This is a genomic window from Niallia sp. FSL R7-0271, assembly GCF_038005785.1.
Taxonomy (GTDB): Bacteria; Bacillota; Bacilli; order Bacillales; family Cytobacillaceae; genus Niallia.
On the sequence record NZ_JBBOTZ010000001.1, the window covers coordinates 2,723,797 to 2,781,467 of the forward strand.

The window sequence follows — 57,671 nt, forward strand, 5'->3', positions numbered from 1 at the left end:
ACTTTTTGAATATAAGCAGAATCCTTTAAAATACCGTCTATCTTAAAAGAATCGATGCCTGCTTCTATCAATTCCTGCAATTCATCAACAATGCAAATATCATTAGGACTCATAATATGTGTGCCGTTTTCGTCTTCAAAGATCGGATACTTGTTCTCTCTCTCTTTATCATGGAGGAAGTAATCCCTGTCTTTCTGTTTATCGGCCATATCTTGCTCTTTGCCCTGATGTTGGAAGTAATGCCCTAAAAGGGTGCGCTTTGATTGGAACATTGTCGTCATGCCGTGAACTTGGATTTCCAATTCGACTTCTGCATTCTCTTTCATCTCAATGATTGCATCCATGCTCAGTTCCCGTGCGAGCACCGCTCGTTTAGCACCTTTTTTCCCCCAGTAATTGCAAGTATACCAGTTAGTTCCAGTGGTTTCTGTGTTCCAATGCAGTTTCATGTCTGGGGCAACTTCACGCGCCACCATAAGAACTGCCGGATCACCAAAAATAACGCTGTCCGCATTCACATCTCTTAAGAAAGCAATATAATCATAAAGGTCATCTATTTTTTCATTGTGAAAAAGACCGTTGACAGCTACATATACCTTCTTGTTTCGTCCATGGGCAAGTTCAATCGCTTTTTTTACATCATCGCGCTTAAATTCTCCTGCTAAACGCAATCCAAATTTCTGTTCACCGATCACAAAGGCATCTGCTCCGCTTTCGATCAGTGGAATAATGTCTTCAACCGTAATTGGTGTAACGAGCAATTCAGGTTTTTTCATTTTTTATCTCCTCTTTTTGCTAATTGCTAATCCATCACCAACAGGCAGTATTGCTGTATGGTAATCTGGATGCTGCATTAGCCATTGATTAAAATCCTTAATTTTTCGGACAAGCTGCCTTACATTCCGGCTGTCTATATTTTCCTCCACAACAAGCCCGTGGAATAAGATATTATCCGTAAAAATCACGCCTTCAGGGGAAAGCATCTTGGAGTATATATCAAAAAACTTCCGATATTGGCTTTTTGCAGCATCTATGAATAAGGCATCAAAAGGACCGTGCTCCTGCACAAGATTCTCCACTTCTAACGCATCACCCTTAATGAAGTGAACTTGTGAGCTTTTGTTCAATGTCTCTACATTGGATAAGGCCACATTATATCGGTCCTCATCACGCTCAATGGATACAATCTTGCATTCTGGCAAAGCGTCTGCCATCCGCAGTGCAGAATATCCTATCGCTGTCCCAATTTCGAGAATTTTTTTGGGCTGCTGCATTCTTAACAGCTGAAGCAATGTTTCAATGCCTACAAGCTCCATAATTGGGACTTCATTTTCCTCAGCATACTTTTCAATACCTAAAAAGGCTTCACTTCTATCTGGAATTAAATTCTCGATATATTTCAGCACTTGTTCTTCATTCTGCAACAGAATTCACCTCTATTTACATTTGCCAGACGTTACTGAATGTCTCTTTTTAATTGGCTAAATTTTCAGGAATTGTTTCCCTCCACCTGAAAAATGTTAGCTTCTTTTATTAAGAACCTAACTTTGCGGTGTATGCCAAATTTGTTAATTACGTATAACTTGTTCCTGTTTAAAAACACTTGTACTATTTTAACATAAAACGCTGGGGAAAGCTAATTAATCATGCTCTCCCCACATCGTTTTAATTATTTGTAATATATTTTGCCTTTAATGAGTTATGCTCATCAAGTGTGCTCGAAAAATATACAGTTCCATCACTGGATGCCAGGAAGTATAAAAAGTCGGTATCAGCTGGATGAAGCGCTGCTTCCATGGACATCGTACCTGAATTGGAGATAGGCCCTGGCGTCAACCCTTTATTTTTATACGTATTATACGGAGAATCTACTTCTAAATCCTTGTATGTGACTCTTGCTTTATGTTTGCCTTGTGCATACAGGACCGTCGGATCTGTTTGCAGCGGCATTCCTTCATCAATGCGGTTATAAAACACACTCGCAATTTTATCTCTGTCTGCCTTTTCTGTTGCTTCCTCTTCAATCAAGGATGACATAGTCAAGAATTGATGAACAGTCATATCTTCTCTTTCAATATCCTGCCTGTACTTCTCCACAACGCTTTGCGTCTTATCAAGCATGGTAGAAACAATCTCATCGAGGCTAGGGTCCTTTTTGTAGAAAGCATACGTAGCAGGGAAAAGATATCCTTCTAATGGATACTTAATATCTTTAGCCCAAACCTCTGTTGTCAAAATGGACGGATACTTTTCCATTAATGACTGAATGAACTTTTCATCATTTAAACTTTTGAAAACTTCCTTCTCAGGCTGCTTTGTCTTATCAGCTATCACAGCTGCTATCTCGTCAAGTTGTTTACCCTCCGGTATCGTCATAGTAAATACCGGCTCCTGCATGATTCTACCAGTCTTTAAGCTTTCGATGATTTCCTGGAAAGTCATCGAGGGATTCATATGATACTCCCCTGCCATGAACTCTGATTCGTTTTTAAACTTTACATAGTATTTAAATACTCGCGCGTTTTTAACAAGTCCGCTGTCCTCTAACGTCTGAGCTATATAGGAGACACTTGAACCGATTGGAATATCAACAATGATTTCTTTTTTGCTGCCAGGGTCCACTGGTTCTAAGCTTGATTTAATATAAAAATAACTGGTTAGTGACACAGCTGCAATTACGACAGCAAGTACGAGAATGGTTAAGCCAACGAATCTCCTGATTGTTTTTGCTTCATTTCGTCTTTCCGCTATCTTCTCAAAAAACATTTCTTTTTTATTTTTTCCTTCATTATTCCCCTCTTTTATTGACAATTATCTTTCCCTCCTAAAACCGGGTATGTATTACCTATAATAAAACCATATCTCGACTAATTATACTATATTCTAACAAAGAAAGTGAAAAAAATAGCGAATGAAGTCTATTTTACTATCGGAGAATAGTCTTTGGAAATAATATCCACAAACAAAACCCTCCATATTTATGCCATTGTCCACGACCGTTTTCAAGCATAAAAAAAAGGGACAGCACTATTGCTGTCCCCATCTGTTTCTTATTCTTCTTCTTCGTTAGCAAGGAATGTGTTAAGCATTTCCTCTACTAAATCCCACTCTTCATCTGTTTCGATAGGAGATAGCTCACCATCGCCAGTTTCTTCGTTCGGGATAAATGAAGATGCATGAATGTCGATTTCGTCGTCTTCACCGTCATCTTCCCCGATTGGGTAATAAAGAACATATGATTTTCCAAATTCATCTGATTCAAATGTGAACAAAATTTCGCATAATTGTTCGTTTCCTTGCTCGTCCACTACTGTAATTGTATTAGTTTCTCCGTGTTCCATTACTTTCACCTCATCATTTCTGGCTATCTAAATAGCCTTGTAATATCATAGATGCTGCCATCTTATCAATTACTTTTTTCCTTTTTTTTCTGCTGACATCTGCTTCAAGAAGGACTCTTTCAGCAGCCATCGTCGTCAGTCGCTCATCCCAAAATACAACTGGTAGACCGAATCTTTCTTCAAGAAGCTTGCCGAAATGTTGGCTTGCTTCACCGCGAAAGCCGATGCTGCCATTCATGTTTTTTGGAAGGCCAACCACTATTTTACTTACATCATGCTCAACAATCAATACTCCTAAACGGTCTAATCCGAATTCTTGTTTCTCTTCGTCGATTTTTACAGTTTCAATGCCTTGGGCTGTCCACCCAAAAGCATCACTAATTGAAACCCCTACCGTTTTTGAGCCTACATCCAAGCCCATTGTTCGCATTTCTTTAATCCTCTCGCTGCTGTTTTAAGTAGAACTTAACAAGCTCTTCAATAATCTCGTCACGCTCTAGTTTGCGCATAATATTTCGTGCATCCATATGGCGCGGGATGTATGCAGGGTCTCCTGAAAGTAGATAACCGACAATTTGATTAATTGGGTTATAGCCTTTTTCTTGAAGAGCATCATATACTTGATTCAACACTTCTTTTACGTCATGTTCATATGGTTCTTCAGGAAAATTGAATCTCATTGTTTTGTCGAATGAGCTCATTTACAACACCCCTATTTTCAGACAGATTCTGTTAATTGATACCTACATTTTACACTACTTGCCCACATTATCAAATGGATTTGATATATTCCTCAACATAGTTTAGCGCTTCTTGCAATTTTTGAGGGTCTTTTCCGCCAGCTTGAGCCATGTCCGGACGTCCTCCGCCGCCACCGCCGCAGCGTGTTGCCACTTCTTTGATGATCTTACCAGCATGGTAACCTTTGTCCATCAAGTCTTTCGTAACAGCAGCAATTAAGTTTACTTTATCTTCATTTACGCTGCCAAGAACAATGATTCCAGAATCAAGCTTCTGCTTCAAGTCATCAGCCATTGTGCGCAAGTTGTTCATCTCCACACCTTTAATGCTTGCTGTAAGAACATTAACTCCATTAACGTCTTTTACTTGGTCAACTAGGTTGCCTGCTTCAATGTTGCTTAGTTTTGCTGCAAGCGACTCGTTTTCACGCTGAAGCTGTTTCAGCTCTGCTTGAATTGTCTCAATTCTAGTGCCGACATCTTTCGGGTTTGTTTTCAGCTTGCTTGCTGCATCCTTCAAGATGTTAAGCTGATCTGTCAACTGCTGGTAAGCAGCTTGTCCTGTTACAGCTTCGATCCTTCTTGTACCTGCACCAATACCAGCTTCTGAAATTATTTTGAACAAACCGATTGTGGATGTGTTATCAACATGACACCCACCGCATAGCTCAAGGCTGTAATCGCCAACTTGAACAACACGAACAACTTTTCCGTATTTTTCGCCGAATAAAGCCATTGCTCCCATAGCTTTTGCTTCCTCGATATCTTTATAATCAATTTGAACAGCAATACTTTCCCAAATTTTTTCATTAACGATTTTTTCAATTTTTTCAAGCTCTTCTGCTGTAATTTGCCCGAAATGAGAGAAGTCAAAACGCAAACGGTCTGTTTGTACTAGAGAACCTGCTTGGTTAACATGCGTTCCAAGCACATCCTTTAATGCTTGATGAAGCAAATGTGTTGCCGTATGGTTTTTAACGATTTTTGAACGGTTGCTTCTGTCAACAGCAGCTTCCACTTCGTCATTAACTGTTATAACACCTGATTGCACGATGCCTCGGTGCAGGTTTTGTCCGTTTGGTGCTTTTTGAACATCTTGGACCAAAATAGTAACAGCTTCTGATGAAATGGTTCCAGCGTCTGCAATTTGTCCGCCGCTTTCCGCATAGAATGGTGTCTTATCCAAAATGAACTGGATTTCTTGGCCTTCTTCTGCTTTCTCTACTACCTCTCCATCTACTAGCAAAGCAGATACAACAGCAGAAGCAGTTAGAGATTGATAGCCAACGAATTCACTTTCCACTTTGATTTCCCCAAGAACACTCGATTGAACTTGCATGCTTCCCACTTCTTGACGTGCCTTACGAGCTCGGTCACGCTGGCTTTCCATTTCTTTCTCAAAGCCTTCATGGTCAATTTTCATGCCTTGCTCTTCTGCATATTCCTCTGTCAATTCTACAGGGAAACCATATGTGTCATAAAGACGGAATACATCTTCACCTGAAATAACCAAGCTGTTAGACTTCTTCGCCTTTTCCATTACTTCCCCAAGAATGGAGAGACCTTCATTCAATGTCTCATGGAAGCGCTCTTCTTCGCTCTTCATTACTTTTTGAATAAAGTCGGCTTTCTCTTTCACTGTCGGATAGTAATCAAACATGATTTCACCAACAACAGGTACTAGCTCAAACATGAACGGGCGGTGGATATTGATCTTTTTCGCATAGCGGACAGCTCTGCGCAGCAATCTTCTTAAAACATATCCTCTGCCCTCATTAGAAGGCAATGCTCCGTCACCTACTGCGAATGCAACTGTACGAATATGGTCAGCAATTACCTTAAATGCTTCATCTGTTTCCTTATCTGCACCATATTTCACATCAGCAATTTGTGCTGTTGCCGCAATAATTGGTGTAAAAAGATCTGTATCAAAATTGGTTGGAACATTTTGCACAACAGAAGCCATGCGCTCAAGTCCCATCCCTGTATCAATATTTTTCTTTGGAAGTGGTGTGTATGTTCCATCTGGATTATGGTTAAATTCAGAGAAAACAAGATTCCATACTTCTAAATAACGGTCATTTTCGCCGCCTGGATATAGTTCTGGGTCATTTAAATCATTTCCGTATTCTGGACCACGATCATAGAAAATCTCTGTATTCGGCCCACTTGGACCTTCCCCGATATCCCAAAAGTTTCCTTCTAAACGAATAATGCGGCTTTCAGGAATCCCTATTTTGTCGCGCCATAACGCATATGCTTCTTCATCCTCAGGATGCACTGTGACAGATAGTTTCTCTTTGTCAAAACCAATCCACTTGTCGTCTGTTAAAAACTCCCAAGCCCAATCAATTGCTTCCTCTTTGAAATAATCTCCAATTGAGAAGTTTCCAAGCATTTCAAAGAATGTTTGGTGCCTTGCGGTTTTTCCGACATTCTCAATATCATTTGTGCGAATTGATTTTTGTGCATTTGTAATTCGCGGATTTTCCGGGATTACACGGCCATCGAAATATTTTTTCAATGTTGCAACACCGCTGTTGATCCAAAGCAAAGAAGGATCTTCATGAGGAACTAATGATGCACTAGGTTCCACACTATGCCCTTTTTCTTGGAAAAAATCAAGGAACTTTCTTCTAATTTCTGCCCCTGTTAATACTTTCATAAAAAGTTTGCCTCCTTCTATGTATGACTCCTTAAATATTGATTAGGAGTAATAATTTTAAAGCATAAAAAAAACCCCCATCCCTGGACAGGGACGAAAGTATGCTCGTGGTACCACCCTGATTTATGGCAAAACACTGCCATTTCTCAAATCTCCTTAACGCGGATGGACGGCAGGTATTAACTGCATTCAAGAATTAGCTTTCGACTATCCTTCACTTATGTTCCTTTCAGCCACGGGAACACCTCTCTATTTAGCATACGCCTAAAGTGGACTATAATCTACTTGATTCTATCATCATTTTGTCACTATGTTCTTCTCTCGAATTATACTGATTTTTCTCTGCAATTGTCAACATGTGAATCACTTAAGAATGCTAAGGATTAGTGGTTTTTCCAAAATGAACGTGCAAATGCATGATTGCTACTTTCAAAATAGAAAGGACAGGAACTGCTACTACCATTCCGACAATACCGCCTACCTCTCCACCAAGGAGCAGGGCAAACATAATAAATAGAGGATGCATATGCAAGCTTTTCCCAACAATAAAGGGCGAAAGGATGTTACCTTCCAAAAACTGCAGCACTACAATGATGATAACAACAATGATCAGCATTTTAACAGACATTGTACTTGCAATTATAACGGCTGGAATTGCCCCTATAATGGGTCCGAAGTAAGGAATAACATTGGTAATTCCGATGATTATTCCTAATACTAACGGGTACTTTAAATCAAAAAAATAAAAGGAAATCGATGATAGACTGCCAATGATAAAACAAACTAGCAGCTGTCCTCTTATATAGCTGCCCAAAGACTGATTTACATCCTTCAAAAATAAAACACTGCTTTCACGCCATTTGTTAGGAGTTAAAAGCAAGGCCGCTCTTTTTACTGCTTCAATATCCTTTAACATGTAAAAAGAAATAAACGGTATTAACATCATAATTACGAATGAATTAACAAAACCCATGATACCTTTAATAAGCTTTGTCAGCAATCCATCCAGCTTAACTTCAAAAGATTCAATCCCTTTATCAACCTTCGTCTGCAAATTATCAGGCCATGCCCTTGTTCGCTCTTGTATATAGTCAATCCAGCTTCTGTACTGGTTTGCAAGCTCTGGCGCATTTTCTGTCAGCTCTCTCATCTGCTCAATGAAAATCGGAATGCACTTATAAAGTCCATAGCCGACTCCTCCAAAAAAGAGGATATATATAAATGCCACAGCAAGGCCGCGATGCAGTCCCATTTCGTGGATTTTTTCAACAATCGGATGAAGCAAATAGGTAATAAATGCACCAAGGACGAAAGGAAATATCACCTTCATCAACAGCTGCAAGATTGGAGTCCAAATTGGAGATAATTTAAAAAAGATAAAAACTACAATAAACAGCAATAGTGTAAATGCTAAGCGATAATACCACTTGACTCTTATTTCCATTCTACACTCCTCCCACCCATAATTTGTGTGAAAAGGAGGTAATTTATACAAATAAAGGAGGCGAATTACACGCCTCCTGACTTCTTAACTGTATCTGCGATTGTCTTCCTCGAACAAGTCATCTAATGAACTAAGGCTTCCATCCTCTTCCACTTGATGTGTATGGATAACCCCTTTTACTAATGACAGCTCAATAAAACAGTTCCAGCAATAATACTGGCTGATTCCAATTTTCCCGATATCTTTGCTTTGGCAATTTGGACAGACTAACATCTGAAAACACCTCTAACAATAAGTTTATAGACAGCCATTTCTCAAAATAGTTGTCACTGGTGTTTCCAGTGTGTCCAATTCTTACCCTAAATAAACATCTCATAGCTTTTTTTATAGGAGCCGGCTTTTTAATGCTGTTTTCTTCTCAAAAAAAACAGATGCCATTCCTTTAGAATGACATCTATAGCTTGCTTCTTTATATAAAAACAATGTGATACAAACATTTCCACTAATCGTTTATTGTGTCAGCTTTCTTGAGCTGGCATAAAATCATATGGAGTAACATTCTCCATTCCGATAAGCGGATCAATTTCCATTATCCGATCACTGTAAAACAAGGAAACATCTTCTTCTGCTGCCTCGATATCTGCATCACTTTGCGAAAAGACTTCTTTCAGCTTTTCCTGCAGGGAAGTTTGGCGGTTCAGCTCATCATTTCGGCCTACCCCTATTTCCATCGCATCCACTTCGCCAAGCAATATTAAAAATTGTTTACTTCTTGTAATGCCGGTATATATTAAGTTTCTCCGCAGCATCCTATAGTAGCTTTTTACAATTGGCATAATAACAATTGGAAATTCACTACCTTGGGACTTATGAACAGAACAGCAATAAGCATGGGTAATTTGATTTAAATCCTGCCTAGTATAAGTTGCTTCAATTCCATCGAAGGAGACAATAACCATGTCTTGTTTTTCTGTATTTTCCTTTGCATAAAAGATGGATACAATTTCTCCCATATCTCCATTATAGACATTGTTTTCTGGCTGATTAACGAGTTGCAGCACCTTATCGCCAATTCGGTATTTAACATCGCCGAACTTTAATTCCTTACGTGTTCCATCTGGATTTGGGTTCAATATTTCCTGGAGAATGACATTGAGCCGGTCTATTCCTGCAGGGCCTCTGTACATCGGTGCCAGAACTTGAATATCCATTGGCGCATAGCCCTTTTTCTTCGCGTTGAGGACAACCTTCTCTATAGCCTGTGCTATTTGTCCAGAGGCACATTTAATGAAGGACCTGTCTGTTTGCTGCTGAGTTAAATTACTTGGCAATCTGCCGTCCTTTATCTCATGAGCAAGTTCAATGATAGACGAACCTTCACTCTGCCTGTAAATATCAGAAAGTCGGACTGTCGGAATGCAGCTTGATGCCAGCAAATCCTTCAGCACCTGGCCTGGTCCAACAGACGGAAGCTGGTCTTCATCTCCGACAAGAATGACTTGAATATTGGCTGGCAATGCTTTAAACAGCTGAAAAGCTAGCCAAATATCAACCATGGAGGTTTCATCAACAATAATGATTTTTCCTTCAAGAGGATTCTCCTCGTCCTTGTCAAAACCGCCGCTTCCGTTCCAGCCTAACAGACGATGAATGGTGACAGCAGGTAAACCAGTCGATTCTGTCATCCTTTTAGCCGCTCTTCCTGTGGGAGCCGCTAAAATAAAAGGAAAAGGTTCTTCCTTTTTGTAATCCTTCGGATCAAGGCTGCAGCCATGCAGTTCACCATAAAGCTCTACAATCCCTTTTATAACCGTGGTTTTTCCTGTCCCCGGTCCGCCTGTCAGCATAAGCATCGGCGCCATCAGTGCTGTTTGGATGGCTTCCCTTTGTGATGGTGCATATTGAACTCCAAGCCTGTCTTCCAAATTTCCGAGTGCAAGCAAAAATTCCGATTCTGGAAACTGATCTTCGTATTCCTTCTGTTCCATCACTCTTTTAATATGCCGGACAAGGCCTTTTTCTGAGTAATAAAGGGAAGGCAGGAAAATCTTCTTATCTTCGACGATGATTTTCTTTTCTTCCTGAAGCAAGACAATCTGGTCTGCAATAGCTGAAAAGTCTACTTGCTCCTGTTTATTTTCCTCGAGAAGATCCTTTACTCTGTTCAGCACATATTCTGCTTCCAGGTAGACATGTCCCTCCTGGCTGCTGCCAAGCTCGAGCACATAGAGGCAGCCTGCTTTAATTCTGGCAGGATGGCTGCCAATTAGGCCAATCTGAAAGCCTAAGTCATCTGCTTTACCAAAACCGATTCCTTCTACATCCTCTACAAGCTTATAAGGGTTGGACTGGATAACCTCCAATGTGTTTTCCTTATAAGTCTGGTAAATTTTCATGGATAGCTGCGGCCCGAAACCATACTGATTCAACGATATCATCGCCTGCTCCAGCCCTTGATTCTGCATGAGCGTATCATAAAGAAGCTTCGCCTTGTCTGGAGGAAGTTTGGGAACAGTATCAAGCAAAGATGGTTCATTCAAAATTTTAGTGATGGCATTTTCCCCTAAAGTTTCCACGATGTTCTCTGCTGTTTTCTGGCCGATTCCTTTAAATAGCTCACTAGACAGATAGGTGATAACCCCTTGTTTTGTCTGCGGCATCTCTTTTCGGAAAGAGGAGACCTGGAATTGGAGTCCAAAGCGGGGATGGTCTTTAAATTCACCAAAGAATGTATATGTATCATTTTCATGCATCTTCGGCAAATATCCTGTGACAACGGCTTCCTTATCTTCATAGCTGTCATTCGTTTCATCTACCCTTATCCTGAGCACGGTATAAAGATTATCTTCGTTGTGAAATATCGTGACAAGATGGCGCCCCTTCACATACTTACCCTGCTCCTCGAAAAGATCCAGTGAATTTTGCTCTTCCAATTTTTTCTCCCCCCTCTTTTAAATTTTTTAAAATACCATCAGCCTCCGAGAATTTGTTTTCCCATTTGAGCCAGCTGATGATCAGGCTGAATTTCCAATGCTTTGTTAAACATCTCAAGCGCTTTTTCTTCCTGTTCCTTAAATCCATATGCAACACCAAGATTATAATAAGCATCTGCATGCTCTGGGTCTAACTCAATGCAGCTTGTAAATTTCTCCATTGCTTCATCAATATATTCCCCTTGCGCAAGGCATAAACCAAGCTGGAACAATGCTTCTGCATCCTCACTGTTCAGCTCAACGGCACGCTGCAGAAAGGGAATAGCAAGAATCGATTTTTCCAACCCAATATATGTCATGCCCAGCATGAAATAGTTGTCACTCGATTCGAGTCCTTTCTCAAGTGCTGTCTCGAACATCGCTTTAGCAGACTCAAGCTCCTCCTGTTCAAAATAGACTGTTCCTGCACTATAGTAAGCTGCGGCCATATCCGGATCAATTTCTATCGCTTTTTCATAGAAGGAAACAGCTCTGCTTAAATCACCCAACGCTGACAGCACATTTCCAAAGTTAACATATGATACTGCGTTAGCAGGGTTCTTTTCAATTTCTTCCATAAACACTTTTGCTGCTTCTTCAAATTTGCCTTCTTGCATATATTTAATTCCTAATTGATTTGTCTCCACTTATAAACACACTCCGTTTCTCACTAAAAGTATAGCATATTTTAGCCTAATGGAAATCTTCCAATTCACTCTGCATTTCTTTCTTAAAAAAAAGAGAAACAGCTGCTTAATTCCAAAGGAAAAGCAGCAAGTTTCTCTTTTTTTATCAGCCTACATATGTTAATTGCTCGTTGTTGCGGTACACTTTATCTATTGTTCCGCCGCCAAGGCATTCTTCTCCTTGATAGAAGACAACTGCTTGTCCTGGCGTAACTGCACGAATTGGTTCATGGAAAGTTACTTTCACTTTCGAATCATCGAGCAGTTCCACTGTCACTTTATTATCTGGTTGACGATAGCGGAATTTAGCTGTACATTCGAATGTTTTTGGAGTTGAATCATTAGAAACCCAGCTCACATTATCAGCAATAATGCTGTCAGAGTAAAGCATATCATGATGGAACCCTTGACCTACATACAGCACATTTCTTTGCAAGTCTTTGCCGATAACGAACCAAGGATCACCGCTTCCGCCGATGCCAAGACCGTGTCTTTGCCCGATTGTATAGTACATTAAACCATCGTGTTTACCAACAACCTTGCCATCGAATGTTTCCATATTTCCTTTTTGTGCAGGCAAGTAACCGCTCAAGAACTCCTTAAAGTTCCGTTCGCCGATAAAGCAGATACCTGTGCTATCCTTTTTCGTTGCCGTCGCTAAGTTCGCTTTAGCAGCCAGCTCCCGCACCTTTGATTTTTCCATCCCGCCAATTGGGAACATAACCTTGCTTAACTGCTCTTCTGTTAATTGGTTAAGGAAATACGTTTGATCTTTATTTTCGTCCTTGCCGCGCAGCATGCGGACTTTGCCATCTTCTCTGACAACTTGCGCATAATGCCCTGTAGCCAAATAATCTGCGCCAAGACTCATTGCATGCTCTAAAAACGCCTTGAACTTGATTTCTTTGTTGCACATAACGTCAGGGTTTGGCGTTCTTCCTGCCTTATATTCATCAAGGAAGTAAGTGAATACTTTATCCCAATATTGCTTTTCAAAATTGACCGCATAATAAGGGATACCCAGTTGATTGCAGACACGGATAACATCCTCATAGTCCTCTGTTGCTGTGCAGACGCCGAATTCGTCTGTATCATCCCAGTTTTTCATAAATATGCCGATAACGTCATAGCCTTGCTCTTTTAAAAGCAGTGCAGCAACAGAGGAATCGACTCCACCTGACATGCCGACAACTACGCGTGTATCTTTTGGTGCTTTTTCCATTTCATTCCCCCCTGTATTCCATAGTCCTATCTATTTGGAAGAATACAGTTCAAGCTAGTCAGATAAGCTTATTGCCTGTTAATCTTTGCACGATTTTAGACAGCTCAGATCCGACCTTTTTGATCTGTTCTTCTGTATTGTATAACCCGAAGCTAAATCGAATAGAGTTCTTCGTCCTTTCTGAGTTCTCGCCAAACATGCTTACGAGTACATGGGAAGGATCGATAGAGCCTGCTGTACAAGCAGAACCGCTTGAAGCAGCAATGCCTGCCAAATCTAGATTTACGAGCAGTGCCTCTACATTTGTTCCAGGAAAGCTTAAGTTTAAAACATGTGGCAGCATATTTTCAACTAATCCGTTTTGCACAAACTCAATTTTATTTTCTTCCAATGTTTGAACAAGCGTTTTTTTAAAGCTTTCATACTTTTGCTTTTTTTCCTGTCTCTCAGAAATGGCGATTTCTGCGGCCAGTTGAAAGCCTGCTACTGCTGGAACATTTTCCGTACCAGCTCTGCGCTTTCTTTCCTGTTCACCGCCAAATAAGCGTGGTGAAAGCTGAATGCCATTTTCAATATAAAGGAAACCAATTCCTTTAGGGCCATTGATTTTATGAGAAGAAACGGACAGAAGATTGATATGCTGCTTCTTCACATCAATTTCCTCCATACCGTAAGCTTGGACAGCATCTGTATGGAAAAGGGCCTGATGGTCTTTTAGGACTTCTCCTATTTCAGCAATAGGCTGGATTGCGCCAACTTCATTGTTTCCATACATAATTGTCACAAGTATAGTATCGTCTCGCAATTCCTTTTTCAACACATCAAGATCAATCACACCAAATTCATTAACAGGAAGATAGGTAACATCAAAACCTTTTTTCGCCAGCTCCTCACATGCATGCAAAACTGCGTGATGTTCAATTTCTGTTGTTATGATATGTTTCCCAAGATGTTGATAGCTTTCAGCCACTCCAAATATTGCGTGGTTATCCGCTTCTGTCCCGCCGCTTGTGATAATGATTTCCGACTCTTGCGCTCCTATGCTTGATGCAAGGCTGGCTCTGGCATTATCAATAATCTTTCGGGCCTGTCTTCCAAATGTGTGAATGCTTGAAGGATTTCCATAAATCGATTGCATCACTTCATGCATTCTTTCGATAACCTTAGGATGCATCGGCGACGTTGCCGCATGATCCACATATATATGTTCCAACTTCTTCACCTACTAAAGTTTTATTCTAAATAGCAACTATCTTATAGTAATAGGATAGGCACATTCTTTCCAATTATTTGTTTCAACGATTAAATATAGAACATGTATGAATCTGTATCATTTTCCTCTTTATGGTTCGCCAAGTCCTCAATTGTTGTGGAATCAAGCACTTCTTTAACTGCATCACGGATTTTCATCCATAGAGCTTTTTTAGCAGGCTCCTCGTTTTCAATCCCCTCAACAGGACTGATTGGTCCTTCTAAAGTGCGGATGATATCACCTGCAGTGATGTTTTTCGGGTCGTCACCAAGAACATAGCCGCCGTATGCTCCTCTGATGCTTCGGACAAATCCTGCGTTGCGGAGCGGTGCTACAAGCTGCTCTAAATAATGCTCTGACAAGTCATTTGTCTGTGCAATTGACTTAAGGGAAATCGGACCGTCTCCATGTTTTTTTGCTAATTCCATCATAATTGTTAAGCCGTAGCGGCCTTTTGTTGAGATTTTCATAAACCAGCACTCCTATTATTAGCTATTTTTTTATGTCGATGATGTGATTTTTTCACATTTGCCAGCAGCAATTCCGTCCATTTCTGGCATTGCGGAATACTGAAACCAGCGATTTTACCGATGATAACCGCATATGCGACCGTTCCCCAAAATACAGGTCCGCCCATAAGCCAGCCTGAAAACAGAACAGCCGCCTCCATGATAAACCTGGTTTTAGAAATACTTAAGCCAAGCTTTTGTGATAATACAAGCATCAAACTGTCTCTTGGCCCCGCTCCCAGGTTCGCAGAGATATAAAAGCCCATTCCATAAGCCATGATAACAAGACCAAATAAAAACATTACTTCCCTACCAAGTAATGTGGGAGGTGTCTTAATAAATGGCATCATTAAAAATAAATCAATAAAAATACCTACTAACAGCATATTGAGAAATGCACCGATCTGCGGGATTGACTTGGAAAGGATTGCACTTACAAAAAGGACAAAAAAGCCGACAATGATCGTCCAGCTCCCAATTGTCAAACCAAGTTGGTAGTACAAGCCGATATTCAGTACATCCCACGGAGCAGAACCTAAGTCTGCTTCTATCAAAAGAACAATTCCAAATGACATGATAAGCAGGCCGACAATGAATATTACCGTTCGCCATGTAAGCTGTCTCATCTTCAATGTGGCTTCCATTCTTTATATCCACCTTTACATGTTTACAAATATCCGCAGCAAATTGAACAATATGCATTATAACATATTCCCTCTTCACGCCGCTTGCTTCAACACTAATACTTTCATTATGAATATGATATATCCTATCTATTCAATAGGATATCATATTTCTGGTCTTTTTTTTGGTTTTTAAGTGGTTGCTTACGTAAAATTTCGTATTAAAGGCTGTATTTTGTTATTTCCATGACAAACAGGCAGCTTTTTTAAAAAGCTGCCATTGCATTAAATTTCATCTGCAGTAAACTCATTCAGTCTCATGACAGACAATGCCATAATTTTAATGCCATTTAGCAAACTATCCAGTTCAAATGACATTTTTGGATGGTGCAGGCCTGGTTTTAGGTCTGTACCTAAGCCGATCATTGTCGAGTGTAGGTTTTTTAATTTTTTTGCATAAAAATGGAAGTCCTCGCCTCCTGGTGTGACTGGTGGCGGAACAAGTCCTTTTTTACCAAGCACTTCTTTAATGCTGCCTGCTACTGCTTCTTCCATCGCATTATCCTTCTGTGCTGCAGGCATCTCAGACAAGAGCTCTAACTCTACTTTAGCTCCATTTGCTTCTCCAGCGTGATAGATGCTCCTCTTTAGTTTATCGATAAGGTCATTCATTGCTTCATTCGTTTGTGCTCGCGCATCAATGCCGAATTCTGCATAATCAGGAATGATATTAAAGCTTTTCCCTCCGCCTTGAATGAAGGTCATCTTTGCTGATGCAGGTATGATAGGATTAAGCGGTATAGCGCGAATTGCCGTATTAATAGCCGTAATACTGTCTATAACATTTATTCCTAAATGATGACGGGCGGCATGTGCCTGCAAGCCAAAAACCCGCCCTTTAAATGACGCTGCTGCTCCGTGATAGATAGCTGGAGATGCTTCATTATGCCTCATTTCCTGAATCGGCCGCAAATGAAGCCCAAGTAAATAGTCCACATCATCTAATAAATTTTTATTGATAAAAGAAAGGGCACCGCCGCCTGTTTCTTCTGCAGGCTGAAAAAAGCTTTTAATCATTCCTCTCGGTTGTACCCCAAGCTCTTTTAGGCATTTGAGTGTAAAGAGTACAATTGTCATATGGGCATCATGGCCGCATGAATGATTTGCCTTCCATACACCGTCGACATTTTGCCATAATGCATCTATATCTGTGCGCACACCGATAGTTGGTCCGGTCCTGTTATTGCCCCAATAGCCGACTGCTCCTGTTTGGTCCGAAAAAGTTTTATAAGGTATATCTAGCAAATCAAGCTGTTTGCATATAAAAGCTGTTGTATGATGTTCCTCCCAGCTAATCTCTGCATGTTCATGCAAATAATGATACATCGCTTTTATTTCTACTTCTTTTTTGTTCACCCAATCTATTACTCTATCCTTCACTGTTCGTCCTCCGCTCCCTGTTACCAACCAATATACCGAATGTTCTGTGTTTTCAAATCATAGGAGCACAATCTTAGCATTGCAAGAGATTGTGCTGTATGTTGATTAATTATTTGTGAATGTCTTTTTTCCTAATAAGTATTTTTCAATCACTTGCTCGTTCAGCTCATAACCGATGCCTGGCTTTGTTGGGACTGCTATTTTTCCTGGAGCAGACATAATCACCTCAGGCTGGATAATGTCTTCCTTCCAATAGCGATCAGAAGCAGAAGTGTCACCGGCAATTGTAAAGTTCGCAAGCGAGGTTATAGCAATATTATGAGCCCTGCCGACACCAGCTTCAAGCATTCCTCCGCACCAGACAGGAACATTATAATTATCACATAAATCATGAATTTTCTTTGCTTCTGTCAAACCGCCGACGCGGCCAATTTTCAAATTGATAATCCTGCAGCTGCCAAGCTCGATTGCCTTGCGGGCATCCTCAGCTGAATGGATACTTTCATCCAGACAAATCGGAGTGCTTAGCTCCTTTTGCAGAACAGCATGGTCAATCATGTCGTCAAAGGCTAAAGGCTGTTCAATCATCATCAGCTTGAATGCATCTAATTTTTTTAAATGTGTCAAATCTTGCAGGGAATATGCTGAATTCGCATCGGCCATAAGAGGAATCCCAAATCCGAACTTCTCCCTGATTTTCGCCAATGGCTCCAAATCATAGCCTGGCTTTATTTTAACTTTTATTTTTTTATAGCCATCTGCCAAATATCTTTCGATTTTCAAGAGTAGCTCGTCTAGCGACTTCTCTATTCCAATGCTTACGCCAACATCAATGCTTTTTCTCGTCCCGCCAAGTGCATGGGCAAGGGACACTCCATTTTTTTTGCTGTAAAGATCCCAAACAGCTCCTTCTAATGCTGCTTTTGCCATATTATTTCTTCTGATTGGTGCGAATATATTAGAAACGTCGTCTGGATGGTTAATGGTGCTATTAAACAAAAGAGGAATTAAAAATTCTTCTATTATATGCACAGAAGTGCCTGTAGTTTCTTCACTGTAGCCTGGATTTGGCATAGCAACGGACTCTCCGTAGCCTACATGCCCGCCGCTGAACATTTTAATAATCAGGAAGTCCTTTTCCATTAAACTCCCGATACTTGTTACAAATGGATGCAGCAACGGCATCCTTAGATGAAGAAGCTCGATTCTTTCAATCTTCAAAACTAACTACACGTCCCTTAATCGTTAAATTCGGTAAAGCTTTATTGTTTTTTCTCGTTTTCTGTCCGGAATCCTGCCAGCCGTTCGTAAATAGCCTTAAGCTTTTTCTCTTCTCCCGCCTCAGTTGGCTGATAGTATTGCGTTCCTTTAAGCTTTTCTGGCAAATATTCTTGATTGACCCAGCCGCCGAATGTGCCGATTGGATAATCATGAGGATACACATAGCCAACATGGCCGAGCGCTTTGCTTCCAGCATAATGGCCGTCGCGGAGATGCATCGGAATATCCCCAACATGGCCACTCCTAACATCAGCGATTGCTGCATCGAGGGCCTTATAGGCTGCATTTGATTTAGAAGATAAACACATTTCTACAACAGCAACAGATAAAGGAATTCTTGCTTCAGGCAATCCAAGCCGCTCACTTGCTGTAACGGCTGCAAGTACATTATTGCCTACAGATGTTTTCGCAAGACCGACATCTTCATAGGCAATTACAAGCAGTCTTCTGTTAACAGCAACAAGATCACCAGTTTCGAGCAAATGAGCAAGATAATAAAGAGCTGCGTCAACATCGCTTCCGCGAATGCTCTTTTGCAGGCTGGAAAGAAGGTTATAGAAATGAGACCCCTTCTTATCTCCATAAACTCCGACTCTTTCAATCATTTGTGCGACTGTTTCATCTGTTACAACAAATGTATCTTCTTCTTTATCAGAGGAATAGACAATAGACTCTAAAAGGGTTAAGGATTTCCGAGCATCTCCATTCGTTCCTTGGGCAATTTTTTTTATTTGTTCATCGCTTATCTTTATCGACAGGGTGCCTAGACCCCGTTCTTCTTTAATAGCCCTAGTAAGTAGCTCCTCAATATCAACCTCTGTCAATCTTTTAAGCTGCTTAATCTGCCCGCAGCGGCTTCTGATGGCAGGATTCACATCATGATACGGGTTTTCAGTAGTTGCACCGATTAAAACGATATCCCCTCTTTCCACATGGGGAAGCAAATAGTCTTGCTGTGCTTTGTTGAAGCGGTGAATTTCGTCGAGAAACAGCAGCACTTTCCCTGTTAATCTCGCTTCATCCACGACTGCCTCCACATCCTTTTTGCCTGCTGTTGTCGCATTTAAGGCAATAAACGGCAAATTTGTCGTACCGGCAATCGCAAAGGCAATGGAGGTCTTTCCTATGCCTGGCTCCCCATATAAAAGCATGGACGGAACATGACCATTTTTAATCATTTTATATAAGCCTGTTTGTTTGCCGATTATATCCTTTTGCCCGACTACTTCATCAATGGTAGTCGGCCGCATTCGATAGGCTAGTGGTTCTCCATTCACTATATGTACACCTCTTTACTCGCACTACTTTAAAAACTATTATATCGCAACTTACCCAATAAACGAAAAAGTTTAGATGAAACACCAAAAAGCGGATGGTTATATTCCATCCGCAAAAACCTAACTTATGCCGCAACATCTCTTTTCTTGAATACGAAAAAGGCAAGCATGTGAAAAATCAGGAAATAAACACACAGCATTACAATTGAAAATGTTAATGTCATGCCTTCCATTAATGGAGTACCTTCAAAATACTGAGTCAAATCTGTATTAGCAAATAAAATATATTTTGCCCATTCAAACTTTGTCGACAGCATGTAGGTCACTGTGCCGCCCATAAACATTAAGAATATCGAGATTCCAACAGCAAGTGAACTGTTGCGGAATACACTCGAAATCATAAACGCCATTGTCGTAATCATCAGCAGATCGATTGAATTCAGTCCATATGTTATTAACAGATGGAGAATCATACTTTGTTCTGTCACTTTTCCGTCATGATAATTTAAATAGGGAGTGCTGCTCTCTGGGAATCCGAACAATATGGCGCCCAGCAATAAAGCAAAACCAAATAGAACCAAAATTAAACATACCCCAAACAATATTACGGACAAATACTTAGAAAACAGTATTTTGGCTCTTCCAATCGGGCGTATTAGCAACAGCTTTACCGTACCCCATGTAAACTCGTTTGCAACTATGCCAGCTGCAATGATAATGGTAAACAAGCCGGCAAAGGAGATGAGTTCTGAACTATCTGATATAAAATCCCACACAGAGTAATCCACATTTGTAGTAATATCATGCTCTAATCGATATTCATTAATGGCAATCTGTGACCTTGTATATTCAATTAAATCAGGGGAGACTGTTCCTTCATCGAGCTGTTTTTGATATTCCTTGTTTTCCATCTCTAAACCTTGGCGCCAATTTTCATTGTCAGGAACAGATAATCCATTTTCCTGATACTTCGTAATGGCTCCAATAGCGATTACACTTAGAAGCAAAAGGACAACCATTACGTGTGTGGCTGCACGCTTCCATATCTTCATCCATTCATTTTGCAACAGCTGCAGCATTACAATTCCCCCTTCTCATTTGTTACTTCTAAGAATCTGTCTTCAAGTGTCTTAGAAACTTCTTTAATTCCATAAATGGAGAAATCCTGACCCGAAAGAAGTTTTACCAATGCTGGAATCTGCTCTTTCGTTACTGGGATTTCTATACCTGCAGCACTTTTGGACACCTCTATGCCAGGCATATACTCACGTACAACACTTAAAGCTTCGTCGCTACGGTCTATTTCCACTTCATAGAGCTTTTCTGTGTTGTTGACAAAGTCCTTCACCAATTGGACATCCACCAGTTTGCCTTGCTGGATAATACCAATCCGGTCACACATCATTTCCATTTCCGACAACAGATGGCTGGAAACTATTACGGCCATCCCTCTGTTTCTGGCGAGCATTCTTAAATGGTCGCGAATTTCTCTTATTCCTGCTGGATCTAAGCCGTTTGTCGGCTCATCCAATATTAGAACTTTTGGATCATGCAATAAGCTTTGTGCAAGTCCAAGTCTCTGTCTCATCCCAAGAGAATAGGTTTTAACCTTGTCACGTATTCTATCTGTCAGGCCGACAAGCTCAACCACCTCATTAATCTTCTCCTTGCTTACTCCTCTTGTCATCCGAGCATAATGGACTAGATTATCGTAACCTGACAGGAATTTATACATTTCTGGGTTTTCTACGATTGCACCGACATGCTGCACAGCCTTTTCAAATTCCTTGGTAATGCTTTTTCCGCTTATTAAAATATCACCGGCTGAAATGTTTATTAGGCCAACAATCATTCGAATGGTCGTTGTTTTTCCGGCACCATTTGGGCCAAGAAATCCAAACACTTCACCTGCTTCTACATTAAAGCTTAAATTATCAATGATTTTCCTGCCTTTAATCACCTTTGAAACATTTTTCAGTTCAACAATGCTTCCCATTTTATCTCCCCTTTTTTATGAATGCTTGATATTGTTCTTCATCCACTCCACAATAGACAACCCTTGCTCTTCTTTCAGCTGGTCAACATGAAAATGCGCCGCTAAATGTCCCTTATTGATAACAACAACATCATCCAAAATTGGCTCTATTTCAGCAATCTCATGTGTAGCAATAATAACTGTCTGCTTTTCAAAATCAATATAATGGAGCAACCCCTTAACGATCGAATCTCTTACCATCGGGTCTAGTCCGGAAAACGGCTCATCCAGCAACAGAACTGGAACCTGCCTGCTTAAAGAGAGAACCAGCTTCAATCTTCCTCTGTTGCCCTTTGACAACTCTTTAATTTTCTTGGCCTTATCAAGCTCCATGAAATGAAGTAGCTCCGTTGCCGTCTCAAGGTTTAAATCCTGAAACTGCGAGGCAGAAAAGCTGATCATGTCAGCAACAGTAAAACCATCGTAGAACATATCTAATTCCGTCAAATACGATACATCTGCTGCTATTTTTCGATTAACCTGTTTGCCATTTACAGTGACAGTTCCAGAGGAAGGCTGAACGAGTCCTGCAATAAGTTTTAAGGTTGTTGATTTTCCGCTGCCATTAGCACCGACTAAGCCGTAGATTTTCCCTGGCAGAAAAGAGAAATCAACATCTTCTAAAGCTGTTTCTTTGCCATACTTTTTTGTAACTTTCTCTAATTTAATCAATCTTTTCAGCCTCCTCCCCCTGCTTAAATGCAGCTTTTAGTTCTGCAATCATTTCCTCTTCTGATATTCCGAGTTCCTTCATACTCTCGACAAACCTGCCAACAAGTTCAAGCTGCAATTTTTTCTTCACTTCCTCTAGCACTTCCTTCTTTTCGGTAATGAATGTCCCTTGCCCTCTTCTCGTTTCCACGATATTCATCCTCTCCAATTCACTATAGGTTCTTTGAATTGTGTTTGGGTTCACTCCTGAATCAATGGCCATTTCCCGTACAGAAGGCAGCTTTTGGCCAACCTTTAATTCCTGTCTTGCAATCTGCCGCATAATCCGATCAACAATTTGCATATAAATCGGCCGTGATTGCTTGTAGTCATCTGCCATGCAGCTTACACCTCTACTTTCTTATCTAACAGCCAAGACGAAACCCAAAAAATAACAAGAGCTGTCAGACAATAGCCTGCTAGGACAAACACGGAAATGTCTGTTGCTTCAAAGGTAGCTTGAAAGGAATTCATACCTGTTTCCATCTGAAAAGCTCTACCTAAATTAAACATCCCTATTTCTTTTATATCTTTAATAAAGCTGATTTTCCCAAACTGTTCTTTTAACAGTTCCCATCCATAGAAAAAGGCAATGAGGATAATCCAGCGAAATTTCTTCAACCATAGGATGGCTCCTAAACTGTGGTAGACAGTCCAATAAAAGATGACCCAGATGCTCAAGTAAAAAGAGATTAACCATATTGCCGCAGCCATAAATACAATATCAAATGCAGTAAACATTTCTTGAAATTCTGCTATCGGCAAAAGACTTAAAATGGTAATAATGGTTATAAGGACAGCGGAGCATAACGATAATATAGAACAGGCCGTAAGCTTTGACAGCAATAATTGCACACTGCTTGCTGGATTATGGAGCCACAATTGCGTTTTGCCTTCCAAATTAAGTGATGTCAGCAAAGACCCTGGTAAATAAATAACATGGGCAATAATTAAAGCAATCGAAATGGTTCCTGCCAGCATGCTAGTGCTGTAATAACCAGAAAGGAACCAGCCAGCCGCATAGGCGATTGCCATAAAAATTAATATCGTATAAAAATAGCCGATGGTTATTTTTAAGTCCTTCCTCAACAAGCCTTTAAATGCTTTCATATTCTTCCTCCAAAACTTTGTATTAGTGTACTATCTAGATAGTACACTAATACACCAATGCCTGCAATAGGTTATTTGTAAATTTAAACCAGTATTTTTACTCTAAAAAAAGATCCTAGGCCGATAGCCTAGGATCTTTCGTTTATATTAGTCATTTACACGCTTAATTTTAATGTCCCCCAGTAATTCCTTCACCACATGGCTTGCCATAATTAAACCGGCAACAGATGGAACAAAGGCATTGGAAGAAGGCGGCATTTTTGCCTTGCGAATCGGTGCATCTTCTTTCCCAACCACTTTGCGGACATCTTCTCTGATAACGATCGGGCTTTCATCTGAAAAGACTACTTTAATTCCTTTACGGATTCCCTCTTTTCGCAGACGAAGACGAATAACTTTAGCAATTGGATCTGTATGTGTTTTGCTGATATCAGCAATTTGGAAACGAGTCGGATCCATCTTATTCGCTGCACCCATACTTGAAATAATAGGAATATTTCTTTGTAAACATTCCTTCATTAAGTGAATTTTATAGGAAATAGTATCAGATGCATCCACAACATAGTCCAAGCCGTATGCAAAGATTTCCTCATAAGTTTCTTCTGTATAAAACATTTTCAGTGCGATTACTTCACAATCTGGATTGATATCTGCAATGCGCTCTTTCATGATATCAACTTTCGGACGACCGACAGTTGACAATAATGCAATCACTTGGCGATTGACGTTGGTAATATCAACATCATCCTTGTCAATCAATATTAATTTTCCGACTCCTGAACGAGCCAGAGCTTCAGCAGAAAAGGAGCCGACCCCTCCAATTCCTAGCACTGCCACCGTGCTGTTTTTTAACTTTTCTAATCCATCTGTACCGATCGCTAATTCATTTCTTGAAAACTGGTGCAACATCTATTTCTTCAACTCCATTATTAGATTTACGTTAATAGGAATTATACATATGTTTTCTAGTATTATACTCTTAAACCCTTTTGTACTATAACATAAATTATTGACAGGTTCTAGCCCTTGTCCTCAGGACTGTTGACAGGAAAAAAAGGCTGTCACTTTTAGACAGCCCTCTTTTATCAGTCATTTTTTTTCGGTGATTTAAGTGCTAGATGCAAATCATCAAGCTGGCTTTGAGAAACCTCGCCTGGTGCATCTGTCAACAGACAGCTTGCACTTGCTGTTTTCGGGAATGCGATTGTATCACGCAGGTTTGTTCTGCCAGACAGAAGCATAATCAGTCTATCTAAGCCGATTGCAATTCCGCCATGCGGAGGTGTTCCATATTCGAATGCTTCCAGCAGGAAACCAAATTGCTCATAAGCTTCTTCTTTAGAGAAACCAAGCAGTCCGAACATTTTTTCCTGAATATCTTTTTCGAAAATACGAAGTGATCCTCCGCCAAGCTCATAACCATTCAATACAATATCATACGCTTGTGCTTTAACTGCCTTAGGATTGGAATCAAGCAGTTCAATATCTTCTCGTTTTGGCATTGTGAACGGATGGTGAGCTGCATAGAAACGGTTCTCTTCTTCATCAAGTTCAAACAACGGCCAGTCTGTCACCCATAGGAAGTTGAATTTCTCTGGGTCTATTAAGTTCAACTCTTTTGCTAATTTAAGGCGAAGTGCACCTAATGAGTCTGCAACAACGCTTGCTTTATCTGCAACAAACAGCAGCAGATCACCTGGTTCAATAGCAAGTGCTGCTTCAAACGCTTTTTGCTCTTCCTCTGAGATGAATTTTGCTATCGGACCTTTTAATCCATCCTCTTCTGCCTTCAACCATGCTAAGCCTTTCGCGCCATAAACTTTCACGAATTCTGTCAAAGCATCAATATCTTTACGAGAATATTTGTCATTTGCTTGCTTCACATTAATTGCTTTTACTTGGCCGCCTGATTCAACAGCAGCTGCAAACACTTTAAAGCTGGAGTCTTTAACGATTTCAGACAGATCTGTAAGCTCCATTTCAAATCTTGTGTCTGGCTTATCCGATCCGTAGCGTGCCATTGCTTCATCATAAGGCATTCTTGGGAATGGTGAAGGAACATCGATTCCTTTCACTTCACGCATAATTGTCACCATCATGTTTTCCATCATTTTCATGATGTCTTCCTGACTTAAGAAGCTTGTTTCAATATCAAGCTGTGTAAATTCAGGCTGACGGTCTGCACGCAAGTCTTCATCACGGAAGCAGCGGGCAATTTGGTAATAGCGCTCAATTCCGCCTACCATCAGCAGCTGTTTGAAAAGCTGCGGAGACTGCGGCAATGCATAAAATTCATTTGGATGAACACGGCTTGGCACAAGATAATCCCTTGCTCCTTCAGGCGTGCTTTTTGTAAGGATTGGTGTTTCGATATCCAAGAAGCCTTCGCTGTCTAAATAATCTCTCATAATCTTTGTTACTTGATGACGCATTTTTAATGTTTCAAACATAACTGGTCTTCTGAAATCTAAATAGCGATATTTTAAGCGAACATCTTCTGCTACGTCTGTTTTATCAGAGATAGCAAACGGCGGTGTTTTTGCTTCGTTCAGAATGATAATTTCGTCTACAACAATCTCAATTTTACCTGTTTGCAGGTTTTCATTGATTGTTCCTTCCTGCCTTGCCACAACCGTTCCTTTAATATCTAGAACAAATTCATTTCTTACTTTTTCTGCAATTTCAATTGCTTCTTTATTTATTTCTGGATTAAACACGACTTGAACAATGCCAGTACGGTCACGCAAATCAATGAAAATAAGTCCTCCCAAATCACGGCGTTTTTGAACCCAGCCCTTTAAGCTGACTTTTTCGCCAATAGCCTTTTCTGTTACTTCACCACAAAAATACGTTCTTCCAAACATATTTCATCCTCCTTTTAGTTCCCTACTATTTATTTTTAATAGCTTTGAAAATCTTGCAGCGCTGCCGCTAATTCTTCCAGCTTCACTTGTTTTTGTTCACCAGTTTCCTGACTCTTCACATTAATCTTGTTTTCCTTCAGCTCATCCTCGCCTAAAATAGCGACAAATTTAGCTTGAAGGCGATCGGCAGCTTTAAATTGAGCTTTTACTTTTCTGTCCATATAATCTCTTTCAGCAGATAAGCCTGCTCTGCGCAAATCATTTAAAAGTCCGACCGTATAATCCTTTGCTTCTTCTCCCAATGCAACAAGATAACAATCGATTTTCTTCTCAACAGGCAATTCGATTCCTTCTGCTGTTAAGGCTGCAAGCAATCTTTCCAAGCTCATCGCAAACCCGATACCAGGTGCTTCCGGTCCGCCAAGCTCTTCTGTAAGCCCATTATAACGACCGCCTCCGCAAAGTGTCGTAATGGCTCCAAATCCTTCTGCCTCACTCATGATTTCAAATGCAGTGTGATTATAGTAATCCAAGCCTCTTACTAGATTTGAATCGACTACGAAAGGAATATTTAAGGCAGTTAAATATGCTTTCACTTTCTCAAAGTATTGTTTAGACTCTTCATTCAAGTAGTCTAGGATCGACGGTGCCGACTTCATTAACGGGTGATCATGATCTTTCTTACAATCCAAAATTCTCATTGGATTTTTTTCGAGACGGCTTTGGCAGTCACTGCAGAATTCGCCGATGCTTGGCTTAAAGTGGCCGATTAGTGCATCTCTGTGTGCAAGTCTGCTTTCTTTATCACCAAGACTGTTTACAACGAGCTTCAGCTTTGAAAGCCCAAGTGATTCATATACACTATAGGCAAGTGCCATTACTTCCGCATCAATCGCAGGATCCTTGCTGCCGATTGCCTCTACACCAAACTGGACGAATTGGCGAAAACGGCCTGCTTGTGGACGCTCATAACGGAACATTTGTCCTAAATAGAAAAGCTTAACTGGCTGTGATGGCAACCCGAACATTTTATTTTCTACAAAAGAACGAACGACAGAAGCAGTACCCTCTGGTCTGAGTGTCAGGCTTCTTTCTCCTCTGTCTTCAAATGTGTACATTTCCTTTGTGACAATATCTGTTGTATCTCCAACACTGCGCAAAAACAGCTCTGTATGCTCAAAGATAGGTGTTCTTATTTCGTTATATTGGAATCTGTCGCAAAGCTCTTTAATACGTGTTTCAATATATTGCCATTTTTCCACTGTGCCTGGCAGAATATCTTGCGTTCCTCTTGGAATATTTATTTGCATATTATTATCCTCCTGTATTGGCTTATGTATCGGAATTAGGGATGGGCAATTTTAAAAAAGCAAACAAAAAAATCCCGCCCCTTGTATATCAAGAAATATACAAGGGACGAGATTTTGGAATCCCGTGGTGCCACCCTAATTGAAGAAATGCATCTTTAAAGAAATGCATCTTCCACTTTGCAGTTAACGCCTGCTAACGTTTCATACCTAGTAATGTTAAAAAACATGTTCAGAAGAAAACCTACGGAGTGTTCGTTCATTAAGTCATCATGCAGAAATGCTTCCAGCCTTTGGCATTTCCTCTCTTTTCATGTGTATCCTAACTACTTTTCTCCCTCATTGGCTTTTTTAATTTATCCCTTATTATTTTATTAATAATAATAAGAGATGAATTGATTGTCAATAGCCCTTTAATATCTCCCAACCTGCTTTTTCAGTTTTCTTGCTTCGCCTACAGATAACCCAAACTCTGAAGCAAGCTCAACAGCTGTCGAGTTAGCTTCCTTTTCGATAAAATCATGAAAGTCCACACCGAGTAATTTCGAGCTTACATCATGGGTTTTTATGCTTTTTTCACCAAATCTCATTGTTTTCACCCTTTTTTCTTGTTAATTTCTATTATTATCCCCATGAGTTAAAAAATTTTTCATCATATGTTATATTTATTGTCTAAAATTGAAAAGAAAAAGAGAAAAGTTATCAAAGGAGATTGTATCTTGAAAGAGAAATGTATTAAAATGCAACTAACTATGCTCTTTCAAGGAAGGGAGGAGAAGCTATCAAATGATAAAGAAACAGCATATATGGATAATTCCCATTATGATGCTAATGCTGATTCCTGCAATCCAAGCTAAAGCGGAAAGCAGTCTATCTGTGCAATCGACGACAGTCCTTAATATAAGAGAAGGTCCTAGCCTTGATGATTCAATTATTGGGAAAATGGAAATAGGCACAAGCTATAAAGTGCTGACTGACAATGGGGACTGGCTGAAAATCGATTTAGGAAATGGTCAAGCCGGCTGGGTGGCAGCCTACTTAGTAACAAAGTCTGAAGGTTCGAGTAATGATGCTCCCAATACGCAAACAGACAGCGTCACAGCATCAGAAGGAACCATTTCTGAAAATGGATTAAGACTGCGCAAAGGACCTGGTACCGAGTATCAGGTTATCACAACACTCAGCAAAGATACTCCTGTCACCATTCTTTCAAATGAAGGAGACTGGGCTGAAATCCAAACAGCGCTCGGAACAGGCTGGGTTAACAGCCAATATATTATCGGCGGCGCGCAAACCACTTCAGACACAACGGACGTCTCACAAACAGACGGCCAAACTGCGATTGTAGCTGACGATGATATAAACGTTCGTGACACAGCTTCTTTGAATGGAGTAGTCATTGGCAAGCTGGCAAAAGGAACGGTAATACATATAGTAGCAGAGGATGGAGATTGGGCTAAAATCCAATTTTCAGGCAATACTGGCTGGGTGTCTAAAACCTTGCTGACTGAGGACAGCGAGGTAGAAAACATTTCTGCAAAACCAATTGATGCATCTGTTACTATTCTTCATGATGGGACAAACATTCGGAGTGAAGCATCCGTACAAGCCTCAGTCTTAAGTATTGCAAGTGAAGGGGATTCCTTTAAAGCAACAGAAGAGATTGGCGACTGGTATAAAATTGAGCTGGCAGACGGTCAAGCCGGCTATGTAGCAAGCTGGATAGTGTCAGAATCTGCTGAAAAGCAAACAGCACCTTCCTCACAAGACAGTAACAAAACAGGCGACTTAAAAGGAAAAACAATTGTCATCGATCCTGGTCATGGCGGTAAAGACAGCGGGACAATCGGAGCTGTCGGCACATTGGAAAAAACGCTGACAATCCGAACAGCCAACCTTCTTGCTAAAAAACTGCAGGCTGCTGGCAGCAATGTGGTGATGACAAGACAGAATGACTTTTTTATCTCGTTGCAGGACCGTGTCAATATGAGCAGCTTCTATAAAGCTGACGCCTTTATCAGCATCCATTATGACAGCATAAAGGACAGCAGCGTCCGAGGGATGACAAGCTATTATTACAGCTCTTCCCAAAAGGAGCTTGCCAACAGTCTGCATGAAAACATTATTGAAGCAACCCAATTAAAGGACAGAGGTGTAAGGAAGAACGATTATTTTGTTCTTAGAGAAAACACACAACCAGCAACGCTTTTAGAGCTTGGTTATTTAAGCAACCAGCAAGAAGAGGCGCTTGTTTCGTCCCAAAAATACCAGGAGACAGTTTCCGCAGCCATTTATGAAGGGCTCGAAAGCTATTTCCAATAATAAAAAGAACCGTTCCAATCGGAACGGTTCTTTTATTTGCTTTCGAGTATAAGAGTAACAGGGCCATCATTCACCAATGAGACATCCATCATGGCACCGAAAACACCTGTCTCCACATGCAAGCCCTTTTCCCTCAGCATAAGATTAAATTGATCGTATAGATTTACTGCATAATCCGGTTTGGCGGCATTCATAAAGTTCGGCCGTCTCCCTTTTCGCGTATCTCCATACAGAGTAAACTGGGAAACAGACAAAATAGCGCCTTCAACCTCCATTATGCTGTGATTCATTTTCCCATCCTCATCATCAAAAATTCGCAGATGGGCAATTTTATCTACAAGCTTTGCTGCATCCTCTGCTGTGTCATCATGTGTGACGCCAACGAGGAGCATATAGCCCTTATCAATTTGTCCAACGGTTTTCCCGTCGACTTCCACTTTTGCTTCTTTCACTCTTTGCAACACAATACGCATACCGTTTCTCCTTAGTTCATGATTCTACGTACAGAATAGACATCAGGTATCTGCTTAATCCGCTCCACCACTTTATGGAGGTGATTGACATTCAGAATGAGAATAGACATCGTGATGGTTGCCATTTTATTGCGGTCAGATTTGCCTGAAACAGCAGAAATATTCGTTTGCGATTCGTTAACTGCCTGAAGAACCTCATTTAAAAGGCCTCTTCTGTCATATCCGCTTATCTCAATTTCCACATTATATTCCTTCCGATCATTCAGCGCTGTTTCCCATTCAACAGGAATCAGTCTTGCTTTTGCATCCTCGGTATCGATATTAGTACAATCTGAGCGGTGAACAGAAACGCCTCGTCCCTTTGTAATGAAGCCGACAATCTCATCGCCTGGCACTGGGTTACAGCAGCGTGACAGCCTGATTAGCAGGTTGTCAATCCCGGTTACCCGCACTCCAGAAGCACGTTTTTTCGCACTAGGAAATGACTTTAATTCAGCAACAGCATTAGATATTGTTGCAGACTGCTCCGCATCACGCTTCTTGCGCCATTTCTCTGTAAGGCGGTTGGCGACTTGAAGGGCTGTTATGCCATTGTAACCGACAGCAGCATACATATCCTCTTCACCAACAAAATTAAACTTCTCAAGCACTGTCTTAATATTATCAGGGGTAAGAATTTCCTTCAGATCAAACTCCATATTGCGGATTTCTTTCTCGACAAGCTCCTTGCCCTTTTCCACGTTCTCCTCTTTGCGCTGCTTTTTGAAGAACTGCCTGATTTTATTTTTTGCTTGTGAGGTTTGTGCAATCTTGATCCAGTCTTGGCTAGGACCATATGAATGCTTGCTTGTATGAATTTCGACGATATCGCCAGTCTTTAACTTATAATCAAGTGTAACCATCTTGCCGTTAACCTTGGCACCAATTGTTTTATTACCGATTTCCGAGTGAATTCGATAAGCAAAGTCAATCGGAACGGAGCCTGAAGGCAACTCAAATACATCGCCTTTTGGGGTAAACACAAATACCATATCGGAAAACAAATCGATTTTCAGACTTTCCATAAACTCCTCGGCATTAATACTGTCTTCCTGGAAGTCGAGAATTTCTCTAAACCATGACAGCTTCTCTTCAAAGGAGGAGCCTTCATCAACTGTTTTTCCTTCTTTATATGCCCAGTGTGCGGCAATCCCGAACTCTGCAATTCGATGCATTTCTGTTGTGCGTATTTGCACTTCCAGCGGGTCACCCTTCGGCCCAATCACTGTTGTATGCAAGGATTGGTACATATTAGCTTTAGGCATCGCGATATAGTCTTTGAAGCGTCCTGGCATCGGCTTCCAGCGTGTATGAATAATTCCAAGCACGGCATAGCAGTCTTTGATGCTGTTTACCACAATGCGCACTGCCAAAAGATCATAAATCTCGTTGAACTGCTTGTTTTGTAGCACCATCTTGCGGTAAATGCTGTATATATGCTTTGGACGTCCCGAAATGTCAGATTGAATTTTTACTTCATCCGTGCCTTCCCGTATTTCGGAAACAACTTCTTCTAAATATTGTTCACGCTCAGCGCGCTTTTTCTTCATTAAGTTAACAATTCGATAATATTGCTGTGGATTCATATAACGTAGAGCTGTATCTTCAAGCTCCCATTTAATTGTAGATATCCCTAGTCTGTGGGCTAATGGAGCGAAAATCTCAAGCGTTTCATTTGAAATGCGGCGCTGCTTCTCTGCAGGAAGATGCTTTAGCGTTCGCATGTTATGAAGTCTGTCGGCAAGCTTAATCAGTATGACTCGTATATCCTGCGCCATTGCGACAAACATTTTGCGATGGTTCTCTGCTTGTTGTTCTTCATGGGATTTGTATTTGATTTTCCCTAGTTTCGTAACGCCGTCAACGAGCATGGCCACTTCATTGCTAAAGCTGTCACTAATATCCTCTAATGTGATATCGGTATCTTCAACAACATCATGGAGAAAACCTGCAGCAACAGTAGCCGGATCCATCTGCAAATCAGCAAGAATCCCTGCCACTTGAATAGGGTGGATTATATATGGCTCCCCAGATTTTCTATATTGTTCACGATGAGCATTTTGGGCAAAATCATAGGCTTTTTGTATGAATTTTGTATGCTCTTCGTTTAAATATCCTTTAGTCTTATCGATGACTTGTTCGGCGGTTAACACTTGATCATTCGCCATGTAATCACCTTTCATATTCCGAGTGTATTATTAGAATTTATCATAAGTTCGACTATTTATCTATCCCGCTATATGTTTTTCCTTATATTGCATCATGCAATTTTTAATAGAATTAAAACAATTTTAGAATGATTATTTCTATTATTAAAAAAAAGAGAGAGAATGTAAAGAGAATCCATGTAATTTTTTTGCAAAACATTAGAATTTTTGTCGAAAACAGTCGAAAGTTCCCGATGCTTTTTTATTGCAAAAAAAAGAGCGCTATCACAGCGCTCTTCTTCGTTATTAATATTCCATCAATGTCAAAATATCATAGCCATCAAGGTTTTTGCGTCCTTCTAGGTAAGACAATTCAATCAAGAAGGCAATCCCAGCTACTACACCGCCCAATTCTTCTACAAGCTTGATTGTAGCCTCAATTGTGCCGCCTGTTGCAAGCAAGTCATCAGTAATTAGGACTCTTTGGCCAGGCTTAATTGCATCCTTATGGATTGTCAGCACATCCTTGCCGTACTCCAAGCCGTAAGAAACCTTGATTGTTTCTCTTGGCAGCTTTCCTTCTTTACGAACTGGCGCAAAGCCTACTCCTAATGAATAAGCAACAGGACAGCCGATGATAAAGCCGCGAGCTTCTGGTCCGACAACAATATCGATTTCCTTTTCTTTAGCGTACTCAACAATTTTATCTGTTGCGTATTTATATGCATCACCATTATCCATAAGTGTGGTAATATCTTTGAAACGAATGCCCGGTTTTGGCCAATCTTCCACAATTGTTACATACTGTTTTAAATCCATTCTTGCACTTCCTCCTCATTCTTAACGGATTTCTGAAGAATAAGATCAAACCAATTCTTTAACTGCTCATAAGACGAGTATATTAATTCATTTTCGAGCGAAAATTGTGCTTGTTTCTGTTGAAAAGAAGGAGACTCTGTTAAATCTCTTCTATTGCTATTCTTATTCAGCGTAATAAACCCATCCTTCATTGTAACAAAATTCAGCTCAAAAAACACCTTTGACATAAAAACAATTGTTTCTTTGCTCCAGCCTTGGCGTTTCGCAAGCTCTCCGCCGTACTTTTTAAGGTCAAAGCCATTTTGCTTTGCAAGAAAAGCGTAGTACCATTTAAAGTGATCCCTTGTCGGCATCGTGCTGAAAAAGTCGCTGTCCTGCTTAAAAAAGCTTGCATATATTCGTTCAGGGACAGTACTAGCTAACAATTGTTGAACGATATCTTTGCTATGCGGAAAGTCTGCCAGTACTAGTATGCGATTTTCGGTTTGGAAGGATGCTGCATCATCAAGATTTTCAATAATTTTATAATCAGAAATAGAATTAAGAGCCTCAGGTACCGAATCCTTGTGAAAGAAAATCCATGTTGCACTGTTGCCTGGTATGGCAGATGCGAGCTTCTCCAAATTTCTAATACCTCGGTAATCGAAAAGCTGCCAATGCTTTACAGCAATATCCTGAATAAATATTTGCGGCTTTTTTATATTATTCCATTCATTGATAGAAAGCTGTCCTAGTACAGACACCTTTGCACTTGGCGATATATGGTCATAAAGCTCGCCAATCCCAAACCCAATTCCATCAAGGCTTGTGTCTTCCTGCTGAAATTGCACCTTCAAATGATTCTGGTTAGCTCCAATCTTCCTTATAGTGCTTATCTCAACAGAATCCATCACAATCCGCGGCTTAGCATTATCGACACCAAATGGCGCAAGCAGCTGCATTTCCTCAATGGCTTGTAAATGCGCATCTTTAAGGTCAATCTCCATATCAACGGCTGTTAATGGAACTAAATCTTCAGGAACAAGCTTGTCAAAAGCGAGTTGGTTCAAGCGCTGACGAAGCTGATCCACATCCTCCAATGCAAGTGTCATCCCTGCTGCCATCGGATGTCCGCCGAAATGGGGAAGTATCTCTCTGCATGTAGACAGATTCTGGTATAAATCAAATCCGGCAATACTGCGTGCCGACCCCTTTGCAATACCTTTTTCCTGATCAAAGCCGAGAACAATGGTCGGTCTGTAAAATTTCTCGACTAGCCTTGAAGCCACAATACCGACTACTCCCGGATTCCATCCCTCTTTACCGACGATAATCACCCGGTTTTCGGCCAACGGATACAGCGTCTCAACTTGTTCAATCGCTTCCTCCGTAATTTGGTTAACGATTGCCTGCCGTTCTTTATTTATCGCTTCCATCTCTTCTGCAAGAGATGCAGCAAGGTCTGGGTCATCTGTTAAGAGCAGTTCAACGGCAGGGTCAGCACTGTCGAGCCGGCCAACAGCATTTATCCTAGGGGCAATCATAAATCCGATTGTTTCCTCATCTATCCCGCTTGCTTCTGTCTTCATCTGCTTCAGTAATGCCTGCAAGCCGATGTTAGCAGTCTGCTTCAACTTCTTGATTCCAAGTTTGGCGATAATCCGGTTTTCCCCTGTCAGTGATACAAGGTCGGCAATTGTCCCAATTGCAGCAAATTGCAGAAGATGTTCTGGGAGTTCGCCGTATAGCGCATGCGCAACTTTTAAAGCAACACCGACTCCGGCAAGCTCATGGAAAGGATACTCGCTCCCATCCAATCTTGGATGAATGATTGCTAGCGCATCTGGAAGAACTAATCCAGGCTCATGGTGGTCTGTCACGATATAGTCTATCCCTAGCTCTTTCGCCACATCTGCTTCCTTGACAGCAGCTATTCCCGTATCCACTGTAACAATCAGCTTAATGCCGATGCTTGCTGCATATCGAAATGCCCCTTCATTCGGTCCATAGCCTTCTGTAAAACGATTGGGTATATAAAATTGAACATCGGCGCCTAGATCCTCCAATGTTTTCATCATAACAGTGGTGCTCGTTACACCATCTGCGTCATAGTCGCCAAATATAAGGATTGGCTCTTGTTTATCGATGGCATCCTTTATGCGGTCTACTGCTATATCCATGCCCTTCATTAAAAATGGGTCATGAAACTCATCTATGCTGTATAAAAATGCTTTTGCCTTTTCAAGGCTATCATATCCTCTGTTTACGAGTAAACTTGCTACAAGAGGTGTGATTTTTAACTGGTCTGCAAGTATTGCAGCATTATCATTATTTTTCTTTTCTGTAATCCATCTAGATTTAGGATGAAGCATCTTATCACCTCAATCTATCATTATACAAGTATGAGTTAATCCTTTCAATGTTTGATAGTGGAAGAAACAGACTTTGATTACACACAAAAAAGCTTATGCCATTGCTGAGCATAAGCTTTTTTGTGTGTGAAATTATTTTGTTGGAGCAGTTATTGTCTCTACTGGTTCTGCCTCACTAGTTTGTACTGGTTCAAGCTCTTGCAGCCGCAATTGAAGTGACTCGTTTTCCTTAACTGCAGCCTTCCATTTTCTCTGCAACGAATAAATTTTTATCAAGCCAGCAGAGCCTATCATAAGTCCTCCCAGCAATACGGAGATTAAAATTACGAGAATGAGCGGCCATTCTCCTGTTCCAAATAAATAGTTCACTGTAACAGAATCAACATTTATCACAGCAAAAACAGCTACTATAAGTGCAAAAACAATGCCAAATAATAAGTTCCATTGGATTTTCATAAGCTACCTCCAATACTAAGTCCTTCCCTATAACTTTCCCATAATATGCAGGTATTAAACTAAAAAGACAGGTCCTTCAATCAAGGACCTGTCTTAAATCAAACTTATACTTGCGGCTCATCTGAACTTACACGTTTTTCTTTAACCGTAATCAGAACGCCTTTTTTCTTAAGCTCTTTTTTCTTCCATACAAACCATAACTGGGATGCGATAAAGATAGAAGAGTATGCACCTCCGATTAAACCAATCAATAAAGCTAATGAGAAGTTTCGGATTGACTCGCTTCCAAAAATCAACAAAGCAATTACACAGATAACAACTGTGAGAACTGTATTGAGGGAGCGTGTAAATGTTTGGCGGATACTTGTATTGATAATATCTTTGATTTCCTTCGCAGTCGTAATTCTTTTCTTTTTCACAAGGTTTTCGCGGATACGGTCGAACGTAACAATCGTGTCGTTAATAGAATACCCGACAATCGTAAGTACTGCCGCGATAAATGTAATATCAACTTCAAGCCTTGTGAAGCTGAAGATGACAATGATAAAGAATGCATCATGAAGCAGGGCGATAATAGCTGCTAATGCCATATATATTTCAAAACGGATTGTTACATAAAGTATTATCCCTAGTGATGCTAAAATGATGGCATAGAACGCATTTTTGGCCAGCTCTTTTCCGACTGTAGGTGATACGGTGCTGACATTCGGATCGGAGCCGTATTTATCATGCAGAGTCGTTTTCAGTTCTGCGACTTTGCTTTGACTCATATCCCCTTTTATGCGGATTGCAGCTCTGTCATTATTTTCACCAGAAATAGTGATATCATCTGCTGTAATGCCGAGAGCATCCATATCTGCTTGAACCGCTTCTGTTGTCAATGGTTTCTCAGAGCTTATTTCCACCCGTGAACCGGCTGCAAAGTCGATGCCAAGGTTAAGTCTAAACACAGCAATAACAATGATACCTACAACAACAAGCACGCTTGATATTCCAAAGAATACGTTTTTGTATTTTACAAAGTCAATACGGTCAAATTTCGTCGGCAATGTAAGTGTATCGTAGTTTTCGCCAATATGCTTAATATCCTTCTTATTGACACCAAACCATGACGGTCTCTTGTTGAATGCTTTGCTGTTAACAATAAGCCCAAGCAACAATCTTGTCCCATATACTGCCGTGATAAAGCTCACTAGAATACTGACAATCAGCAATGTCGCAAATCCTCTAACAGAGCTTGTACCATATGCAAATAAGATAACGGACGCAAGAATCGTTGTAAGGTTAGCATCAATAATGGTGGATATTGAGTTTTTGTTACCAGCTTGGTAAGCGGATTTCAGTGTTTTCCCTACTTTAAGTTCATCCTTAATCCGTTCATATGTGATGATATTGGCGTCAACCGCCATACCGACACCAAGTATTAGGGCGGCAATTCCCGGCAGTGTCAGTACCCCGTTAATTAAATCAATAACAAGCAGATTTAAGTATACGAATATAGACAGGGTGATGACTGCAATTAAGCCTGGCAAACGGTAGTAGAACAGCATAAACAAGAACACAAGTCCAACACCAACAATGCCGGCAAATACTGTTTCTTTAAGAGCCTGGTCACCAAACTGGGCTCCAACGCTTGTTGAATAAACCTCAGTCAGCTTAACAGGAAGAGCTCCCGCATCCAGAAGCTCAGCCAATGTCTTCGCTTCTTCAATCGTAAAGTTTCCTGTAATCGAAACGGTATCTGTGTTCAATACACTGCTTACCATTGGGTTAGACAGGAATTTAGGATCAGCTTTTGTTGCTTCTTCCGCATAGGAATCGCCTTCTTCATAATCGAGCCAGATGACAAGCGGATTTCCAAGCACTTCTGTCGTTACGTCCTTAAATTTCTCAGCATTCTTCAGCTTTAAGGAAACACTAGGTTTACCATATTCATCAAATACCTGTTCAGCTCCGCCTTGCACTAGGTCAGAACCATCCATCAGCTTTTTATCGTTAACATCACGGAACGACAGGTTCGCTTCTGTTGACAGCAATTCCCGTGCCTTATTCTGATCAGTTATGCCTGCTAGCTGTACACGGATGCGGTCCTTTCCTTCGATTTGAATGCTTGGTTCGCTGACACCGAGCACGTTGATTCGCTTATCTAAGGCTTGAGCCGTACTGTTAAGAATATCCGTATTAATCTTTTTCCCATCTATTGGTTCTACTTTATAAAGAACCTCAAAACCACCTTGGAGATCAAGACCAAGTTTAATATCCTTTAAAATATTATTTGTTGTTCCTCCCATCAATCCTGCAAAGACAACTACAATTAATAGGAAGGCAACTATTCTGCTCCGCTTTACCATTATGTATTTTTCCTCCTCGTTCTAAAAAGGCGTACATATGATTACACCTATTGACAAGCTTAAGCCATCCTGACAGGACGGCAAGCACTATTCATTACAGAATTTGTTCATGAATTCTTCGTTAATTAAACATTTTCTTTCTATAATAAAACATTATGAAACAGTTTATGAGTGCTGTCAATTTGTACTAAAAATTATCGAACTTCTTCACAAAAAATTCACAAATGCTCTGTATGTAAAGGTTATTTTAGCAGCTCCTTTTTTTCCTCCTCTGAAAGCACAGAGAAATAGTCGTCTGCCTTGTAGGCTTCCACTGTGGCAAAATTCATGAAGTCTAATACTTTAACATTCATTACATCTTGAACAATTTCTGCAATCCTGTAGTCCGTTGAGGTTTTCTTCCACTTTTTCTTCGTTAAGAAGAACCATAGTTCGTTCTCATCTATAGTGTCATAGCCCAGTAGATGAAATTCCTCCAGCTTGCTCTTCAGCGCTGGCTTCACTTGATGGCGAAAATGATCATACAAATGCTCAGATGGCATCTTTCAAACAGCTCCTTTAACATGATGGTCCTTTTCCTCTTATCATAAACCTCTTACGTTTTTCATGATGAAAGGCAATAGTTCCTTTTCGATCCAATCTCTGCTTCTTTTCAAATTCCTTTATATACTTGTCATGCTTTGTCCACATGAATGCATATAGTTAATTGTATAGCATTATTCGTTATTTGAGAAGGCAGGGAAATAGAATGTCTAAGTTTTTGAAAGGCACCATTATACTGCTAGCAGCAGGACTGATCACTAGAGTTTTAGGTTTTATCAATCGCATCGTTATTGCCCGATTTATAGGGGAAGATGGAGTCGGGCTGTACATGATGGTATATCCCACACTCATTTTAGTCGTGACCATCACTCAACTTGGACTGCCTGTCGCCATTTCAAAAAACGTGGCAGAAGCATATGCGGAAGGGAATCAGCGCAAAGTCAAATCCATACTTGTCGTTTCTTTATCAACGACACTTGGACTTGCATTGGTTTTTACACCGCTTTTATATTTGCTTGCTCCATATTTGGCTGAAACATTATTTAATGACAGAAGAACACTAGTGCCAATGATGGCCATCGCACCGATTATTCCTGTCATCGCTGTCTCTTCTGTTCTAAGAGGATATTTCCAAGGGAAACAAACGATGAAGCCGGCAGCTGTTTCACAGGTAATTGAACAAGTTATCCGCATCACGTTAATAGCTGTTCTTACGAAAGCATTTTTGCCTATGGGAATTGAATATGCTGCTGCAGGAGCGATGCTCGCTGGGGTTATTGGAGAATTGGCTTCTCTTCTTTACTTGCTCGCCTCTTTCAAATGGAAAAAGAGCTTTTCCCTTCGAAACAAATTCTTGCAGTATATAGTGAAAGGGAAAACCACCTTTAACGAGCTTATGCAAATTGCCCTTCCTACTACAGGAAGCAGAATGATTGGGAGTATTGCATGGTTTTTAGAGCCTATTGTGGTGGCGCAAAGCTTGGCTATCGCTGGGCTTACTGCCGTCAATGCTACGAAGCAATACGGAGTGTTAACAGGATTTGCACTGCCTCTTTTGATGCTTCCTTCGTTTTTCACACAATCACTGTCCACATCGCTTGTTCCTGCCATAAGTGAAGCCAATGCCAGCAATCAAAAGCAAACGATAGACTATTTGCTGCAGCAAGCGTTAAGGTTCACGTTCATGACAGGCGGACTTGCTGTGATTGTGCTGTATGCATTGGCAGAGCCTTTAATGACCGTCATGTATGGCAGCACAAAGGGGACAACCTTTATTTTGCTGATGGCACCATTTTTTATCTTGAACTACTATCAAGGACCGCTTCAAGCAGCACTGCAGGCGCTTAACTTGGCAAGGGCTGCGATGATAAACAGTTTTATCGGAGCAGCTGTGAAAACAGCCGTTATTCTCCTTCTTGCCAGCAGGCCGGAGTTCGGTATTTACGGGGTAGCCATTGCTTTAATAGTCGGCTTTGTTCTCACAACATTGCTTCATTTCGCTACTATAACTAAATCTATAGGATTTTCTATTTATGTAAAAGATTACGCCAAAATGCTTGCTGTCATCTTTATTTCCGGCTATGCTGGAGCATTTCTGGCTAACTTAAGCTGGATAGACAGCCTTGTGTTAATGGTGGCAACAGATACAATTATCATTAGCTTGTTGTACCTGATTTTGCTTTTTGTTTTTAAGCTCATTAAAAAAGAAGATATTAGACGGATTCCGTGGATCGGTCCCATATTGACAGGAAAATGAGGATAGAGTCTTGACTCTGCCTCATTTTTCGTCAAAATAATCAATATAAAATTTATCATCCTGGAAACTGCAGAAGGATATCTTATCTATCTTTAGATGCCCCTGTTTCTTCAGCTCCTGCTGTAACCAGCCATGACTTTTTCCAATTTCTTTAAGACTTGCCTCTTGAATGACCCCATCGATTATTAAAGGAATGGTAACGCCTGATTTGTTCGGCTCCTTTTCGAAAACAGACAGCTTTCCAGACGTTTCTAATATCGCAAATTCAACATCAGCAACATTACGAACATCCTTCTCGCGAAGCTGCAGGAGTAAATCGTCCATATTGTAGCGCTGGGAACGCATTGCTTTTTCATCAATTTTCCCTTTATTGATAATGATGGTTGGTTTCCCGTCAATCAAATCTCTAATTTTTTTACTTTTAAGGGAAAGAGCTGCCAGACCAATCTGAATCAGAAGCAGAATAAATATTGGCAAAATAGTAGGAACTAGCTCTGTTTTAATATCTTCAATCGCAGCAACAGCAATTTCTGCAATCATAATATATACAACTAAGTCAAGAATGCTTAACTCCCCTATTTCCCGTTTACCCATCATGCGGAAAACGAGAACGATGATGGCATAAAGCAATAGAGTCCTCAGCAGAATGACAATATACTCCTCCATTATATTCCCTCCCAAAAGTATTTCTTTTCGAATAAACAACCTTTTTAGTTTCTTCTCGCCGATGATTTTTATGCGAAGTAATCAAATTCATGATTCTATTTAGGACAGTTGGCGAATATGCTTGTACTAGTATGAAACTCCAAGATTGTCTCATTAAAAAAGAAAATGGTTGAAAGGAGAGGTTTAAGATCGAAGAAAGCAAAAATGTCGGCAGTGCTGTATTATATGGCCTGATAGCGATCTTTACCCTATTTATTACAAGCAGCATTGTCTTTTCCTTGCTGCTGAGATTCACTTCCCTTCAGGAAGCATCCTTGCAATACATAATCACTGCTGTGTCGTTTATTACTTTGTTTGCAGGAGGGTTTATATCTGGTGGGAAAGGTAAGCAAAAGGGCTGGTTTCTCGGGGGGATAACAGGCTTGATTTATTTCCTGATAGTGTTCTTGTTCAGCTTTTTAGGCTTGGATCAGCTCTTTACTTTCGAGCAGTTCATTTACCATGTTTGCTATACGCTGATCGCGATGATGGGCGGCATATTAGGAGTTAATCTTTCGAAATCTTAATGGAGAATAACTTTCATTAAAAAAAGCTGGCAGCAAAACTTGCTTCCAGCTTTTTGTATTATGCTTTGTCCAGGACAGTGCTGGAAGATTCCAGAACTTCACGAACTGCATTGCGGTCAAAAGTCAGACGGCTTCCGTCTGGAGACTTAAGAACAACAGTGCCTTCATCGATTGCATCGACTGTGCCATGAAGTCCGCCAATCGTGACAATCTTGTCCCCTTTTTTCAAATCACTCTGCATTTGCCTTACCGCTTTTTGACGCTTTTGCTGCGGACGGATAAGCAAAAAGTAGAATAGAACAAACATTAAAATAAATGGTAGTAGCCCCATAATGTTTTGCATTCATTTCCCCTCCTTTCAAATTCTCTATTTAAAAGTTTCTAGCATTTGGCTTATTGAAGCCGTAGCGCTCGAAAAACTCTTCTTTGAAGTCCCCCAATCGATCTTCACGAATCGCTTGTCTGACATTCTCCATTAAGTTTAACAGAAAATAGAGATTATGGTAAGATGTAAGTCTTATTCCGAAAGTTTCATCACATCTGATTAAATGACGGATGTAAGCTCGGCTGTAGTTTTTGCATGTATAGCAGTCGCATTCCGGGTCAAGCGGCCCGAAATCTCTAGCATATTTTGCGTTTTTCACTACAAGTCTGCCCTCGCTTGTCATGCATGTGCCGTTGCGGGCAATGCGTGTCGGAAGAACACAGTCAAACATATCAATCCCTCTGATTGCCCCATCTATTAAGGAATCAGGTGAACCAACACCCATTAAGTAACGCGGCTTATTATCCGGCATTAATGGTGTTGTGAACTCAAGCACTCGGTTCATAACATCCTTCGGCTCGCCGACAGAAAGGCCGCCGACTGCATAGCCTGGGAAGTCTAAAGATACAAGATCTCTTGCACTCTGTTTGCGCAGCTCTTCATATTCTCCACCTTGGATGATTCCGAACAAGCCTTGGTCCTCTGGTCTGCCATGTGCTTTCAAACAACGCTCAGCCCATCTTGATGTACGCTCTACCGATGCTTTCATATAGTCATACTCTGCAGGATATGGCGGACATTCATCAAATGCCATCATAATGTCTGAACCTAACGCATTTTGGATTTCCATCGCTTTTTCAGGTGAAAGGAACAGCTTATCTCCATTTAGGTGATTTCTAAAATGAACTCCCTCTTCCTCAATTTTGCGGAAATCACTTAATGAGAACACTTGGAAACCGCCTGAATCAGTCAAAATCGCTTTGTCCCAATTCATGAATTTGTGCAGGCCTCCCGCCTCTTTCACAATTTCATGACCAGGGCGGAGCCATAAATGATACGTATTGCTCAAGATAATATTTGCACCCATAGTCTTCAAGTCTTCTGGCGCCATCGTTTTTACTGTCGCCAATGTACCGACAGGCATAAATGTAGGAGTTTCAAAGGAACCGTGCGGAGTGTGCACGATACCAAGCCTTGCTCCTGTTTGTTTACACGTCTTAATTAATTCATAACGTATTGCAGTCAATGTAAAATCTCCTTTATTTAAAAATCCACCAATAAGAATTTGCAGCTGCTGCTTTTTAGCGGATGAACATAGCATCTCCAAAGCTGAAGAAGCGGTACTGTTCTTTAACAGCAGTCTCATATGCATGAAGAATATGTTCCCTGCCGGCAAGTGCGCTTACTAGCATGATAAGCGTCGATTTTGGCAAATGGAAATTAGTGATCATGCCGTCAATCCCTTTGAACTCATATCCTGGGTATATAAAAATGCTTGTCCAGCCGCTGCTTTCCACAAATTGACCGTCATTTGCTGTGGCAATTGTCTCTAATGTGCGTGTGGAAGTTGTGCCGACAGACAAAATACGCCCGCCACTTTCCCGCACCTTATTTAGCAGCTTAGCGGTGCCTGCAGTAATCTGATAGAACTCTGCATGCATTTCATGTTTATCAATATCTTCCACATTCACTGGACGGAATGTGCCAAGACCAACATGCAATGTGATAAATGCAATATGAACTCCTTTTTGCTTAAGCTCCTCTAGCAGCTCCTCTGTGAAATGAAGGCCGGCAGTTGGTGCAGCAGCCGATCCTCTTTCCTTAGCATATACCGTTTGATATCTGTCTTGATCGTCCAGCGTTTCTTTTATGTATGGAGGCAGCGGCATTTCGCCAAGCTCATCGAGAATTTCGTAAAAGATTCCATCATAGACAAACTCAAGAATTCTGCCACCATGTTCAAGCTCTTCTTTACAAACAGCCCTCAGCTTACCGTCGCCAAAGGAGATAACTGTCCCCTTCTTAACACGCTTTGCAGGCTTCACTAATGTTTCCCATTGCTCTCCTTCTTGCTGTTTAAGAAGAAGGACTTCAATATGCGCACCTGTATCTTCCTTTTCTCCGTGCAGTCTTGCAGGCAAGACTCTCGTGTCATTAAGAACAAGGCAATCTCCTGGGTTTATGTATTCAATAATATCCTTGAATGTACGGTGTTCTAAGCTTCCTGTTTCCTTATCTACCACCATTAGCCTGCTGCTAGTCCTATCCTTTAAAGGAACTTGTGCAATCAATTCTTCTGGCAGATGAAAATCAAATAAATCTACTTTCACTATACTTCACCTTTTCTCTTTTAAAAACTATTGTATTCAAACTGGAATCATGGCTATAATGAACGTGCCATGATTCGTTATACTTCTTTGGTAATATTTAAATGCTCATAGGCTAAATCGGTAACGACACGGCCTCGAGGTGTCCGCTGCAGAAAACCAATCTGCAGTAAATACGGTTCATACACATCCTCAATCGTGTGCGCCTCTTCCCCGATCGTCGCTGCAATTGTCTCTAAACCGACAGGACCGCCTCTAAATTTATGAATCATACCTATTAATAATTTATGGTCAATATGGTCTAAACCTAAACGGTCGACTTGCAAAAGTTCTAAAGAATCATGGGCAAGTTTTTCCGTAATACTTCCATCACCTTTTACTTGAGCAAAGTCTCTGACCCTTCTCAGCAATCGGTTTGCAATCCGCGGTGTTCCTCTCGACCTTCGCGCGATTTCCCATGCAGCCCCGTCATGTATATCTACTTGGAGCACTTGTGCCGTACGAACGACAATACTTTTCAGCTGTTCCTCTTGATAATACTCAAGCCTGCTCAAGACGCCGAAACGGTCTCGCAGCGGCGCAGATACGGAGCCAGCTCTTGTCGTTGCACCAACTAGCGTAAACGGCGGCAGATCAAGGCGCACAGATCTTGCACTAGGCCCTTTTCCAATCACAATATCGAGGCAGTAATCTTCCATGGCTGGATAAAGTACCTCTTCGATAGCTCGGGGAAGCCGATGTATTTCATCTATAAAAAGAACATCTCCAGGCTCAAGGGCGGTGAGGATGGCGGCCAAATCACCCGGCCTTTCAATTGCCGGTCCGGCAGTCGTCCTGATATTAACGCCCATTTCATTAGCGATAATTGTTGCCAATGTTGTTTTTCCTAAGCCTGGCGGTCCATATAAAAGGACATGGTCAAGGGCTTCTTCCCTAAATTTAGCAGCTTTAATAAACACTTCCAAATTATCTTTGACTTTATCCTGACCGATATACTCTTTTAATTGAAGGGGACGCAAACTTTGTTCAAAGGAAACTTCTAATGAATCGGCTTCTCCAGATACGATGCGATCATCCAACATATTCCACTCCTCTCCTTAAAAGATATCTCCGATTACTTAAGCAGCAGCTTTAACGCCAGTTTGATATATTCGTCTGTTGTAAGCTGTTCTTTTTTCAATTGTGGTATAACTCTTTTAACCTCTCTGTCCGTGTATCCGAGCGCAGACAATGCAAGCAGTGCTTCATCAAGAAGAGACGCGCCAGCTTTTTTCTGTTCCACTTCTTCCACATTGAACAAGTCTGGAAAGAAATCCGGCATGATATCTGACAGCTTCCCTTTTAAGTCAAGAATCATTTGTCTTGCTGTCTTTTTGCCGACACCAGGAAACTTCACAAGAAATGCCTCATCCTCATTTTCAATAGCAGAAATTACTTGATCCGGCTGTCCTGAAGCCAGAATAGCAAGAGCGCCCTTTGGTCCGATACCAGAAACATTAAGCAGCTTTATAAATAATGTCTTTTCATCCTTTGACCGGAAACCATATAAGCTTATAATATCTTCTCTTACATAATGATACGTATAAACAGTGATTTTCTGGTTTGATAAGGAAGAAAAAGAGAATGGGTTCGGAGTCTTAATTTGATAACCGATTTCATTATTTTCAACCACTATGTATTCAGGTCCAATATACTCTATTTTCCCTTTAATATATTCGTACAAATCCTTTTCGCTCCCTTATTAAAGCTATAAAGACTATTTTAGCATACAATAAAGAAAAACTACCATATAAGATATTTTCGTAAAATTCCAAAAAAAAAGAGCTTTTATAAAACACAAAAAAACCACTTTTAAAAATAATGGTTTTAAAGGCTCCTAATAAGACTTTTTAGGCAATCGAAAGTTTCCCCATTCTTTCGATTAGCCTGTTTGACTATCCATTGTTAATTTGCTTGATTGTTTGTATCAAGATTTTTAAATGTCTCAAGCACTTCCACATAGCGGTTTTTATTCTTAATCGGAATCCCATTTTGCAGATTTTTTTGCTGCTTTGATTCCAGCTTCTCCAAATCTATTTGGAAGAAGGATTGAATAATATTCGACTTATTCGGCTTACCATTATAAACGCCTAAAACGCCTTCTGCTGATACTCCGAAATAGCCATTCGCTTTAAGCAATGGAGAAATATCGTCCATTTCCTGTCTAAAGACAAATTGGTGACTATCCATATTCACCAGCTGCCAATTCTCATATTTAGACCAGAAATCTTCCATCGACCATATTGTTTCCTCTACACACTCTTCACTAACTTCCCCGTCCAAATATACTCTCTGCAACATAACAGAAAACTTCTTCGGAGACTGTGCATGAGCTCCATTTCCCCACCCGGGAGATGCAGATAATAGAATGATAAGAAGAATAGAGAACAATAAAAGGAATCTGGTTTTCATTATGAACCACCTCTTTAACTTACTAGAACAAACTTAAATTCCCTATTAGTCTCACCATATTATCTAAAAACATGCGAATAAATTTTTTACAAAATAACAAACTTTAAAAATGCTTTCTTACCTCGGTTTTCTCTAAGGTTTTTTGCAGCCCTTCCCACAGCGGGATTTTTGCTTCCCAGCCTAATAGTTCTTTTGCTTTATGAGTCGATACAGGGCAAGTGGAAACTAATGTCTCCTCTTCTCTATCATAAACCGGCTCTAACTTTCCAACCGTCTCACTTACACAAACCGCCGCTTCTTCCAAACTGTGCATAGAGTCTGCTGCAATATTTATGACCTGATTATCTCCATTAGTTAAAGCAGCTAAAATAGCATCGACAGCATCATCGATATAAAGAAAGTTTCGCAGTTCTTGTCCTGTTCCATTGATAAGGGGTGCATGTCCATCTATTGCTCTCTCGATATTTTCTGCTATATATCCGCCATTATCTATTCCATATATATCAGCGAACCTTAAAATAGAAAAGTCCAAGCCGTAAAGCTTGTGATAATGCATGACATATTTCTCTTCCACTTTTTTCGAAAGGCCTTCAAAAAGAATAGGGTCTAAAAATGAATCTTCCACAGCCACATCTGATTGATTGCCATAAACAGAGATCGTACTAGGAAAAATCACCTTTTTCACTTTAGCTTCCGCACAAGCTTCGAGTACATGCATCGTAGTGTGAATATTCTCTTCCGACTGGTCGAAGGAGTCTTTTATTTTATTTGATGTGATAGGTTCACTTTTGAAATGTAGTGCAACTTCTACCTTTTCCTTTTGTAAAATAGGTGTTAAAAGCTCCTTATCAAGCGCTGTATGATAATAAGTAATATTACTGTGGAACGGAGATGTGAACTTCCATTCACAGTTATCGGCAATTACTACCTCTATCCCCTTTTTTATAAGCTTCATGATCACTTCAAATGCCATGCTATTGCTGGCTCCCCCAGTCACAAGTACCTTCACGATTTGTCCCTCCACCTTACGTTCCTTAATTGTTCTCTATAACGAATGTTTCTTTCATTATAAAGCAAACATTTCATTATGGAAAGGAAAATCTTTGTATTTTTTCATTATATCGAACAATTATAAGATTTAATTGCCTCTTTTGCCTGTAAAATGTTATTAATTAAGAACATTTATTAATAAATCTCACTTTCACAAAAAAAGCTGACTTTAAAAGAAACTTCTTTTAAAATCAGCTTTTTATTTATAAATTGCTTGTTGGATCTGCTTTTTTAATAATATTACGTTTATTCCTGTCTATCGTTTTTTCAGGAAGACGTTTGCGAATTCCTTTATTAATACTATCTATATTAAGAAAAATCCCTTTATCTGTTACAATGGATGTTTCTTTTCCCTTTATATAACTGCCTATATTTTTTCTGACATCTGCTTTAGTAGTAGTGATTGTTTTTCTGTTATTTACTTCTAATGCCACTAACACATTATCATTATAAACAACAGTTCGAACATCTTTTACATTTTTTACTTTTAAGGCAGCATTGTTAATCTTGTCTGCAAGTTCTGTATTGTAGCTTTCCTCGTTATTGCCAAGCGATGTTTGATCATTTATATTGCTCGCATTAGCACGGTTTTGCTGCCCTTCTAATCCAAAGGTGTGGTCCATTGCCTCTGTCAAAGGTCCGTCATTATCTTGATTGCCTAACACCCTTGCATTCCCTGTACTCTCCTGTTCATGTCTTTCGTTTGAGTAATAGCCTAGGGGTATATCATTTTCACTATTATTTAAATCCTGGTCCGTATTGGCGCACCCTGTCAACAGCATGAGAGACAGCGTAAATGGAGCTGCCGCTTTCATCCACTTCATCCTTCGCATACTCCCTTTCACAATTCATTTTGAGCAAATAAAGCTCAAAATTATTTTCTGCGAATCAGGAACCTTTCATGCTGTTAAGTATAGGCATTTTCGTTTAATCAAGATAGGGAAAGCTATTGAAAGCGGTCTGCTAACTTCATCATTTTTTGCACAAATTTTCTTCTTTTGGAAAATTGCTGCTCTGTAAGCTCTACTACATGGTTTCTGGCCAGCTCATTATGAAGCTTGTTTTGTCTAATAATCCTGTTCCATTCCCGCAGTACATCTGTAGGAAAAGCAAGCCCAATTAAAAAGGATCTTTCATTTAAAAATGGCTGAAGCAAGCTTATTTTTTGAAGCTGATGATGTGACCACCCAATTAGCGGCAAAATCCGATTGGCATATTGTAAATAATCCATGCTTTTAGGTCCAATACTAATAAGGTCAAAGTCAATTAAATACAGCTCTCCATTAAGGCCGCGGTGAAAGTTATGATGTGCAACATCTCCATGCAAAATCACTTTTTTTTGGTTTTTAATATTGTCTCTTTCTCTTTCCAAATGATATAGAGACCAATCTATCCAACCATTTAATTCTTGGAGAATGTCTCCTTTTAAAAATTGGGCGGCAACAGGCAAGTTTAGCTTAAACTGGTTACCTCTTTCTGACCACTTTTCAAAAATATCAAAGTCAGGCAAAATATATCGATAAGTATCGACTAGCCTTTCTGTGCAATTATAATAATGGCCCATTAACGATAAAGCCTCGTTTCTGCTGTCTTTATCCATATAGGAGAAAGGCTTAAGGCTTCCAGGTATGTATTCAATGCAGCCATATATTCGGTTATCAATAATAATAGGATCTTGTTCAAAAGAGAAGAAGCGATAGGTTGCATGAAATCCTTCATAGTGAAGCGAGTTTGTGAATGCCTCTTGGATTTTTAGTTTTTTATAGCTTGGGAACTCTTTAAGGATTAGCCAAGCATAATCTGTCACTACCAAATATACTTGTTTGCGGATGCGTTTCAAATCCTTTACTGGATAAGGCAGCTTATTTTGTAATAAAGCGAGGAGACGATAGACTGAATCATCGTCTCCTCTACTATTAATTTTCATAATCGCTGCTTTCGTCTAAATAACGAGGCATGCCAAATGGAGTTACCTCATTAATTCCATACGGATGAACTAATGGGGGCTGACCATTTCCTTGAAATGGAGGTGCAAAGATTGGCGCATTGCCGCCTGGTCCAAATATAGGAGATCCCATTACGTCACGAGCTCCTGCAGTTCCGCTAGGCATTCCTTGCATCCCAGGCATTCCAGTGCCCATCTCACCCATAGTGTTTTGCATTGGCACGTTTCCTAGCGCACCTTGGGGGTATGGTGGTTCTTGCATAAAGCCACCAGGCATTGTACCTCCAAATGGATAACCTGGACCTCCTGTCATTGGTAAGCCGCCCATTTCTGGGTTGAAGCCTTGCTGCATTCCTGGCATTCCTCCGAATTGGTCTCCACCCGGCATTCCCGAAAATGGCGGCTGGCCTCCCATCATTCCTGGGTTAAAGCCTTGCTGCCCTCCTGGCATTCCTCCGAATTGGTCTCCGCCCGGCATTCCCGAAAATGGCGGCTGGCCTCCCATCATTCCTGGGTTGAAGCCTTGCTGCCCTCCTGGCATTCCTCCGAATTGGTCTCCGCCCGGCATTCCCGAAAATGGCGGCTGGCCTCCCATCATTCCTGGGTTAAAGCCTTGCTGCCCTCCTGGCATTCCTCCGAATTGGTCTCCGCCCGGTATTCCTCCAAATGGCGGCTGGCCTCCCATCATTCCTGGGTTTAAGCCTTGCTGCCCTCCTGGCATTCCTCCGAATTGGTCTCCGCCCGGCATTCCCGAAAATGGCGGCTGGCCTCCCATCATTCCTGAGTTAAAACCTTGCTGCATTCCTGGCATTTCAGCGAATTGGTCTCCGCCCGGCATTCCTCCAAATGATGGCTGGCCACCCATCATTCCTGGATCGAAGCCTTGTTGCGTTCCTGGCATTCCTCCGAATGCCATTTCGCCACCCATTCCCATTCCTGGATTAAAGCCTTGCTGCATTCCTGCTGTACCAGGAGCGAATTGGTCACTGCCATAAACTTGACCTGGGTATGGCACAGCAGGCCCGCCACAGCCGCAATCCTCCTGATATGGAAGCTGAACCGGTGCTTGGTATGATGCTGGAGCAACATTTGCATAATCAGAAGACGATTCATGCATATCATAAGAAGAGTGCATGTGATTATGGTGCATTGGCTGAAGTCCATGTTGAAACGGCTGCTGGACTGGCATCTCTTTATGACCAGCTACTGGATTTGTGCCAATATTTGCATGTTGAAACGGTTGTGCTGCTGGTGTGAATGGCGACGCATAAGAAGATGAAGATTCTTCCCATTTATGTTTGATTCCCTGCATCGGCATCGCCCCTGGCATGCTAGCATGTTGGACAGGATAATAATCCATCGGAACTCCTTCTGGAATGCATACACCTGGCGGGAAGCCTGAACCTGGCATCATTGGCGATATTTCATAACAATATGGCTGATATGGAATAATCGGCGGACAGACCTCTGCCTTTGGTTCTTCCTTTACAGGTACAATATTTACAGGCTTTGGCGGGACAGGTTTTTCTTCAATATCCACTTCTACATCAATATTTGTCATATTCATGGAATAATAATTGTGAATATCAATTTCTGGAATAATTGGTGTAGGCATTTTTGGAGTATACGGCTTTTCCTTCGGTTTTTCTTTTTTCGGCATTTCTTTTTTAGGCTGTTCTTTTATGATTGGCTGTTCTTTTATGATTGGCTGCTCTTTCACTATCGGTTGTTCCTTTATGATTGGCTGTTCCTTTATGATTGGCTGCTCCTTCTTCATACCTGCTATTGGCGCTTCTTTTTTTATACTGCCGCCAGCAGTCGGAACTTTAACTTTCATACCGGGCATAATCATATCTGGATTACTTAGCTGGGAATTTAACATTTTTAACTCTTCAAAGTTAACGCCATACTTCTTGGCGATTTCCCAAAGAGTATCCCCCTTTTGTACGATATGGATCTTCACTATAGATTCCCTCCTATGCATATGTCCATATAGTCTATGTTGTCGCGGAAAAAGTGTTATTGTTCTTCAGAAAAATTTATGCGCTTTTCTCAGTAATTATGTGCTGTCTTTAGAAATGTTCTTTGACAGTATATTGCCGCATTATCAGTGTTTATAAGGAAAAATTGATATTGATGGCGGTCACAGCAAATAGTTTGGTAAAATAGGACAAGATACCTGAAAATATCATTTAAAATGCCTTAAAACGATATATAGCAAGCTTATATCCATTTAAGAAAGATTATGAAGGAGGAATTACATGGAAAAAATGCTTGGAGAGGAAAGAAGAAGCTTTATACTATCCTTGCTTAAAGAAAATAACCGTCCTTTTACAGGCAGCGAGCTGTCACGGCTGACAAGTGTCAGCAGACAGATTATTGTCGGAGATATTACCTTGCTGAAGGCAAAAAATGAACCGATTATCGCCACTAGTCAAGGATATTTGTATTTGCAGCAATCTAAACCAGAGCTGCATGAAAAAATCATTGCCTGCAACCACCCTCCCGAAAAAACAGAGGAGGAGTTAAATATCATAGTGGATTTTGGAGTAACAGTAAAAGATGTTAAAATCGAACATCCTGTTTACGGTGATTTAACTGCCTCCATCCTTGTGTCAAACCGGAAGGAAGTACAGCAATTTATGAAAAAGATTAAAAGCACAAATGCTGTCTATCTATCACAGCTGACGTCCGGCATTCATTTACACACATTAACAGCTCCTTCTAAAGAGGCGCTTATTGATGCCGAAACTGCATTGCGAAATGCCGGGTTCTTAATTGGACTAGAAGACTAATTTATTTAAAAAGGGAGCCCAACAATTTTGGGCTCCTTAACTTTTTGCTCCTGCATAAAACGGGTATGATCCGAGCAGCTTTACATCACAGCCAATCGCTTCTAGTTCGGACATTGCACCAGGGATGAGGACATCATCAAGCTCCCGATCAATGTCAATAATAAAGAAGTAATTGCCAAGACCAGTCTTAGTAGGTCTTGATTCAATCTTAACTAAGTTCAGCTTGCGCCATGCGAATGCAGACAAGACTTGATGCAGAGCACCAGACTCATCGGCAGGAAGGGAGACCATTAAGCTAGTTTTATAGCCAAGATGAATGCAGTCAACCGGTTGAAAGGCAGTATCCTTTTTGGAAATAATGATAAAGCGTGTATGGTTATTATCAAAATCATGGATATTCCGTTTGACTATTTCAAGTCCATATTCAGCTGCAGTCAATTCATTGCCGATTGATGCAGCAGCGAGGTTGGGATTTTCCTTTATGTATTGAGCTGCGGCTGCTGTTGATGTTGTATTTTCACATCTGATTCCATTCCATTCAGCATGCAAAAACCGGTGACATTGGGCAATCGCATGGGAGTGACTGAATACAACCTCTGCATCTTTCCAACGGTCTTTAAAGTTTGGATGCACCATTAAATGCTGTTTAATTGGAACAGTAATTTCTCCTTTAATCGGAATGTCCACCTCATGAATTAAATAATCCAGCGTGATATTAACAGAGCCTTCTAATGTGTTCTCAACAGGCACAAGAGCAGCCTCTACTTCGCCTTTCATTACAGCATCCATACAATTCGGGATTGTCATATACGGAAGCTTCTCTGCATTTGGAAACATTTTATTTACTGCTATATTCGTAAATGTTGCTTTCGGTCCTAGATACCCTACTTTCAATTTCCTTCTCCTCCAACTTAAAAGCACTATTTATGTATAATTCTGAATTCTCATTGTATAAATGCATCTTTTTTCAAAAAAGAAAAAGGGAGCAGATTATGCTCCTGAGCTTAAAACTTCCACTTTCTCGACAAACTCAAGCATTCGCAGTCTTTCGAGTAATGCATCAATGGATATTTCCATTTCAGCTGTATTTAAGGAAAGGGTCACATTTGCCCGTCCCTGCAGCGGTATTGTCTGATGGATTGTCAATACATTGCATCCTCCTGATGCAACAACATTCAACAGTTTAGAAAGCGTACCTGAACGATCCTCAATATAAAAGAATAACGTAATCAGACGTTCCTTCACGACTGTATGAAAGGGGAAAATTGTATCTCTGTACTTATAAAAGGCACTTCTGCTTAAATCGACTTTTTGAACTGCATCAAAAACAGATTCTGCCTTGCCCCGTTCCAGCAATTCCTTTGCTTCCAATGTTTTCTTCATCGCCTCTGAAAGAACATCCTCACGGACAAGAAAAAAACGCTGATCCAACTTATTCTGTTTCATTCGCTCAACCTCTCTTAAGCTAAAGGGAAACCTCCATGGGAAGATTCCCATGGAGTCAGCAAATTTAGTTTATTACATAATCTTAAAGGAAAAATTAATCAATGAACTCGAATTCATAATCCATTAATTTAACGATGTCTCCATCCTTAGCACCGCGCTGTCTTAGCTCTTCATCCACACCCATACCTCTCAACTGGCGAGCAAATCTGTTCACAGATTCATCTCTAGAGAAGTCAGTCATCTTGAACAGCTTTTCAATTCCTTCCCCAGTAAGGACAAAGCTTCCGTCAGAGTCTCTAGAAATAAAGAACTGACGCTCATCTGCTTCATGCTTATACAATACGCGGTGAACTCCAGCCTCTTCCTCGACTTCCTCAAGCGGAAATTCTGGTGTGTGCTCTAACTTATCAGCTACTGCAAACAGCAAATCACGTAAACCTGTTCTCGTTAAGGCAGATACTGGGAAGATTGGATAATCCTCTTCGAGTTTTTCCTTGAAGACCTTCAAGTTCTCTTCTGCATCCGGCATGTCCATTTTATTAGCTACAATAATTTGCGGTCTTTCTAAAAGACGCATATTGTATTCCTGGAGCTCCTTATTGATCGTAATATAATCTTCGAAAGGATCTCTGCCTTCAATTGCCGCCATGTCGACAACATGGACAATAACTCTTGTGCGCTCAATATGGCGCAAGAACTGGTGACCTAGGCCGACACCAGAGTGTGCACCTTCAATCAGTCCTGGCAAATCAGCCATAACAAAGCTTCTGCTATCTTCTGTTTCTACCATCCCTAAATTTGGGACGATTGTCGTGAAATGATAATCAGCGATTTTCGGCTTTGCTGCAGACACAACAGAAAGCAATGTTGATTTTCCGACACTTGGAAAGCCAACAAGCCCTACGTCTGCCAATACTTTAAGCTCTAATGTAACTTCACGCTCTTGTCCCGGCTCGCCGTTTTCAGAAAGCTCTGGAGCTGGATTTGACGGGCTTGCAAAGCGTGAGTTACCTCGTCCGCCGCGTCCGCCGCGGGCAATTACAGCCTGCTGGCCGTGCTTCGTCAAATCAGCAATTGTTTCTCCTGTTTCCGCATCAGCAACGACTGTGCCCGGTGGAACCTTAACAATCATATCCTTAGAGTTTTTGCCGTGCTGGTTTTTGCTCATTCCATGCTCTCCGCGGGGTGCCTTAAAGTGGCGCTTATAACGGAAATCCATCAATGTACGCAAGCCTTCTTCCACTTCAAAAATTACATCTGCGCCGTTACCGCCGTCTCCGCCAGCTGGTCCGCCTTTAGGAACATATTTCTCTCTGCGAAAGGCAACCATTCCATTTCCGCCGTCTCCGCCTTTCACGTATATCTTGACCTGATCAACAAACATTTTACAACTTCCTCCTAGTTAGGCAGTATGCCTATGAATCGAAATACAAGTAATGTAGGGAATTTTATGGATGCTGCTTTATTAGCAGCTCTATCGTTAATTCCTCATCTGAAATTTCACTGTTTTGCACGTAAAAACCATCTTGCAGCTCTTCCTGTAAAAAATGGATAAGCTGCTGTTTCTCTTCTATTATTCCGCTAAAATCAAAAAACAATCGGGTTTCCGCCAATTGGGGCTCAATTGACACAGAAAGGTGATTATCGTGATATTTTTTAATGCTGCCATCCAAAATGGAAAAAAATCGGCTTGTCCAGCCAGTCAATGCCAAGTCTTCTATGTATCGACACTTTTCATCATTCAGCACTTCGTATTCCAGACGGAATGAATAGTTTTCCCAATTGGAAGTCAGTATTTTTGTCGCAAAAGCAGGGATATCCAAATTGGACAATTTTGCTTCCTGCTGCGCTTCCAAAATAATATCATCAATAATCTCTTCCACGCGGTCTTTTTTGTTTAATGCCATATTTCCTTTAATCAATTGGATTTTATTCAGCCAATCATGGCGTACATGTCTCAAAAATTCGATTCTTTCCCAGTCTTTGTTCATTATCGTACTCCTACACGGTTATTTAGTGTCAGAAGACTTTCTCGTATGTAAGTATAACAAAAAATGAAACGACACGTAAAAATATAGCAAAAAAATGCAAATCTTTTCTTTCAGCACTTAGACAGAGAGCATAAATGCTGTCTGTCTAAGTGCTGAAATAGAATGAAAAAATAAAAGACTGACTCCAAAAGAGCCAGCCTTTTCATAAGAAACTTATGCTTCTTGTGCTACTGGGTATACGCTAACTTGTTTGCGATCACGACCAAGACGCTCAAATTTAACGATTCCGTCAACTTTTGCGAATAGTGTATCATCGCCACCACGACCAACGTTTACTCCTGGATAGATTTTTGTACCGCGTTGACGGTAAAGAATGCTTCCACCAGTTACTAATTGACCGTCTGCACGTTTAGCACCTAAACGTTTAGAAATGGAGTCACGACCGTTCTTTGTAGAACCTACCCCTTTTTTCGATGCAAAAAACTGAAGATCTAATCTTAACATTCGTTCCACCTCCTATTTAATTATATTTGATAGCAACATGCTTGCCATAATCACGTTCAATCGTTTCTAAGGAAACAACCATACCCTCTAAAAGAAGCTGAATTCTTTCTCGGGTATCTTCCGCTATATGTGCAGGTATGCTGCAGCTCAAAAATCCGCCATCTTTGCCTTGCTCAATATCAGGTGTAATGCCTGTAATGGAGATTACAGCATTAATCGCTCCAATGGAGACAGCTGAGACTCCAGCGCAGACAATATCATTCCCGTGATTAGCAAACAAGGCATGACCGCTTATCGTAAATGATTCAATCAAGCCTGAATCTGTTTTGTTAATCGTAATATCGATCATACAAACACCTTACGCGTTGATTTTTTCGATAACAACTTTAGTGTACGGTTGACGATGACCTTGCTTTTTATGATAGTTTTTCTTCGCTTTGTATTTGAAAACGATGATTTTCTTTTGACGGCCTTGTTTTTCAACTTTAGCTGTAACAGTAGCTCCTTCAACAACTGGGCTTCCTACTTTTACATTTTCTCCGCCAACGAAAAGAACACGGTCGAAAGTAACTGTCTCACCAGCTTCACTGTTTAATTTCTCAATGTAGATAGCTTGACCTTCTTCAACTTTGATTTGCTTTCCGCCTGTTTCAATAATTGCGTACATTAAACTGCACCTCCTTGTTAGACTAAGACTCGCCAATCACAGGCGCTTTGTATGAACAAAGTCTTATGTATACCTGTTCCGAGCGGTTGTAGCGTAGCGGGTGCTACAAACAACATTAAAATACTATCATGATTTTTGGATACTGTCAATCAATCGTTTTTGTTTCTAGCTCTCTATTTTTTGGGACCGATATACTTAATATGATAATGAGGAAGAGCGAAGGCTTCTTCGACCAAGTGTATATGAAGGCCGATTGCTTCTT

Annotated in this window: 57 protein-coding genes and 2 other annotated features (2 of these 59 only partly in view); of the genes, 4 read left to right on the plus strand and 53 right to left on the minus strand. The window is 40.6% G+C overall.

Annotation, left to right across the window (positions count from 1 at the left end; genetic code table 11):
- From MKX82_RS14025 to MKX82_RS14155, 27 genes are all read right to left on the minus strand, one after another.
- Nucleotides 1–776, minus strand: partial view of a peptidase U32 family protein gene (locus tag MKX82_RS14025; RefSeq protein WP_341077900.1) — the 5' portion only. 154 nt of this gene lie to the left of the window's left edge; 776 of the gene's 930 nt are visible here — the first part of the coding sequence; its start codon is at nt 774–776; the stop codon falls past the left edge of the window.
- 3 nt (nt 777–779) lie between these two features.
- Nucleotides 780–1,424 carry an O-methyltransferase gene (locus tag MKX82_RS14030; RefSeq protein WP_233313061.1) on the minus strand — a complete coding sequence of 215 codons (645 nt, stop codon included), beginning with the start codon at nt 1,422–1,424 and terminating at the stop codon, nt 780–782.
- Nucleotides 1,425–1,665: 241 nt separating this feature from the next.
- On the minus strand, nt 1,666–2,766 hold the full coding sequence (mltG, locus tag MKX82_RS14035) for an endolytic transglycosylase MltG (RefSeq protein WP_233314699.1): 1,101 nt from the start codon (nt 2,764–2,766) through the stop codon (nt 1,666–1,668).
- A gap of 284 nt (nt 2,767–3,050) precedes the next feature.
- Nucleotides 3,051–3,341 (minus strand): DUF1292 domain-containing protein, encoded by a 291-nt coding sequence (locus tag MKX82_RS14040; protein ID WP_233313060.1) that lies wholly within the window; start codon nt 3,339–3,341, stop codon nt 3,051–3,053.
- Nucleotides 3,342–3,354: 13 nt separating this feature from the next.
- On the minus strand, nt 3,355–3,771 hold the full coding sequence (gene ruvX, locus MKX82_RS14045; protein ID WP_233313059.1) for a Holliday junction resolvase RuvX: 417 nt from the start codon (nt 3,769–3,771) through the stop codon (nt 3,355–3,357).
- 4 nt (nt 3,772–3,775) lie between these two features.
- Nucleotides 3,776–4,042: an IreB family regulatory phosphoprotein gene (locus MKX82_RS14050; protein ID WP_127737353.1), complete on the minus strand. Its 267-nt coding sequence runs from the start codon at nt 4,040–4,042 to the stop codon at nt 3,776–3,778.
- A 70-nt stretch (nt 4,043–4,112) separates the two neighbouring features.
- Nucleotides 4,113–6,746: an alanine--tRNA ligase gene (alaS, locus tag MKX82_RS14055; RefSeq protein WP_341077906.1), complete on the minus strand. Its 2,634-nt coding sequence runs from the start codon at nt 6,744–6,746 to the stop codon at nt 4,113–4,115.
- Between the two features lie 376 nt (nt 6,747–7,122).
- Nucleotides 7,123–8,190 carry an AI-2E family transporter gene (locus tag MKX82_RS14060; protein ID WP_233313057.1) on the minus strand — a complete coding sequence of 356 codons (1,068 nt, stop codon included), beginning with the start codon at nt 8,188–8,190 and terminating at the stop codon, nt 7,123–7,125.
- A gap of 84 nt (nt 8,191–8,274) precedes the next feature.
- Nucleotides 8,275–8,463, minus strand: coding sequence for a hypothetical protein (locus MKX82_RS14065; RefSeq protein WP_233313056.1), 189 nt, complete (start codon nt 8,461–8,463; stop codon nt 8,275–8,277).
- A 245-nt stretch (nt 8,464–8,708) separates the two neighbouring features.
- Nucleotides 8,709–11,123, minus strand: coding sequence for an SF1B family DNA helicase RecD2 (gene recD2 / locus MKX82_RS14070; RefSeq protein ID WP_341077908.1), 2,415 nt, complete (start codon nt 11,121–11,123; stop codon nt 8,709–8,711).
- A 38-nt stretch (nt 11,124–11,161) separates the two neighbouring features.
- On the minus strand, nt 11,162–11,809 hold the full coding sequence (locus tag MKX82_RS14075) for a tetratricopeptide repeat protein (RefSeq protein ID WP_237941736.1): 648 nt from the start codon (nt 11,807–11,809) through the stop codon (nt 11,162–11,164).
- A 145-nt stretch (nt 11,810–11,954) separates the two neighbouring features.
- Nucleotides 11,955–13,070, minus strand: a complete 1,116-nt coding sequence (mnmA, locus tag MKX82_RS14080; RefSeq protein ID WP_233313053.1) for a tRNA 2-thiouridine(34) synthase MnmA — start codon at nt 13,068–13,070, stop codon at nt 11,955–11,957.
- Between the two features lie 58 nt (nt 13,071–13,128).
- Entirely contained in the window at nt 13,129–14,283 is a 1,155-nt protein-coding gene (locus MKX82_RS14085) for a cysteine desulfurase family protein (RefSeq protein WP_233313052.1), read from the minus strand.
- A gap of 89 nt (nt 14,284–14,372) precedes the next feature.
- The gene (gene cymR, locus MKX82_RS14090) at nt 14,373–14,792 is read right to left on the minus strand and encodes a cysteine metabolism transcriptional regulator CymR (protein ID WP_233313051.1); all 420 of its coding nucleotides are present in this window, start codon (nt 14,790–14,792) and stop codon (nt 14,373–14,375) included.
- On the minus strand, nt 14,789–15,475 hold the full coding sequence (locus MKX82_RS14095) for a YczE/YyaS/YitT family protein (RefSeq protein WP_233313050.1): 687 nt from the start codon (nt 15,473–15,475) through the stop codon (nt 14,789–14,791). Before MKX82_RS14095 ends, cymR begins: the two co-directional genes overlap by 4 nt.
- A 264-nt stretch (nt 15,476–15,739) precedes the next feature.
- The gene (locus tag MKX82_RS14100) at nt 15,740–16,894 is read right to left on the minus strand and encodes a M20 peptidase aminoacylase family protein (protein WP_341077914.1); all 1,155 of its coding nucleotides are present in this window, start codon (nt 16,892–16,894) and stop codon (nt 15,740–15,742) included.
- A gap of 105 nt (nt 16,895–16,999) precedes the next feature.
- Nucleotides 17,000–18,115, minus strand: coding sequence for an o-succinylbenzoate synthase (gene menC / locus MKX82_RS14105; protein WP_341077916.1), 1,116 nt, complete (start codon nt 18,113–18,115; stop codon nt 17,000–17,002).
- A gap of 41 nt (nt 18,116–18,156) precedes the next feature.
- Complete coding sequence (locus tag MKX82_RS14110) at nt 18,157–19,452, minus strand: replication-associated recombination protein A (protein WP_341077919.1); 1,296 nt, start codon at nt 19,450–19,452, stop codon at nt 18,157–18,159.
- Nucleotides 19,453–19,577: 125 nt separating this feature from the next.
- Complete coding sequence (locus MKX82_RS14115; protein ID WP_341077920.1) at nt 19,578–20,531, minus strand: ABC transporter permease; 954 nt, start codon at nt 20,529–20,531, stop codon at nt 19,578–19,580.
- Nucleotides 20,531–21,448: an ABC transporter ATP-binding protein gene (locus tag MKX82_RS14120; protein ID WP_341077923.1), complete on the minus strand. Its 918-nt coding sequence runs from the start codon at nt 21,446–21,448 to the stop codon at nt 20,531–20,533. The genes MKX82_RS14115 and MKX82_RS14120 overlap by 1 nt, the downstream gene beginning before the upstream one ends.
- Before the next feature lie 15 nt (nt 21,449–21,463).
- The gene (locus tag MKX82_RS14125; RefSeq protein WP_233313044.1) at nt 21,464–22,159 is read right to left on the minus strand and encodes an ABC transporter ATP-binding protein; all 696 of its coding nucleotides are present in this window, start codon (nt 22,157–22,159) and stop codon (nt 21,464–21,466) included.
- Entirely contained in the window at nt 22,152–22,538 is a 387-nt protein-coding gene (locus MKX82_RS14130; RefSeq protein ID WP_233313043.1) for a GntR family transcriptional regulator, read from the minus strand. Before MKX82_RS14130 ends, MKX82_RS14125 begins: the two co-directional genes overlap by 8 nt.
- A 5-nt stretch (nt 22,539–22,543) precedes the next feature.
- A complete protein-coding gene (locus MKX82_RS14135; protein WP_341077926.1) occupies nt 22,544–23,308 on the minus strand; it encodes a hypothetical protein in 765 nt (254 codons plus the stop codon).
- A 147-nt stretch (nt 23,309–23,455) separates the two neighbouring features.
- Complete coding sequence (locus MKX82_RS14140) at nt 23,456–24,217, minus strand: tRNA threonylcarbamoyladenosine dehydratase (protein ID WP_233313041.1); 762 nt, start codon at nt 24,215–24,217, stop codon at nt 23,456–23,458.
- Between the two features lie 176 nt (nt 24,218–24,393).
- Nucleotides 24,394–26,172, minus strand: coding sequence for an aspartate--tRNA ligase (gene aspS / locus MKX82_RS14145; protein ID WP_341077930.1), 1,779 nt, complete (start codon nt 26,170–26,172; stop codon nt 24,394–24,396).
- A gap of 35 nt (nt 26,173–26,207) precedes the next feature.
- Nucleotides 26,208–27,482, minus strand: a complete 1,275-nt coding sequence (hisS, locus tag MKX82_RS14150; protein WP_237941742.1) for a histidine--tRNA ligase — start codon at nt 27,480–27,482, stop codon at nt 26,208–26,210.
- A gap of 99 nt (nt 27,483–27,581) precedes the next feature.
- Nucleotides 27,582–27,831: a binding site (T-box leader), on the minus strand.
- 61 nt (nt 27,832–27,892) lie between these two features.
- Nucleotides 27,893–28,069, minus strand: coding sequence for a hypothetical protein (locus MKX82_RS14155; RefSeq protein ID WP_233313038.1), 177 nt, complete (start codon nt 28,067–28,069; stop codon nt 27,893–27,895).
- Nucleotides 28,070–28,265: 196 nt separating this feature from the next.
- Between MKX82_RS14155 and MKX82_RS14160 the strand changes: the two genes are divergently transcribed.
- Nucleotides 28,266–29,801 (plus strand): N-acetylmuramoyl-L-alanine amidase, encoded by a 1,536-nt coding sequence (locus MKX82_RS14160; protein WP_341077934.1) that lies wholly within the window; start codon nt 28,266–28,268, stop codon nt 29,799–29,801.
- A 32-nt stretch (nt 29,802–29,833) separates the two neighbouring features.
- Here the strand turns inward: MKX82_RS14160 and dtd are convergent, their stop codons facing one another.
- The 7 genes from dtd to MKX82_RS14195 all read right to left on the minus strand — a co-directional run bounded on the left by dtd (nt 29,834) and on the right by MKX82_RS14195 (nt 38,979).
- On the minus strand, nt 29,834–30,274 hold the full coding sequence (gene dtd, locus MKX82_RS14165) for a D-aminoacyl-tRNA deacylase (RefSeq protein ID WP_233313036.1): 441 nt from the start codon (nt 30,272–30,274) through the stop codon (nt 29,834–29,836).
- A gap of 11 nt (nt 30,275–30,285) precedes the next feature.
- Nucleotides 30,286–32,481: a RelA/SpoT family protein gene (locus MKX82_RS14170; RefSeq protein WP_233313035.1), complete on the minus strand. Its 2,196-nt coding sequence runs from the start codon at nt 32,479–32,481 to the stop codon at nt 30,286–30,288.
- A gap of 285 nt (nt 32,482–32,766) precedes the next feature.
- On the minus strand, nt 32,767–33,279 hold the full coding sequence (locus MKX82_RS14175) for an adenine phosphoribosyltransferase (protein ID WP_233313034.1): 513 nt from the start codon (nt 33,277–33,279) through the stop codon (nt 32,767–32,769).
- A complete protein-coding gene (gene recJ, locus MKX82_RS14180) occupies nt 33,270–35,630 on the minus strand; it encodes a single-stranded-DNA-specific exonuclease RecJ (RefSeq protein ID WP_341077936.1) in 2,361 nt (786 codons plus the stop codon). The genes MKX82_RS14175 and recJ overlap by 10 nt, the downstream gene beginning before the upstream one ends.
- Nucleotides 35,631–35,762: 132 nt before the next feature.
- Nucleotides 35,763–36,086 (minus strand): LapA family protein, encoded by a 324-nt coding sequence (locus MKX82_RS14185; protein ID WP_341077938.1) that lies wholly within the window; start codon nt 36,084–36,086, stop codon nt 35,763–35,765.
- Between the two features lie 104 nt (nt 36,087–36,190).
- Nucleotides 36,191–38,437: a protein translocase subunit SecDF gene (gene secDF / locus MKX82_RS14190; RefSeq protein WP_233313031.1), complete on the minus strand. Its 2,247-nt coding sequence runs from the start codon at nt 38,435–38,437 to the stop codon at nt 36,191–36,193.
- 242 nt (nt 38,438–38,679) lie between these two features.
- Complete coding sequence (locus tag MKX82_RS14195) at nt 38,680–38,979, minus strand: post-transcriptional regulator (RefSeq protein ID WP_233313030.1); 300 nt, start codon at nt 38,977–38,979, stop codon at nt 38,680–38,682.
- A gap of 206 nt (nt 38,980–39,185) precedes the next feature.
- On the opposite strand from MKX82_RS14195, the gene spoVB reads away from it, so the two are divergent.
- Nucleotides 39,186–40,736, plus strand: coding sequence for a stage V sporulation protein B (gene spoVB / locus MKX82_RS14200; protein ID WP_341077943.1), 1,551 nt, complete (start codon nt 39,186–39,188; stop codon nt 40,734–40,736).
- A 21-nt stretch (nt 40,737–40,757) separates the two neighbouring features.
- On the opposite strand, the gene MKX82_RS14205 is transcribed toward spoVB, so the two are convergent.
- A complete protein-coding gene (locus MKX82_RS14205; protein WP_233313028.1) occupies nt 40,758–41,402 on the minus strand; it encodes a DUF421 domain-containing protein in 645 nt (214 codons plus the stop codon).
- A gap of 188 nt (nt 41,403–41,590) precedes the next feature.
- On the opposite strand from MKX82_RS14205, the gene MKX82_RS14210 reads away from it, so the two are divergent.
- Nucleotides 41,591–41,968, plus strand: coding sequence for a TIGR04086 family membrane protein (locus MKX82_RS14210; protein ID WP_233314698.1), 378 nt, complete (start codon nt 41,591–41,593; stop codon nt 41,966–41,968).
- 58 nt (nt 41,969–42,026) lie between these two features.
- Here the strand turns inward: MKX82_RS14210 and yajC are convergent, their stop codons facing one another.
- From yajC to safA, 10 genes are all read right to left on the minus strand, one after another.
- Nucleotides 42,027–42,311, minus strand: coding sequence for a preprotein translocase subunit YajC (yajC, locus tag MKX82_RS14215; RefSeq protein WP_233313027.1), 285 nt, complete (start codon nt 42,309–42,311; stop codon nt 42,027–42,029).
- Nucleotides 42,312–42,339: 28 nt separating this feature from the next.
- Complete coding sequence (tgt, locus tag MKX82_RS14220) at nt 42,340–43,479, minus strand: tRNA guanosine(34) transglycosylase Tgt (RefSeq protein ID WP_233313026.1); 1,140 nt, start codon at nt 43,477–43,479, stop codon at nt 42,340–42,342.
- Between the two features lie 55 nt (nt 43,480–43,534).
- Entirely contained in the window at nt 43,535–44,563 is a 1,029-nt protein-coding gene (queA, locus tag MKX82_RS14225) for a tRNA preQ1(34) S-adenosylmethionine ribosyltransferase-isomerase QueA (protein WP_341077948.1), read from the minus strand.
- A gap of 77 nt (nt 44,564–44,640) precedes the next feature.
- Nucleotides 44,641–45,639 (minus strand): Holliday junction branch migration DNA helicase RuvB, encoded by a 999-nt coding sequence (gene ruvB, locus MKX82_RS14230; protein WP_233314697.1) that lies wholly within the window; start codon nt 45,637–45,639, stop codon nt 44,641–44,643.
- Nucleotides 45,640–45,674: 35 nt separating this feature from the next.
- Nucleotides 45,675–46,283: a Holliday junction branch migration protein RuvA gene (ruvA, locus tag MKX82_RS14235; protein ID WP_341077952.1), complete on the minus strand. Its 609-nt coding sequence runs from the start codon at nt 46,281–46,283 to the stop codon at nt 45,675–45,677.
- 221 nt (nt 46,284–46,504) lie between these two features.
- Nucleotides 46,505–47,011, minus strand: coding sequence for an intercompartmental signaling factor BofC (locus MKX82_RS14240; RefSeq protein WP_233313023.1), 507 nt, complete (start codon nt 47,009–47,011; stop codon nt 46,505–46,507).
- A gap of 103 nt (nt 47,012–47,114) precedes the next feature.
- Nucleotides 47,115–48,020, minus strand: coding sequence for an NAD-dependent epimerase/dehydratase family protein (locus MKX82_RS14245; protein WP_341077954.1), 906 nt, complete (start codon nt 48,018–48,020; stop codon nt 47,115–47,117).
- Nucleotides 48,021–48,264: 244 nt separating this feature from the next.
- Nucleotides 48,265–48,885, minus strand: coding sequence for a YhcN/YlaJ family sporulation lipoprotein (locus MKX82_RS14250; protein ID WP_237941749.1), 621 nt, complete (start codon nt 48,883–48,885; stop codon nt 48,265–48,267).
- A 122-nt stretch (nt 48,886–49,007) separates the two neighbouring features.
- Nucleotides 49,008–49,988 (minus strand): phosphotransferase, encoded by a 981-nt coding sequence (locus MKX82_RS14255; RefSeq protein ID WP_341077956.1) that lies wholly within the window; start codon nt 49,986–49,988, stop codon nt 49,008–49,010.
- Nucleotides 49,978–51,969: a SafA/ExsA family spore coat assembly protein gene (gene safA, locus MKX82_RS14260; RefSeq protein WP_341077958.1), complete on the minus strand. Its 1,992-nt coding sequence runs from the start codon at nt 51,967–51,969 to the stop codon at nt 49,978–49,980. The genes MKX82_RS14255 and safA overlap by 11 nt, the downstream gene beginning before the upstream one ends.
- Nucleotides 51,970–52,267: 298 nt before the next feature.
- On the opposite strand from safA, the gene MKX82_RS14265 reads away from it, so the two are divergent.
- Complete coding sequence (locus MKX82_RS14265) at nt 52,268–52,801, plus strand: transcription repressor NadR (RefSeq protein ID WP_233313018.1); 534 nt, start codon at nt 52,268–52,270, stop codon at nt 52,799–52,801.
- Nucleotides 52,802–52,837: 36 nt separating this feature from the next.
- Here MKX82_RS14265 and pheA read toward each other — a convergent pair whose 3' ends face one another.
- From pheA to MKX82_RS14305, 8 genes are all read right to left on the minus strand, one after another.
- Nucleotides 52,838–53,695 carry a prephenate dehydratase gene (gene pheA / locus MKX82_RS14270; protein ID WP_233313017.1) on the minus strand — a complete coding sequence of 286 codons (858 nt, stop codon included), beginning with the start codon at nt 53,693–53,695 and terminating at the stop codon, nt 52,838–52,840.
- A gap of 96 nt (nt 53,696–53,791) precedes the next feature.
- Nucleotides 53,792–54,247 carry an ACT domain-containing protein gene (locus MKX82_RS14275; protein ID WP_127737300.1) on the minus strand — a complete coding sequence of 152 codons (456 nt, stop codon included), beginning with the start codon at nt 54,245–54,247 and terminating at the stop codon, nt 53,792–53,794.
- Between the two features lie 94 nt (nt 54,248–54,341).
- Nucleotides 54,342–55,631 (minus strand): GTPase ObgE, encoded by a 1,290-nt coding sequence (gene obgE, locus MKX82_RS14280; protein ID WP_233313016.1) that lies wholly within the window; start codon nt 55,629–55,631, stop codon nt 54,342–54,344.
- Nucleotides 55,632–55,695: 64 nt separating this feature from the next.
- The gene (locus MKX82_RS14285) at nt 55,696–56,238 is read right to left on the minus strand and encodes a Spo0B C-terminal domain-containing protein (protein ID WP_233313015.1); all 543 of its coding nucleotides are present in this window, start codon (nt 56,236–56,238) and stop codon (nt 55,696–55,698) included.
- 213 nt (nt 56,239–56,451) lie between these two features.
- Nucleotides 56,452–56,742 (minus strand): 50S ribosomal protein L27, encoded by a 291-nt coding sequence (gene rpmA / locus MKX82_RS14290; protein WP_016201696.1) that lies wholly within the window; start codon nt 56,740–56,742, stop codon nt 56,452–56,454.
- Nucleotides 56,743–56,758: 16 nt separating this feature from the next.
- On the minus strand, nt 56,759–57,091 hold the full coding sequence (locus tag MKX82_RS14295; RefSeq protein ID WP_233313014.1) for a ribosomal-processing cysteine protease Prp: 333 nt from the start codon (nt 57,089–57,091) through the stop codon (nt 56,759–56,761).
- A gap of 9 nt (nt 57,092–57,100) precedes the next feature.
- The gene (rplU, locus tag MKX82_RS14300; protein WP_127737291.1) at nt 57,101–57,409 is read right to left on the minus strand and encodes a 50S ribosomal protein L21; all 309 of its coding nucleotides are present in this window, start codon (nt 57,407–57,409) and stop codon (nt 57,101–57,103) included.
- A 15-nt stretch (nt 57,410–57,424) separates the two neighbouring features.
- Nucleotides 57,425–57,507, minus strand: a sequence feature (ribosomal protein L21 leader region).
- Nucleotides 57,508–57,582: 75 nt separating this feature from the next.
- Nucleotides 57,583–57,671: the 3' end of an Rne/Rng family ribonuclease gene (locus MKX82_RS14305; RefSeq protein ID WP_341077968.1), read on the minus strand. Its footprint extends 1,453 nt past the window's final position; 89 of the gene's 1,542 nt are visible here — the last part of the coding sequence; the start codon falls outside the window, past its right edge — the gene reads right to left on this strand; the stop codon is at nt 57,583–57,585.

Bases quoted from the DNA above. Each gene is read 5' to 3' on its own strand.
- MKX82_RS14240 (WP_233313023.1), bottom strand. From the start codon at position 47,011: ATGAAAACCAGATTCCTTTTATTGTTCTCTATTCTTCTTATCATTCTA.
- rplU (WP_127737291.1), bottom strand. From the start codon at position 57,409: ATGTACGCAATTATTGAAACAGGCGGAAAGCAAATCAAAGTTGAAGAA.
- MKX82_RS14170 (WP_233313035.1), bottom strand. From the start codon at position 32,481: ATGGCGAATGATCAAGTGTTAACCGCCGAACAAGTCATCGATAAGACT.
- hisS (WP_237941742.1), bottom strand. From the start codon at position 27,482: ATGCAAATAAATATTCCAAGAGGAACGCAAGATATTCTGCCAGGCACA.
- obgE (WP_233313016.1), bottom strand. From the start codon at position 55,631: ATGTTTGTTGATCAGGTCAAGATATACGTGAAAGGCGGAGACGGCGGA.
- yajC (WP_233313027.1), bottom strand. From the start codon at position 42,311: ATGCAAAACATTATGGGGCTACTACCATTTATTTTAATGTTTGTTCTA.
- cymR (WP_233313051.1), bottom strand. From the start codon at position 14,792: ATGAAAATCTCAACAAAAGGCCGCTACGGCTTAACAATTATGATGGAA.
- MKX82_RS14040 (WP_233313060.1), bottom strand. From the start codon at position 3,341: ATGGAACACGGAGAAACTAATACAATTACAGTAGTGGACGAGCAAGGA.
- MKX82_RS14205 (WP_233313028.1), bottom strand. From the start codon at position 41,402: ATGGAGGAGTATATTGTCATTCTGCTGAGGACTCTATTGCTTTATGCC.
- dtd (WP_233313036.1), bottom strand. From the start codon at position 30,274: ATGCGTATTGTGTTGCAAAGAGTGAAAGAAGCAAAAGTGGAAGTCGAC.
- MKX82_RS14295 (WP_233313014.1), bottom strand. From the start codon at position 57,091: ATGATCGATATTACGATTAACAAAACAGATTCAGGCTTGATTGAATCA.
- MKX82_RS14285 (WP_233313015.1), bottom strand. From the start codon at position 56,238: ATGAACAAAGACTGGGAAAGAATCGAATTTTTGAGACATGTACGCCAT.
- aspS (WP_341077930.1), bottom strand. From the start codon at position 26,172: ATGTTTGGAAGAACGTATTTTTGTGGTGAAGTAACAGAAAAGGCTATT.
- MKX82_RS14195 (WP_233313030.1), bottom strand. From the start codon at position 38,979: ATGCCATCTGAGCATTTGTATGATCATTTTCGCCATCAAGTGAAGCCA.
- secDF (WP_233313031.1), bottom strand. From the start codon at position 38,437: ATGGTAAAGCGGAGCAGAATAGTTGCCTTCCTATTAATTGTAGTTGTC.
- MKX82_RS14095 (WP_233313050.1), bottom strand. From the start codon at position 15,475: ATGGAAGCCACATTGAAGATGAGACAGCTTACATGGCGAACGGTAATA.
- MKX82_RS14060 (WP_233313057.1), bottom strand. From the start codon at position 8,190: ATGGAAATAAGAGTCAAGTGGTATTATCGCTTAGCATTTACACTATTG.
- MKX82_RS14175 (WP_233313034.1), bottom strand. From the start codon at position 33,279: ATGGATTTAAAACAGTATGTAACAATTGTGGAAGATTGGCCAAAACCG.
- MKX82_RS14185 (WP_341077938.1), bottom strand. From the start codon at position 36,086: ATGAAAATCCAATGGAACTTATTATTTGGCATTGTTTTTGCACTTATA.
- rpmA (WP_016201696.1), bottom strand. From the start codon at position 56,742: ATGTTAAGATTAGATCTTCAGTTTTTTGCATCGAAAAAAGGGGTAGGT.
- recJ (WP_341077936.1), bottom strand. From the start codon at position 35,630: ATGCTTCATCCTAAATCTAGATGGATTACAGAAAAGAAAAATAATGAT.
- spoVB (WP_341077943.1), top strand. From the start codon at position 39,186: ATGTCTAAGTTTTTGAAAGGCACCATTATACTGCTAGCAGCAGGACTG.
- MKX82_RS14250 (WP_237941749.1), bottom strand. From the start codon at position 48,885: ATGAAGTGGATGAAAGCGGCAGCTCCATTTACGCTGTCTCTCATGCTG.
- MKX82_RS14115 (WP_341077920.1), bottom strand. From the start codon at position 20,531: ATGCTGCAGCTGTTGCAAAATGAATGGATGAAGATATGGAAGCGTGCA.
- MKX82_RS14120 (WP_341077923.1), bottom strand. From the start codon at position 21,448: ATGGGAAGCATTGTTGAACTGAAAAATGTTTCAAAGGTGATTAAAGGC.
- MKX82_RS14050 (WP_127737353.1), bottom strand. From the start codon at position 4,042: ATGAGCTCATTCGACAAAACAATGAGATTCAATTTTCCTGAAGAACCA.
- MKX82_RS14135 (WP_341077926.1), bottom strand. From the start codon at position 23,308: ATGAAAGCATTTAAAGGCTTGTTGAGGAAGGACTTAAAAATAACCATC.
- mltG (WP_233314699.1), bottom strand. From the start codon at position 2,766: ATGTTTTTTGAGAAGATAGCGGAAAGACGAAATGAAGCAAAAACAATC.
- MKX82_RS14160 (WP_341077934.1), top strand. From the start codon at position 28,266: ATGATAAAGAAACAGCATATATGGATAATTCCCATTATGATGCTAATG.
- MKX82_RS14130 (WP_233313043.1), bottom strand. From the start codon at position 22,538: ATGGCAGATGACTACAAGCAATCACGGCCGATTTATATGCAAATTGTT.
- MKX82_RS14265 (WP_233313018.1), top strand. From the start codon at position 52,268: ATGGAAAAAATGCTTGGAGAGGAAAGAAGAAGCTTTATACTATCCTTG.
- mnmA (WP_233313053.1), bottom strand. From the start codon at position 13,070: ATGGAAAAAGCACCAAAAGATACACGCGTAGTTGTCGGCATGTCAGGT.
- MKX82_RS14065 (WP_233313056.1), bottom strand. From the start codon at position 8,463: ATGTTAGTCTGTCCAAATTGCCAAAGCAAAGATATCGGGAAAATTGGA.
- MKX82_RS14140 (WP_233313041.1), bottom strand. From the start codon at position 24,217: ATGTTGCACCAGTTTTCAAGAAATGAATTAGCGATCGGTACAGATGGA.
- MKX82_RS14155 (WP_233313038.1), bottom strand. From the start codon at position 28,069: ATGAGATTTGGTGAAAAAAGCATAAAAACCCATGATGTAAGCTCGAAA.
- alaS (WP_341077906.1), bottom strand. From the start codon at position 6,746: ATGAAAGTATTAACAGGGGCAGAAATTAGAAGAAAGTTCCTTGATTTT.
- ruvX (WP_233313059.1), bottom strand. From the start codon at position 3,771: ATGCGAACAATGGGCTTGGATGTAGGCTCAAAAACGGTAGGGGTTTCA.
- MKX82_RS14255 (WP_341077956.1), bottom strand. From the start codon at position 49,988: ATGAAAATTAATAGTAGAGGAGACGATGATTCAGTCTATCGTCTCCTC.
- MKX82_RS14275 (WP_127737300.1), bottom strand. From the start codon at position 54,247: ATGAAACAGAATAAGTTGGATCAGCGTTTTTTTCTTGTCCGTGAGGAT.